Source organism: Vibrio sp. OY15 (assembly GCF_000742455.1).
Classification (GTDB): Bacteria; Pseudomonadota; Gammaproteobacteria; order Enterobacterales; family Vibrionaceae; genus Vibrio; species Vibrio alginolyticus.
Map to the genome: position 1 here is coordinate 230,685 of NZ_JPIL01000014.1, position 56,395 is coordinate 287,079.

63 protein-coding genes and 2 pseudogenes (2 of these 65 only partly in view) are annotated in these 56,395 nt (G+C 43.8%); 44 read left to right on the plus strand and 21 right to left on the minus strand.

Annotated elements, in window-relative coordinates:
* Together IJ23_RS18680 and IJ23_RS18685 are read left to right on the plus strand one after the other, a co-directional pair.
* Positions 1-1,081, plus strand: the 3' portion of a protein-coding gene (locus IJ23_RS18680; RefSeq protein ID WP_033907052.1) for an amino acid aminotransferase. Its footprint begins 107 nt before the window's first position; the window shows 1,081 of its 1,188 coding nt (coding positions 108-1,188); its start codon lies beyond the left edge, outside the window; it ends in the stop codon at positions 1,079-1,081.
* 11 nt (positions 1,082-1,092) lie between these two features.
* Positions 1,093-1,776 carry an ATP-dependent zinc protease family protein gene (locus tag IJ23_RS18685; RefSeq protein ID WP_033907053.1) on the plus strand — a complete coding sequence of 228 codons (684 nt, stop codon included), beginning with the start codon at positions 1,093-1,095 and terminating at the stop codon, positions 1,774-1,776.
* A 135-nt stretch (positions 1,777-1,911) separates the two neighbouring features.
* Here IJ23_RS18685 and IJ23_RS18690 read toward each other — a convergent pair whose 3' ends face one another.
* Both IJ23_RS18690 and IJ23_RS18695 read right to left on the minus strand, forming a co-directional pair.
* Entirely contained in the window at positions 1,912-2,448 is a 537-nt protein-coding gene (locus tag IJ23_RS18690) for a hypothetical protein (RefSeq protein WP_017634623.1), read from the minus strand.
* Positions 2,449-2,602: 154 nt separating this feature from the next.
* Positions 2,603-2,977 carry a YgiW/YdeI family stress tolerance OB fold protein gene (locus IJ23_RS18695; protein ID WP_033907054.1) on the minus strand — a complete coding sequence of 125 codons (375 nt, stop codon included), beginning with the start codon at positions 2,975-2,977 and terminating at the stop codon, positions 2,603-2,605.
* A 155-nt stretch (positions 2,978-3,132) separates the two neighbouring features.
* On the opposite strand from IJ23_RS18695, the gene IJ23_RS18700 reads away from it, so the two are divergent.
* The 4 genes from IJ23_RS18700 (at position 3,133) to modC (ending at position 7,229) form a co-directional block, all read left to right on the plus strand.
* Positions 3,133-4,584, plus strand: a complete 1,452-nt coding sequence (locus IJ23_RS18700; RefSeq protein ID WP_033907055.1) for a cobyric acid synthase — start codon at positions 3,133-3,135, stop codon at positions 4,582-4,584.
* A gap of 69 nt (positions 4,585-4,653) precedes the next feature.
* On the plus strand, positions 4,654-5,409 hold the full coding sequence (gene modA, locus IJ23_RS18705; protein WP_033907056.1) for a molybdate ABC transporter substrate-binding protein: 756 nt from the start codon (positions 4,654-4,656) through the stop codon (positions 5,407-5,409).
* A 27-nt stretch (positions 5,410-5,436) separates the two neighbouring features.
* On the plus strand, positions 5,437-6,126 hold the full coding sequence (gene modB, locus IJ23_RS18710; protein WP_033907057.1) for a molybdate ABC transporter permease subunit: 690 nt from the start codon (positions 5,437-5,439) through the stop codon (positions 6,124-6,126).
* Positions 6,123-7,229, plus strand: coding sequence for a molybdenum ABC transporter ATP-binding protein ModC (gene modC / locus IJ23_RS18715; RefSeq protein WP_033907058.1), 1,107 nt, complete (start codon positions 6,123-6,125; stop codon positions 7,227-7,229). Before modB ends, modC begins: the two co-directional genes overlap by 4 nt.
* A 76-nt stretch (positions 7,230-7,305) precedes the next feature.
* Here the strand turns inward: modC and IJ23_RS18720 are convergent, their stop codons facing one another.
* Complete coding sequence (locus IJ23_RS18720) at positions 7,306-7,743, minus strand: DUF3069 domain-containing protein (RefSeq protein ID WP_005376232.1); 438 nt, start codon at positions 7,741-7,743, stop codon at positions 7,306-7,308.
* Positions 7,744-8,016: 273 nt separating this feature from the next.
* Between IJ23_RS18720 and IJ23_RS18725 the strand changes: the two genes are divergently transcribed.
* Complete coding sequence (locus IJ23_RS18725) at positions 8,017-8,976, plus strand: GGDEF domain-containing response regulator (protein WP_017634619.1); 960 nt, start codon at positions 8,017-8,019, stop codon at positions 8,974-8,976.
* Positions 8,977-9,223: 247 nt separating this feature from the next.
* On the opposite strand, the gene IJ23_RS18730 is transcribed toward IJ23_RS18725, so the two are convergent.
* Positions 9,224-10,462 carry a GGDEF domain-containing protein gene (locus IJ23_RS18730; protein ID WP_033907059.1) on the minus strand — a complete coding sequence of 413 codons (1,239 nt, stop codon included), beginning with the start codon at positions 10,460-10,462 and terminating at the stop codon, positions 9,224-9,226.
* Between the two features lie 253 nt (positions 10,463-10,715).
* Between IJ23_RS18730 and IJ23_RS18735 the strand changes: the two genes are divergently transcribed.
* The 10 genes from IJ23_RS18735 to IJ23_RS18775 all read left to right on the plus strand — a co-directional run bounded on the left by IJ23_RS18735 (position 10,716) and on the right by IJ23_RS18775 (position 20,566).
* Positions 10,716-11,084: a late competence development ComFB family protein gene (locus IJ23_RS18735; RefSeq protein WP_005376241.1), complete on the plus strand. Its 369-nt coding sequence runs from the start codon at positions 10,716-10,718 to the stop codon at positions 11,082-11,084.
* Positions 11,085-11,125: 41 nt separating this feature from the next.
* A complete protein-coding gene (locus IJ23_RS18740) occupies positions 11,126-11,407 on the plus strand; it encodes an HlyU family transcriptional regulator (RefSeq protein WP_017634616.1) in 282 nt (93 codons plus the stop codon).
* 434 nt (positions 11,408-11,841) lie between these two features.
* Positions 11,842-13,398, plus strand: coding sequence for a Re/Si-specific NAD(P)(+) transhydrogenase subunit alpha (locus IJ23_RS18745; RefSeq protein WP_033907060.1), 1,557 nt, complete (start codon positions 11,842-11,844; stop codon positions 13,396-13,398).
* A gap of 8 nt (positions 13,399-13,406) precedes the next feature.
* Positions 13,407-14,783: a Re/Si-specific NAD(P)(+) transhydrogenase subunit beta gene (gene pntB, locus IJ23_RS18750; RefSeq protein WP_005376248.1), complete on the plus strand. Its 1,377-nt coding sequence runs from the start codon at positions 13,407-13,409 to the stop codon at positions 14,781-14,783.
* Between the two features lie 155 nt (positions 14,784-14,938).
* Positions 14,939-16,393, plus strand: a complete 1,455-nt coding sequence (gene vxrA, locus IJ23_RS18755; RefSeq protein WP_025767766.1) for a sensor histidine kinase VxrA — start codon at positions 14,939-14,941, stop codon at positions 16,391-16,393.
* Entirely contained in the window at positions 16,368-17,030 is a 663-nt protein-coding gene (gene vxrB, locus IJ23_RS18760; protein ID WP_005376251.1) for a response regulator transcription factor VxrB, read from the plus strand. Before vxrA ends, vxrB begins: the two co-directional genes overlap by 26 nt.
* A 6-nt stretch (positions 17,031-17,036) precedes the next feature.
* Entirely contained in the window at positions 17,037-17,918 is an 882-nt protein-coding gene (locus IJ23_RS18765) for a DUF2861 family protein (RefSeq protein ID WP_033907061.1), read from the plus strand.
* 60 nt (positions 17,919-17,978) lie between these two features.
* On the plus strand, positions 17,979-19,100 hold the full coding sequence (locus IJ23_RS18770) for a conjugal transfer protein TraF (RefSeq protein ID WP_033907062.1): 1,122 nt from the start codon (positions 17,979-17,981) through the stop codon (positions 19,098-19,100).
* A gap of 41 nt (positions 19,101-19,141) precedes the next feature.
* Positions 19,142-19,303: a YoaH family protein gene (locus IJ23_RS24325; RefSeq protein WP_005376257.1), complete on the plus strand. Its 162-nt coding sequence runs from the start codon at positions 19,142-19,144 to the stop codon at positions 19,301-19,303.
* Positions 19,304-20,176: 873 nt separating this feature from the next.
* Positions 20,177-20,566 (plus strand): universal stress protein, encoded by a 390-nt coding sequence (locus tag IJ23_RS18775; RefSeq protein WP_017634770.1) that lies wholly within the window; start codon positions 20,177-20,179, stop codon positions 20,564-20,566.
* A 90-nt stretch (positions 20,567-20,656) separates the two neighbouring features.
* Here the strand turns inward: IJ23_RS18775 and IJ23_RS18780 are convergent, their stop codons facing one another.
* Complete coding sequence (locus IJ23_RS18780) at positions 20,657-20,869, minus strand: hypothetical protein (RefSeq protein ID WP_005376260.1); 213 nt, start codon at positions 20,867-20,869, stop codon at positions 20,657-20,659.
* A gap of 296 nt (positions 20,870-21,165) precedes the next feature.
* Positions 21,166-22,005, minus strand: a complete 840-nt coding sequence (locus IJ23_RS18785; RefSeq protein ID WP_005376262.1) for a LysR family transcriptional regulator — start codon at positions 22,003-22,005, stop codon at positions 21,166-21,168.
* Between the two features lie 81 nt (positions 22,006-22,086).
* On the opposite strand from IJ23_RS18785, the gene IJ23_RS18790 reads away from it, so the two are divergent.
* Complete coding sequence (locus tag IJ23_RS18790; protein WP_005376264.1) at positions 22,087-22,437, plus strand: hypothetical protein; 351 nt, start codon at positions 22,087-22,089, stop codon at positions 22,435-22,437.
* Between the two features lie 457 nt (positions 22,438-22,894).
* Here the strand turns inward: IJ23_RS18790 and IJ23_RS18795 are convergent, their stop codons facing one another.
* Positions 22,895-23,158, minus strand: coding sequence for a helix-turn-helix domain-containing protein (locus tag IJ23_RS18795; RefSeq protein ID WP_005390085.1), 264 nt, complete (start codon positions 23,156-23,158; stop codon positions 22,895-22,897).
* Positions 23,159-23,305: 147 nt separating this feature from the next.
* On the opposite strand from IJ23_RS18795, the gene IJ23_RS18800 reads away from it, so the two are divergent.
* From IJ23_RS18800 to IJ23_RS18885, 20 genes and pseudogenes are all read left to right on the plus strand, one after another.
* A complete protein-coding gene (locus IJ23_RS18800; protein ID WP_005455288.1) occupies positions 23,306-23,497 on the plus strand; it encodes a hypothetical protein in 192 nt (63 codons plus the stop codon).
* Positions 23,494-23,790 (plus strand): hypothetical protein, encoded by a 297-nt coding sequence (locus IJ23_RS18805; protein ID WP_033907063.1) that lies wholly within the window; start codon positions 23,494-23,496, stop codon positions 23,788-23,790. Before IJ23_RS18800 ends, IJ23_RS18805 begins: the two co-directional genes overlap by 4 nt.
* A gap of 12 nt (positions 23,791-23,802) precedes the next feature.
* Positions 23,803-25,620: a replication endonuclease gene (locus IJ23_RS18810; RefSeq protein WP_029815171.1), complete on the plus strand. Its 1,818-nt coding sequence runs from the start codon at positions 23,803-23,805 to the stop codon at positions 25,618-25,620.
* A 17-nt stretch (positions 25,621-25,637) separates the two neighbouring features.
* A complete protein-coding gene (locus IJ23_RS25455; protein ID WP_162484618.1) occupies positions 25,638-25,832 on the plus strand; it encodes a hypothetical protein in 195 nt (64 codons plus the stop codon).
* Between the two features lie 3 nt (positions 25,833-25,835).
* On the plus strand, positions 25,836-26,147 hold the full coding sequence (locus tag IJ23_RS18815; RefSeq protein WP_033907064.1) for a hypothetical protein: 312 nt from the start codon (positions 25,836-25,838) through the stop codon (positions 26,145-26,147).
* Positions 26,140-26,673: a hypothetical protein gene (locus tag IJ23_RS18820; protein ID WP_033907065.1), complete on the plus strand. Its 534-nt coding sequence runs from the start codon at positions 26,140-26,142 to the stop codon at positions 26,671-26,673. The genes IJ23_RS18815 and IJ23_RS18820 overlap by 8 nt, the downstream gene beginning before the upstream one ends.
* The gene (locus IJ23_RS18825; protein WP_005389714.1) at positions 26,663-27,115 is read left to right on the plus strand and encodes a hypothetical protein; all 453 of its coding nucleotides are present in this window, start codon (positions 26,663-26,665) and stop codon (positions 27,113-27,115) included. Before IJ23_RS18820 ends, IJ23_RS18825 begins: the two co-directional genes overlap by 11 nt.
* Entirely contained in the window at positions 27,087-27,845 is a 759-nt protein-coding gene (locus IJ23_RS18830; protein ID WP_025555075.1) for a hypothetical protein, read from the plus strand. The genes IJ23_RS18825 and IJ23_RS18830 overlap by 29 nt, the downstream gene beginning before the upstream one ends.
* A gap of 123 nt (positions 27,846-27,968) precedes the next feature.
* Positions 27,969-28,097, plus strand: coding sequence for a hypothetical protein (locus tag IJ23_RS25715; RefSeq protein WP_005455307.1), 129 nt, complete (start codon positions 27,969-27,971; stop codon positions 28,095-28,097).
* Entirely contained in the window at positions 28,097-28,924 is an 828-nt protein-coding gene (locus IJ23_RS18840) for a major capsid protein P2 (protein ID WP_005455328.1), read from the plus strand. The genes IJ23_RS25715 and IJ23_RS18840 overlap by 1 nt, the downstream gene beginning before the upstream one ends.
* Positions 28,925-28,933: 9 nt before the next feature.
* Positions 28,934-29,245 carry a hypothetical protein gene (locus IJ23_RS18845; protein WP_025628392.1) on the plus strand — a complete coding sequence of 104 codons (312 nt, stop codon included), beginning with the start codon at positions 28,934-28,936 and terminating at the stop codon, positions 29,243-29,245.
* Entirely contained in the window at positions 29,245-29,388 is a 144-nt protein-coding gene (locus IJ23_RS25460; RefSeq protein ID WP_005455316.1) for a hypothetical protein, read from the plus strand. The genes IJ23_RS18845 and IJ23_RS25460 overlap by 1 nt, the downstream gene beginning before the upstream one ends.
* Positions 29,385-29,591: a hypothetical protein gene (locus tag IJ23_RS18850; RefSeq protein WP_005455329.1), complete on the plus strand. Its 207-nt coding sequence runs from the start codon at positions 29,385-29,387 to the stop codon at positions 29,589-29,591. The genes IJ23_RS25460 and IJ23_RS18850 overlap by 4 nt, the downstream gene beginning before the upstream one ends.
* On the plus strand, positions 29,576-29,962 hold the full coding sequence (locus IJ23_RS18855; protein ID WP_033907066.1) for a hypothetical protein: 387 nt from the start codon (positions 29,576-29,578) through the stop codon (positions 29,960-29,962). Before IJ23_RS18850 ends, IJ23_RS18855 begins: the two co-directional genes overlap by 16 nt.
* Positions 29,963-30,457 (plus strand): hypothetical protein, encoded by a 495-nt coding sequence (locus IJ23_RS25305; protein WP_005389725.1) that lies wholly within the window; start codon positions 29,963-29,965, stop codon positions 30,455-30,457.
* The gene (locus IJ23_RS18865) at positions 30,454-31,170 is read left to right on the plus strand and encodes a hypothetical protein (RefSeq protein ID WP_033907067.1); all 717 of its coding nucleotides are present in this window, start codon (positions 30,454-30,456) and stop codon (positions 31,168-31,170) included. Before IJ23_RS25305 ends, IJ23_RS18865 begins: the two co-directional genes overlap by 4 nt.
* 3 nt (positions 31,171-31,173) lie before the next feature.
* Entirely contained in the window at positions 31,174-32,286 is a 1,113-nt protein-coding gene (locus IJ23_RS18870; RefSeq protein ID WP_025580397.1) for a hypothetical protein, read from the plus strand.
* A gap of 2 nt (positions 32,287-32,288) precedes the next feature.
* A complete protein-coding gene (locus tag IJ23_RS18875; RefSeq protein ID WP_033907068.1) occupies positions 32,289-32,759 on the plus strand; it encodes a structural protein in 471 nt (156 codons plus the stop codon).
* Between the two features lie 12 nt (positions 32,760-32,771).
* Positions 32,772-32,998 (plus strand): annotated as a pseudogene (locus IJ23_RS18880) (hypothetical protein).
* Positions 32,979-33,164 (plus strand): hypothetical protein, encoded by a 186-nt coding sequence (locus IJ23_RS18885; RefSeq protein WP_021448528.1) that lies wholly within the window; start codon positions 32,979-32,981, stop codon positions 33,162-33,164. The pseudogene IJ23_RS18880 and the gene IJ23_RS18885 overlap by 20 nt, the downstream one beginning before the upstream one ends.
* Positions 33,165-33,402: 238 nt before the next feature.
* On the opposite strand, the gene IJ23_RS18890 is transcribed toward IJ23_RS18885, so the two are convergent.
* From IJ23_RS18890 to IJ23_RS18920, 8 genes and pseudogenes are all read right to left on the minus strand, one after another.
* Positions 33,403-34,353, minus strand: coding sequence for a reverse transcriptase family protein (locus IJ23_RS18890; protein ID WP_025638086.1), 951 nt, complete (start codon positions 34,351-34,353; stop codon positions 33,403-33,405).
* On the minus strand, positions 34,331-34,642 hold the full coding sequence (locus tag IJ23_RS18895) for a helix-turn-helix domain-containing protein (protein ID WP_025638088.1): 312 nt from the start codon (positions 34,640-34,642) through the stop codon (positions 34,331-34,333). Before IJ23_RS18895 ends, IJ23_RS18890 begins: the two co-directional genes overlap by 23 nt.
* A gap of 52 nt (positions 34,643-34,694) precedes the next feature.
* Positions 34,695-34,838 (minus strand): hypothetical protein, encoded by a 144-nt coding sequence (locus IJ23_RS25310; RefSeq protein WP_154216299.1) that lies wholly within the window; start codon positions 34,836-34,838, stop codon positions 34,695-34,697.
* 373 nt (positions 34,839-35,211) lie between these two features.
* Positions 35,212-35,633: pseudogene (locus IJ23_RS18900) on the minus strand (phage protein).
* A 559-nt stretch (positions 35,634-36,192) separates the two neighbouring features.
* Complete coding sequence (yciH, locus tag IJ23_RS18905; protein ID WP_005376292.1) at positions 36,193-36,504, minus strand: stress response translation initiation inhibitor YciH; 312 nt, start codon at positions 36,502-36,504, stop codon at positions 36,193-36,195.
* Position 36,505: 1 nt separating this feature from the next.
* Positions 36,506-36,892, minus strand: coding sequence for a DUF3319 domain-containing protein (locus IJ23_RS18910; RefSeq protein ID WP_005376294.1), 387 nt, complete (start codon positions 36,890-36,892; stop codon positions 36,506-36,508).
* A 128-nt stretch (positions 36,893-37,020) separates the two neighbouring features.
* Positions 37,021-38,010: a D-alanine--D-alanine ligase gene (locus IJ23_RS18915; RefSeq protein WP_033907069.1), complete on the minus strand. Its 990-nt coding sequence runs from the start codon at positions 38,008-38,010 to the stop codon at positions 37,021-37,023.
* Between the two features lie 149 nt (positions 38,011-38,159).
* The gene (locus tag IJ23_RS18920) at positions 38,160-38,729 is read right to left on the minus strand and encodes an SPOR domain-containing protein (protein ID WP_005390018.1); all 570 of its coding nucleotides are present in this window, start codon (positions 38,727-38,729) and stop codon (positions 38,160-38,162) included.
* Positions 38,730-38,965: 236 nt separating this feature from the next.
* Here IJ23_RS18920 and IJ23_RS18925 point away from each other — a divergent pair, with 236 nt between their 5' ends.
* Positions 38,966-41,599 carry a bifunctional acetate--CoA ligase family protein/GNAT family N-acetyltransferase gene (locus tag IJ23_RS18925; RefSeq protein WP_033907070.1) on the plus strand — a complete coding sequence of 878 codons (2,634 nt, stop codon included), beginning with the start codon at positions 38,966-38,968 and terminating at the stop codon, positions 41,597-41,599.
* Between the two features lie 77 nt (positions 41,600-41,676).
* Here IJ23_RS18925 and IJ23_RS18930 read toward each other — a convergent pair whose 3' ends face one another.
* Entirely contained in the window at positions 41,677-42,564 is an 888-nt protein-coding gene (locus IJ23_RS18930) for a LysR family transcriptional regulator (protein ID WP_033907071.1), read from the minus strand.
* A gap of 231 nt (positions 42,565-42,795) precedes the next feature.
* Between IJ23_RS18930 and IJ23_RS18935 the strand changes: the two genes are divergently transcribed.
* Entirely contained in the window at positions 42,796-44,934 is a 2,139-nt protein-coding gene (locus IJ23_RS18935; RefSeq protein WP_033907072.1) for a TonB-dependent hemoglobin/transferrin/lactoferrin family receptor, read from the plus strand.
* A gap of 334 nt (positions 44,935-45,268) precedes the next feature.
* On the opposite strand, the gene galE is transcribed toward IJ23_RS18935, so the two are convergent.
* Together galE and IJ23_RS18945 are read right to left on the minus strand one after the other, a co-directional pair.
* Positions 45,269-46,285 carry a UDP-glucose 4-epimerase GalE gene (gene galE / locus IJ23_RS18940; RefSeq protein ID WP_005376309.1) on the minus strand — a complete coding sequence of 339 codons (1,017 nt, stop codon included), beginning with the start codon at positions 46,283-46,285 and terminating at the stop codon, positions 45,269-45,271.
* Positions 46,286-46,339: 54 nt separating this feature from the next.
* Positions 46,340-48,298 (minus strand): diguanylate cyclase domain-containing protein, encoded by a 1,959-nt coding sequence (locus IJ23_RS18945; protein WP_033907073.1) that lies wholly within the window; start codon positions 48,296-48,298, stop codon positions 46,340-46,342.
* A 319-nt stretch (positions 48,299-48,617) separates the two neighbouring features.
* Between IJ23_RS18945 and IJ23_RS18950 the strand changes: the two genes are divergently transcribed.
* Genes IJ23_RS18950 through IJ23_RS18960 form a run of 3 tightly spaced genes read left to right on the plus strand, consistent with a single transcriptional unit; the run spans position 48,618 to position 50,988 of the window.
* Complete coding sequence (locus IJ23_RS18950; protein WP_005386314.1) at positions 48,618-49,373, plus strand: 5-oxoprolinase subunit PxpA; 756 nt, start codon at positions 48,618-48,620, stop codon at positions 49,371-49,373.
* A complete protein-coding gene (locus IJ23_RS18955; protein ID WP_005376314.1) occupies positions 49,373-50,056 on the plus strand; it encodes a 5-oxoprolinase subunit B family protein in 684 nt (227 codons plus the stop codon). The genes IJ23_RS18950 and IJ23_RS18955 overlap by 1 nt, the downstream gene beginning before the upstream one ends.
* Entirely contained in the window at positions 50,053-50,988 is a 936-nt protein-coding gene (locus tag IJ23_RS18960) for a biotin-dependent carboxyltransferase family protein (RefSeq protein WP_005376316.1), read from the plus strand. Before IJ23_RS18955 ends, IJ23_RS18960 begins: the two co-directional genes overlap by 4 nt.
* Before the next feature lie 28 nt (positions 50,989-51,016).
* Here IJ23_RS18960 and IJ23_RS18965 read toward each other — a convergent pair whose 3' ends face one another.
* From IJ23_RS18965 to IJ23_RS18975, 3 genes are all read right to left on the minus strand, one after another.
* The gene (locus IJ23_RS18965; protein ID WP_033907074.1) at positions 51,017-52,456 is read right to left on the minus strand and encodes an FAD-dependent oxidoreductase; all 1,440 of its coding nucleotides are present in this window, start codon (positions 52,454-52,456) and stop codon (positions 51,017-51,019) included.
* 352 nt (positions 52,457-52,808) lie between these two features.
* Complete coding sequence (locus IJ23_RS18970) at positions 52,809-55,265, minus strand: ABC transporter permease (protein ID WP_033907075.1); 2,457 nt, start codon at positions 55,263-55,265, stop codon at positions 52,809-52,811.
* Complete coding sequence (locus IJ23_RS18975) at positions 55,265-55,957, minus strand: ABC transporter ATP-binding protein (RefSeq protein WP_033907076.1); 693 nt, start codon at positions 55,955-55,957, stop codon at positions 55,265-55,267. Before IJ23_RS18975 ends, IJ23_RS18970 begins: the two co-directional genes overlap by 1 nt.
* Here IJ23_RS18975 and IJ23_RS18980 point away from each other — a divergent pair.
* Positions 55,956-56,395 carry the 5' portion of an arylesterase gene (locus tag IJ23_RS18980; protein ID WP_033907077.1) on the plus strand. The gene runs 163 nt beyond the window's last position, so only the first 440 of its 603 coding nucleotides appear in the window; its start codon is at positions 55,956-55,958; the stop codon falls past the right edge of the window. The genes IJ23_RS18975 and IJ23_RS18980 overlap by 2 nt on opposite strands.

Consider the following 56,395-nt stretch of genomic DNA (forward strand, 5'->3'; position numbering starts at 1 on the left):
CAAAAACAGCGCAGGCGAAACGCCGATTATGAAAGCCATTCAAATGGCGCAGGATGTCGTTGTTGAAACTCAAAAAACCAAGTCTTATGTTGGTCTTGCAGGTTGCGAAGAATTTAATAAAAGCATGATCGATTTGCTACTGACGGGAACGTCTGCAATGGATCGTGTTGCAGCTATTCAAACGCCAGGTGCAAGTGGTGCGCTGCGTATGCTCGGTGATCTAATGAAGATCGTACAGCCAGATACGACGGTTTGGATTTCCAACCCAAGCTACGTAAACCACAAGCCAGTGATGGAAGCAGCAGGCCTTAAAGTTAAGTTCTACCACTATTTCTCTTCGGAAACGAAACAAGTAGACACCGAAAAAATGATGGATGATCTTGCGAAAGCTGGGCCTTCAGATGTGGTACTTCTTCATGGTTGTTGCCACAACCCAACTGGTGCGGATATTGACTTCTCTGCTTGGCAAGCCATTACAGAATTGTCGCAGAAGAACGGTTTCATCCCATTTGTGGACATTGCTTACCAAGGCTTCGGTGATGGCCTAGAAGAAGACGCAAAAGGCCTTCGTTTTATGGCAGATAACGTTGAAGAGATGTTGATTACTACTTCATGTTCGAAGAACTTTGGTCTGTACCGTGAACGAACTGGTGCAGCGATTGTGGTTGGTAAGAACATGCATGATGTAACCAATGCAAAAGGTAAACTCCTCACTCTAGCTCGCTCGACTTACACGATGCCACCCGACCATGGTGCAGCTTTAGTTAAGACCATTCTGCAAGATGACAATCTCACTTCCGTTTGGAAGCAAGAATTGAGTGAAATGCAACATCGTTTGGTTAGCCTTCGTCAAAGTTTGTGTAACGAGTTGAGAAACAACCATAATACAGATCAATTTGATTTCATTGAGGGTCACAAAGGCATGTTTACTGTGCTAGGCTTTAGTGGAAACCAAATGGCGCAACTGCGTGAAGATTATGGCATTTATGGTGTTGGCGATGGTCGAATTAACATTGCCGGACTTACCGAAACTCATATTCCATACGTAGCGGACGCAATTAAGAAAGTATCTCAAGCTTAATTGGAGTGTGGATGAAAAACTGGAAACTGATTCTGCCGCTTATGATGAGCGGCAGTTTAATTGCTTGTACGTCAACTCAAACGACGCAGGAACCTGTTGAGCCAGAGTCGCCAAAGGTCGAAGAGCCCGTTAAAGTCGAGCCAGAAGTGAAACCTGATGTAGATCCAAAGCCAGAGGTGGAGCCCAAACCAGAAGCGAAACCTGAGAAAAAGCCGGAACCAAAGCCTAAGAAGCCAGTCAAGGTCACAAAAACACCCGATGGCATGTTAATTCTTGGTTCTGAAGAATGGGTTTATGTTCCTGAAATTGACCAGACTTTCAAGGCTAGAGTCGATACAGGGGCGACAACATCATCAATTAGTGCGACTGACATTGTTCCGTTTGAGCGTGATGGTAAAGACTGGGTTAAATTTAAGATAGATTTAGGTGACAAAGACACCAAAGAATTTAAAGTACCCGTTGAGCGCTGGGCTAAAGTTAAGCAGTCTTCGTCAGAAGAGGTGGATAAACGAGCGGTGGTAAAAGCCTACATTACCGTTGGGGAGCACAAAGAAAAGACAGAGTTTACGTTAGCCGATCGCGGACATATGACGTTTCCAATTTTGCTTGGTCGAAGCTTTTTTAGAGATATCGCCGTTGTAGATGTATCGAAAAAATATGTGCAAGATAAACCTAAAAAAAACGCTAAAAACTGATGTATTACAGCTAGTTTCTGCTACAAGCTAATAATTCGTGATTAACAAAAAATGGCCTCCAAAATTGGAGGCCATTTTTATTGAATCATATGCTTGCTTGTGATGCCCTGGTAGTCATAGTCATAGTCATGTCCACTAAAATGCAAAACGAGCAGACATTACAATTTGCTGGCCATAGACACCATTATTTTTGAAATCTGCACCAAGTGATAGTTGCTGAGTTGAGTGGAATCGTGCGCCCAGATTGTAAATGGTGTTCGAATCGTCATTATCTATGATTTGGCCGATACGGCCATGTAGCTCAACATTTTGCATAAACCAAATACGAGTGCCAATATTCACTTCCGTGCGCCACTCGTCGCCGACTTTATCACTGCCGTTCTCTTTAATGTTGTGTACCAACATTTGGCCATAAATATCTGCAAATTGGCCTGCTGGCCCATTAAAGCCTATACCACCAGCAATGTCCCAGTCTCCGCTGAATTCACTGTCTGCGCGAGCAATGAAATGGGTATTCTCTGTAAAGTAGGTATTGAACTCTCCACCAAATGTACCAGGGCTAGTGCCCATGCGAAATTCCATCGTGTTGTAGTTGAAATTATTTGCATGTGCGGAAAGTGGCAAAATAGCACACAAACCAAAGGCTGCAACCTTTAGAGCTTTACCTAGCATGGTGTCTCCGGGCAAGATGATTAAAATGAACAAAAAAATGGTCTGCAAAAAGCAGACCAAGATTGATAAAGCTATCATTTTAAGTGCTTGCCGTCACTATTTAGCTGTAATCGTCACTACATCATGTTGATATGCACAGCAATCGGGGTTTGTTTTACATGACCACGAGTTGTTCGACTTCAATCTCTGGTTTGTTCCCGCCTTCAAATTCGCCAAACAGACGGACTTTAGTCGTGTGATCAATCGGAGTATTTAGCTGAATATCGTCATCGAGTTCGACCATCACTTCACCGGAACCATCGCTAAAGACAAACTTATCCGAGCGAACTTGACGCAATAAGTTACCTTCAACGACCACATCTTTTTCAGTAAACATATTGGAGTCGTTTAGCAAGGCATCCAATTTTTCCACAGTGACAGGACCGTTAAACTGGAAGTTTGATTGGTTTTGAGCGTTATCTTTCGCGAACGCGATAGAAGGAGCAATAGCTAAGGCGGCGATTGTTGCGATAATTGTATTCTTTTTCATGTTACATCCTCATCGGTTTGTTTTGATGGGGTCATTAAAACAGGGCTTGTTTGAACCAATGATGATTTCAACATTCATATTCTATTCATTTGCTTGAGTAAGTGGGGACGATGACGTTATGATTGTTCATCTTCCTCTATTCCTTACGAATGTTCATGAAATCAGCGATCCCATCTTTAATGGTTCAAGGCACCACTTCGGATGCCGGAAAAAGTGTCCTTGTGGCAGGTTTATGCCGTGTATTAGCAAGAAAAGGGATAAATGTTGCCCCATTTAAGCCACAAAACATGGCACTAAATAGTGCGGTAACCAAAGATGGCGGTGAAATAGGTCGAGCACAGGCCGTACAGGCACAGGCGTGTAATATTGAGCCAACCGTACATATGAATCCGGTTTTGATTAAACCTAACAGTGATACAGGTGCTCAGATCATTTTGCAGGGTAAGGCGATTTCCAATATGGATGCGGCTGGCTTTCATGATTACAAGAAAGTGGCGATGGACACGGTGTTAGATTCCTTCTCTCGTCTGACTCAAGAATTTGATTCGATCATTATCGAGGGCGCGGGGAGTCCTGCTGAAATCAATTTACGAGAAGGCGATATTGCAAACATGGGTTTTGCTGAGGCCGCTGATGTACCAGTGATCATTGTTGCTGATATTGATCGTGGTGGAGTGTTTGCACATTTGTACGGAACACTTGCGTTACTTTCTGAATCTGAACAAGCGCGAGTAAAAGGATTTGTTATCAACCGTTTTCGAGGTGATATTCGTTTATTGCAATCGGGCCTCGATTGGCTAGAAGAAAAAACAGGTAAACCTGTACTTGGTGTACTTCCTTTTCTCCATGGTTTGAATTTAGAAGCAGAAGACGCGATCACTGCACAGCAGGAGTTGCACTCTGAGGTAAAACTGAATGTTGTTGTGCCTGTTTTAACCCGGATTAGTAATCATACTGATTTTGATGTGCTGCGATTGAATCCAGACATCAATCTACGTTATGTAGGTAAAGGCGAAAAAATAGATAAAGCCGACCTGGTTATTTTGCCTGGGACCAAATCGGTCAGAGACGATCTGGATTATCTAAGAAGCCAGGGGTGGGATAAAGATATCTTGCGTCATATTCGTCTTGGTGGAAAAGTGATTGGTATCTGTGGCGGCTACCAGATGCTTGGAAACTTGATTGATGATCCAAACGGCGTCGAAGGCCAACCAGGTCAAAGCGAAGGACTTGGCTTGCTTGATATCACTACGACGCTAACTAACAGCAAACAGCTTACAAACACAAAAGCACAGCTTTCTCTTAACGGCAAAACAGCCAATGTAAAGGGTTATGAAATCCACGTAGGGCGAAGTGAAGTACGGGGCCTGCAACCTCTTACATTCAGTTCCGGTGAAGCGGAGGGGGCGATCAGCGAGTGTGGCCAAATCATGGGAACCTACCTTCACGGGTTCTTTGACGAGGCAGCTGTCTTAAGCCTGGTATCAGAATGGGTAAACGGCACCCAAATCAAACAACAAGACTTTGAAGAGTTAAAGGAGCAAGGCATTAATCGCATCGCAGATGCGATAGAACAACATGTGCGCCTTGATTTTTTGTTTAAATAGCCCATTAACTGATTGAACTTTATATTTAAATAACCTGTTCTTTCGCTTGCCTTGTATTGGAGTATCTCTATGAAAGCATGGAAACAGTATGCTTGCCTTACGGTAGTATTAAGCATTTCATTTTCAGCAAACGCATCAACGAACCTAAAAGTGTATGCAGCCTCTTCTATGACGAATGCGATTAACGAGATCGCGCAAAACTTTGAAGAAAAGTATGACGTTTCTATCACTCCCGTTTATGGTGGTTCTTCTGCTATCGCTCGACAAATTATCAATGGCGCACCAGCGGATGTATTCATTTCTGCGAACACGAAATGGATGGATTATTTGGTCGATAAAAATGTCATTTATCGTGACAATGTCACAAATCTAGTGCGCAATAGCTTAGTCTTGATTGCTCCTCAGTCTTCAGAATTAACCTCATTTAACTTTTCTGATGCAAAGGCATGGGAGAAGGCATTGCATGGAAATCGTCTTGCTTTAGGCAATCCGACGTCAGTACCTGCTGGTATGTACGCGAAAGAGTCATTGACTACACTGGGTGTATGGAAAGCGGTTCAAACTCACGTCGCACCAGCAAAGAATGTGCGCTTAGCTTTGGCGTTGGTTGAACGTGGAGAAGCGCCTTTAGGTGTGGTCTACAAAACCGATGCTCAGTTAACTGATAAAGTCAAAATTGTCGGCGAATTTGCGAGTGATACGCATGCGGCTATTGTTTACCCGGCAGCAATTGTGAATGATTCTACTGAGTCGGAGCAGTTCTTCCAGTACCTAAAATCGGACGAAGCCGCACGCGTTTTTGCTCAATATGGCTTTCAGCAATAAACCGGCCTTCAATTATAGGAACGAAGCGTGACAGAACTGGAATACCAAGCCTTAATGTTAAGCCTCAAAGTAGGCGCGTACGCAGTACTTTGGCTGATTCCTCTCGGCGTTTTTCTTGCTTGGCTACTTTCTCGAAAAACGTTCTTTGGTAAATCGATTCTCGATAGCTTAATTCATTTACCACTGGTATTGCCGCCAGTGGTAATCGGCTATTTATTGTTGATTTCTTTAGGACGACAAGGGTTCCTTGGAAAGTGGCTCTATGAAAACTTAGGGGTAGTATTTAGCTTTAATTGGAAAGGGGCAGTAGTCGCTTGTATTGTCGTGGCTTTGCCTTTGATGGTTCGTTCAGTACGCTTAAGCTTAGATAGCGTCGACCCTAAATTGGAGCACGCAGCCTCTACGTTAGGCGCTTCTCCTTTAAAAGTGTTTCTCACCGTCACGTTACCACTGACCGTTCCCGGAATTATTACGGGAACGATGCTGTCATTTGCTCGTAGTCTTGGCGAATTCGGGGCGACGATCAGTTTCGTCTCTAACATTCCGGGTGAGACCCAAACGATTCCGCTGGCAATGTACAACTTTATTGAAACGCCAGGTGCAGAAATGCAGGCGGCTCGTCTGTGTATCATTTCTATCGCGTTAGCCTTGTCTACATTAATGCTCTCTGAATGGCTAAATCGTAAAGCGGCAAGCAGATTGGGTGCGAAGCAATGACGATTAAAGTCCAATTTAAACAAATGCTTGGTGAGACTGACTTCGACATCAAACTTAAGTTACCCTGTAACGGAATTAGTGCCTTGTTTGGACGATCTGGTGCAGGTAAAACGACGTTGATTAACATCATCAGCGGATTGGTCACTCCAAGGCAAGGGTATGTTGCGGTTGGTGAGCATGTTTTGTTTGACAGTGAACAGGGAATTAACCTACCAACGCACAAGCGTGGTATTGGTTATGTGTTTCAGGATTCACGTTTGTTTCCTCACTATTCGGTTCAAGGCAATTTGTTATATGGCGTTAAAAAAAAAGATGACGAGTATTTTGATGCAGTCACCGAACTCTTGTCTATCAAACCGTTACTAAAGCGCTTTCCGGTATCACTTTCTGGTGGTGAAAAGCAACGTGTTGCGATTGCGCGCGCATTGCTATCTAAACCCAATTTGCTTTTGATGGATGAGCCACTTGCCTCACTCGATATGCCAAGAAAGCGTGAGGTAATGCCTTTTCTTGAGGAGTTGTCTGAGAAGGTAAATATCCCTATTATCTATGTCACACACAGTCTCCAGGAAATTTTAAGGCTTGCTCAGCACCTTGCAATTATTGACCAAGGTAAAATTTCGAGTTCAGGTAAGCTTGAGGAAGTGTGGGCTTCTCATGCTATGCGTCCATGGCAATCTTTCTCAGATCAAAGTAGCTTATTTGAAGGCCGGATTGCTGAACATCATGAACGTTATGCACTGACTTGTATCAGCCTTGCACCTAATGTACTCCTGTGGGTGCAAAAGATTGACGGAACACCAGACACGCCAATACGCTTGCAAGTGCGTGCCAACGACGTTTCTATCACGCTCGAGCAGCCCAAGGCGACGTCGATTCGAAATATTCTGCCTGCTATTGTCGATTCCATCGAAGTGTTTAACGCAGCCGATGACAAACAGAGTATTAATGTATCACTCAAGCTAGACGAGAAATGTTATTTGTGGGCAACGATCACACCGTGGGCCCTTGACGATCTCAACCTAAAAATTGGTAGCCGTGTTTTTGCACAAATTAAAGGTGTCAGTGTGACACAAAAAGATATGGCACTAGCGCCTCATTAACCGTTTAGACTGATTTACGCTTCATGATCAAAAAAGGCCGCAAAGTGCGGCCTTTGTTACTAGAAGAATGTCGGAATTACTTCGCGAATACTTCTTTGAATTCACGCTTAAGAAGTGGGTCACGACGTGCTTTCTTAAGTTGCTTAACCATGTCTTTCACACAGTTGTGAAGCACATTATCAAGTAGTTGAGCACGGTATTCTTCTTTATCTTCATCTGTCATGTTTTCTGGCAGATTAAGAGTCGGAAACTCTTCCATCACATTAATACCAGCGAATGCTTGGCCTACAGAAACTAGAGCATGAAACTGTTCAAAGTTGTCTAGAATGTTCTGTGCACTTGCTGGCATTTCGTCCCATGATTCACGTACCGCTTCTTCAGACACTTCATGGATAGAGGTAACCATTTCGAACATTTGCTCTGGAACTTCGTCAAATTCGATAACTTTACGTAGCTCTGGAGAAATGCTGGCTAGATCGATTTTTTTGCTTTCGCTGTTAGTTGCTTCTGACATGGTGTGTCTCTCATTACAAAAAGGCGGGAATATTAATACCAAATGCATCAAATAGCTATACCCATTAATCCACAAGATGACCAAAGTGAATGAGTTTGTTGAACTTCTGCTCACAGGCCATGATTAGATAGGGTAACGTCCAGTCTAACTGCTTTATGCAATGGATTCCGTGATATTCAAACAAAAATATAGCACTTAATTATGAGTCGAATGCAACAACTCTATGACTATGGTATATGTTTAATAAAGACATAATTAAAAATGGAACGCGTTATGCAACCGACAGGGACATCGATGCGAATCCTTCTGGTTGACGATGTTCAGCTAGACAGGATGCAGTTGGCTATTCGTCTAAAGCAACTTGGACATATTGTAAAAGCCGTAGGTAGTGGACTAGAGGCGTTAAATACCTACGAGAGTTTTGATCCGGAACTGGTGTTACTCGATATATCAATGCCAGATATGAACGGTTTTGAAGTCTCTCTTCATATAAGAGAAACGTTTCCGGATTGGATCCCTATTATTTTCTTGAGTAGTCACGAAGAGCCAGAAATGATTGCTAAAGCCATAGACGCGGGCGGTGATGACTATTTAATTAAGCCGGTAGATAAACTGGTACTGAACTCTAAACTTATCGCAATGCAGCGTATTGCTCATATGAGACGAGAGCTTAAGCAAGCGACAGCTCAATTGGAGCAAGTTAATCAACTTTTGACTCAGCAAGCGAATGAAGATGGCCTAACCAAACTCTATAACCGCCGTTATATCGACCATAAGTTGGAATCGATGGTTGCATGGCATGGCCGTCACAATATGCCAATGGCTTTGATTCTATTGGACGTCGATTTTTTTAAACCGTTTAATGATAATTACGGTCATATTGAAGGCGACCGTTGCTTGCAAGCGATTGCGAATCAACTAAAGGCGACGTTTTGTCGCTCTGGGGAATATGTAGGTCGATATGGTGGAGAAGAGTTTGTTGTGTTGCTAGGGTGTACCGACACTCAAACAGCAGAAAGAGAAGCCGAGCGTATACAAGAGGCTATGTATTTTCTCGATTACCCACATGAGTATTCTAGTGTGTCAAATAGAGTGACAGTGTCACAGGGTGTTTTTGTTTTTCAACCAACAGGGAAAGAAGTGCAATCAGACTTGTATGCAACCGTTGATAAAGCACTATATACATCAAAATCTTTGGGAAGAAACACACATACTGTAGTTAATTCTTTTTAAAACAAAGTCTTATGAATACCACTTTTTTGTTGCGTTGTCACGTTTTGGTAATTCTTTTAAAGTTAACTCAAGTAAGATAAGCAAACAATACGAACGGATGTCGCAATCGGGCGTATACCTTATACCTTTGATTAGATAGATAACATCGGGATAGTGGCAACGATGAGTGCAGTTGTTATGCTGATGGGGAAGTTCGGTTTTGTTTTAAACCCGGACAAGCTTGTTAACTTTCACTATTGGTGAGGGTCTAACGAAGCTTTATGCAGTTACGTCCGGCCTTTTTCGCTTTGTAAAGTGCTTCGTCCGCTAATTTAATGACGTCCAGAGGAGCTTGCCCATTCCGGCTATCAGCAACTCCGAAACTTGCGGTAACAAAAACCGACTTTCTTTTCGAACTGTTGCTACCACGACGTTTTTGTCCTTGTTTATGGTTCTCAGGGCGAGATTCTTCATCGCGTAATATCATCTCGTATTCTGCAATCGATTTGCGAGCTTCTTCCAAAAAGTTCTTACATTCGTCAGCGTATTTGCCTTTAAAAACGATGGTAAATTCTTCTCCGCCAAATCGATAAACTTTTGCGCCGCCTGGGGTTTTAGTGAGGCGCGAAGCGACCATTTTTAGAACGTCATCACCAGTATCGTGACCGTAGGTGTCGTTAAACTTTTTAAAATGGTCAACATCAAGCATTGCGATCGTGAACTTCTTACCCATGTGTTTTAGATCGAGATCAAGTGCACGTCTGCTCGGAATCAGCGTTAGGCTATCGGTGAAAGCCAGTTGATGGCTAGCGGAAGCGGCATAAATAATGATAAGCAGCCCTGTTAGCGTAAACATGGTGCTTGATATGTACTGCACATCAAAGAAAATGAACGTCGCAGACGCCAATACCATGGCAGAGTAGGTCATCGCATGGATAATTTCATTCTTCTTTAAAACAAGGATTCCAAGAAAACAGACAATACCCACGCAATATAAAACAAGAATTAAAGGCAGTTTAGAGACCGTCGGTACAATAAATAAAATACCGCTTGTCCATTGTTCAAACCCTCCTTCAACGTAATATGCTAGCGTTAGATAAGACCAAAGAGCGAACATTGCTAACATCAAGATGTAAGTCAACATGGCTCTGGAGTCAAAACCTTCTTTACTAAACAAAAATACCGTAAGAAACGAGACAGGAAGTAACGTGGCTAAAATGGTTAGCTCAAGTAAAGCGGTACCACTTTGAAGCGGGACTTGTAGGCGGTGCTGTATCACGAAATAGGCTAGCAACATTGCCAAGCACACCATGGACTCTCTGCCTTGCTTAAATGAATAACAAAGGAGTAGCGCACAACCTAATAGTATGTACGGCAAGTTTGCGGCAATGCCCCAGTTTGCCTGAGTCATCTGAATAATGCTGTCCATGCCCGAACTCACTATGCCCAGTAGCAAAAAAGGGAATAAGAATCTGAAGCCTGATGAAGTCATTGACGATGAGGACATCTATTACAAACTGCCTGAAAATAGTTGACTATATAATTGGTTAGGTAAATCGTTTTATCAATATGGATATTTATCCGTTATTGAATTTCGAACTTTGAGAACTAGCAAGAATACGTCTATTTGTTCCTTTTCCCAAGTATTTTGGAAGACATTACGGCAAAAAGAGAGAGATTGATTAAATTAAGAGCAATCAATAAGTTGTTATAAACAAGTCGTTGCTATACTCATTTCATAGGAAAAAGGAGATTTACAGATGCAGATAAGCTCAGATGTGCACAATTACATGGAAACATTAGTAGGCCAGGTTCTCAGTTTGCCCGAATTTTTAGAACAGTATGACAACGAACAGTTAGCCGATATTGCTTGCCTTGCGCTTATCCAGCTCAAGCCTGTCTATATCCGTCATGATATTGATTTTTTGTCTTCACTTCCTGAACAAAAATTAAGCCAGTTTAAGCAAAGCGCGGATATAGCGGTGAAAAACGCCGCAGAAATGGTGAAAGAAGACAGGCGTAAGAACCGAGAGTATGATGTGCCTGTAATTTTTTCCCATACTAGTTATGATGATGACAAAGAGTTGGATTGGTATGAAAAACCGATCCTTAACGTTAATATCAAGTAAGAGTCGCTCAGTTGACTAGTGAGTTGACCCAAGGAGGAATCGTGGGATTTTTTTCGCGTTTGTTTGGTGGTAGTGAGAAAACCGCTGAAGCTAAAACTATCGAGCCAGTTGAGTATAAAGGTTTCTTTATTTACCCAGAGAGCCTTTCAGAGGGCGGACAATATCGCATCGCTGGTCGAATAGAAAAGCATGACAATGATGAAGTGAAAACACATCGGTTTATTCGCTCCGATTTACTTGGCTCAGAGCAAGATGCCAATGACCTTATGTTGAAGAAATCTCAAATGTTTATTGATCAAATGGGCGATAAAATCTTCGACTAGCAATTTACTGCAATTTGATTCCAGTCATCTTAAAAAGAGCCATTAGTGTATATGCTAGTGGTTCTTTCTTTTTAACGCTTAAATCTCTGTTAAGTCAGTATTTAATCGTTACCTGGTTAGACCTCAGTCTAGTACGGTGTTGCGTTGTTATTTTTCGAGCACAGAGCGACAATCATTCATTACTTAGCGTTATATGTAATGAAATTTAGTATTTAAATTACAAAACACTTGAAGTAATGAGACGCGTTCGATACAAACAGAATAATAACAGGGCTGTTAGTCAAGGTGTTATTGTGCAAATGGGTGTCCCCAAACATCATCTTTCGTTTGCAATTGTCTTGCGTGGTAAACAGATAGAAATAAAAAAGAATTAGAGTAGAGCGACGCTCTGTTTTGGGACTAATTTATTGATATGTATACAAGGAGTATGCGTTTTGCAAATCGGTGTACCTAAAGAGATACTCGCGGGTGAATCGCGAGTGGCTGCATCGCCGAAGTCGGTTGAGCAGTTAATAAAATTGGGATTCGATGTCGCGATTGAATCCCAAGCGGGGGTGCTAGCGAGTTTCGATGATGCCGCTTATGAAGCAGCTGGTGCGAAAATCGTTTCTAGTGAAGAAGTTTGGGCATCTGGCCTTATTTTAAAAGTTAATGCGCCAATTGTGGATGATGAGCAAGGCATTGACGAAATTGCGTTACTGCAAGATGGATCAACACTGGTTAGCTTTATTTGGCCGGCTCAAAATGCTGAGTTGATGGAACAACTTTCAAGTAAGAACATTAACGTTCTTGCCATGGATTCCGTTCCTCGTATCTCACGTGCACAAGCCTTAGACGCGCTATCTTCGATGGCTAATATCGCTGGTTATCGTGCAGTGGTTGAGGCAGCTCATGAGTTTGGTCGTTTCTTTACAGGTCAAATTACGGCTGCCGGTAAAGTACCTCCAGCGAAAGTATTGGTTGCGGGTGCTGGCGTCGCTGGCTTGGCGGCTATCGGTGCTGCAGGTAGCTTAGGTGCCATTGTCCGTGCGTTTGACGTCCGCCCAGAAGTAAAAGAGCAAGTTGAATCGATGGGCGCTGAGTTCCTGACCGTTGACTTTCAAGAAGAGTCAGGCTCTGGGGATGGCTACGCAAAAGAAATGTCTGATGACTTCAACAAAAAAGCGGCAGAATTATACGCAGAGCAAGCTAAAGATGTTGATATCATTATTACGACCGCGCTCATCCCTGGTAAACCTGCGCCGAAGTTGATCACCAAAGAAATGGTCGACAGCATGAAAGCGGGCAGTGTAATTGTTGACTTGGCAGCCGCTAATGGCGGTAACTGTGAATATACAGTGAAAGACCAAGTTATCATGACGGATAACGGGGTAAAAATTGTTGGTTACACTGACATGGTTGGTCGTTTGCCTACACAATCTTCTCAGCTTTACGCGACAAACCTTGTTAACCTTCTAAAACTGCTGTGTAAAGAGAAAGATGGCAACATCAATATTGATTTTGAAGATGTTGTTATCCGTGGCATTACCGTGGTGAAAGAAGGTGAAGTTACTTGGCCAGCGCCACCAATTCAGGTTTCAGCTCAGCCGCAAGTGAAACAAGAACAGCCTGCGAAGCCAGAGCCTAAAGTAGAAGAACCTACGTCTCCAACGAAGAAAATTATTGGTGTGGCAGCGGCTGTTGGAGCCTTTGCATGGGTTGCATCGGTTGCTCCGGCAGCGTTTCTTTCTCACTTTACTGTATTTGTTCTAGCGTGTGTTGTCGGATACTACGTAGTATGGAATGTTACCCATGCACTTCATACTCCACTAATGTCAGTAACGAATGCTATCTCTGGCATTATTGTCGTTGGTGCATTACTGCAAATTGGACAAGGTAATGGCGTCGTTTCATTCCTATCTTTTATTGCCGTATTGATCGCGAGTATCAATATCTTCGGTGGTTTCACCGTCACCAAGCGTATGCTTGAAATGTTCCGCAAAGATAAATAGGAGTCACAATGTCTGCAGGATTAGTACAAGCAGCTTACATTGTTGCTGCATTATTTTTCATCATGAGTTTGGCGGGACTTTCAAAGCAAGAGTCTGCTCGTAATGGTAACTACTACGGTATCGCTGGTATGACGATCGCGCTGATAGCGACGATCTTTAGCCCAGATGCGCAAGGTTTTGGTTGGATCATTATCGCGATGGCGATAGGTGGTGCGATCGGTATTTTCTATGCGAAGAAAGTAGAAATGACCGAGATGCCAGAACTGGTTGCGATTCTACACAGCTTTGTAGGTTTAGCTGCGGTTTTAGTTGGCTACAACAGTTACCTAGATGCGCCAGAAGCAGCAACACATGCTGAGCATGTTATCCACCTTGTAGAAGTATTCTTGGGTGTGTTCATCGGTGCCGTAACTTTCACCGGTTCAATTGTCGCATTTGGTAAGCTGCGTGGTGTGATTTCTTCGTCGCCACTTAACCTGCCTCATAAGCACAAAATGAACCTCGCAGCGGTTGTTATTTCTACGCTTCTTATGATCTACTTCGTAAAAGCAGATGGCAGCATGTTCGCTCTTATTGTGATGACTTTGATCGCGTTCGCATTCGGCTACCATTTAGTCGCTTCAATCGGTGGTGCTGATATGCCAGTTGTTGTCTCTATGTTGAACTCATACTCAGGTTGGGCAGCAGCGGCAGCAGGTTTCATGCTCGCAAATGATCTATTGATTGTAACAGGTGCTTTGGTAGGTTCATCAGGTGCGATTCTTTCTTACATCATGTGTAAAGCAATGAACCGTTCGTTTATCAGTGTTATTGCCGGTGGTTTTGGTCAAGAGATAGTGATTTCAGGTGACGAAGAGCAGGGCGAATATCGTGAAACAACGGCTGAAGAAGTTGCAGAGATGTTGAAGAACTCAAAATCAGTAATCATCACTCCAGGATATGGCATGGCAGTAGCTCAGGCACAATACCCTGTTCATGAAATTACTGATGTACTTCGTTCACAAGGTATTGAAGTTCGCTTTGGGATTCACCCAGTAGCGGGTCGTCTACCGGGGCATATGAATGTGTTACTCGCTGAAGCAAAAGTACCGTATGATATCGTTCTTGAAATGGATGAAATCAATGATGACTTTGCAGAAACCGATACCGTATTGGTTATCGGTGCTAACGATACGGTCAACCCAGCCGCACTGGAAGATCCGAACAGCCCAATCGCTGGTATGCCCGTATTGGAGGTATGGAACGCGAAAAACGTAGTGGTATTCAAGCGCTCAATGAACACTGGTTACGCAGGAGTACAGAACCCACTGTTCTTCAAAGAAAATACATCAATGCTATTTGGTGATGCGAAAGAAAGTGTTGAGTCTATTTTTAAAGCACTTTAACCATTCTTGATTTAAAACTATACAGGGTCAGCAATCGCTGGCCCTTTTTTGTTCCGTTTCAATGTTATAGTAATGCAAATCCTTCTGTTAGCAGATGTCAATTGCTTGTAGATTGATGTATAGTTTTGGCTAATGTAACAAGTGACGGTAACAGTTTGATTAAAAAGTTTTTGCTCGGTTTTGCAACTGTATTGCCGCTTTTTTCGGCACCTGCATTTTCCGATTCACTACCAGAAAGAATAGATACGTTTACAGAGCTATTTAACTATGAAGTAGCTCTTAAGTCGTACGATATTCGTATTCTGCAATCAAATTATCCTACCAAGTTACTTGCGCCAGATTCGCTTCTGCCGCAAACGTCTGACTATCCGTTAAAAGATATCCAACAGCTTTACAGCTTGGCGAATACTTGTCGTGGCAAATTACCATTAAGTCCTTTAATTACTGAGCCTTTAGTATTTACAAGAGCGATTTGTAAAGGGACGCAGCTGACACCTCGTTGGTTCTCGCGTAGTGGTCTCATTCACCCTGGTGGTGGGACGTACGCGGCACGTTATGTGGATAAGTATCCAGAACTCAAACCCAAACTATCTCAGTACATGCATATAAAAGAGCGTGATAACGAGGAAGGGGATGAGTTGCTAGAAAGCTTGAAAAACATGGATGACGACGCCATTAATGCTTTGATTGCAGGCGCGAGCATGTTTATTGAAGGTAACGAACTTTGGCTAAGACGTGGTGACCGTTACTTTGTTTTCGAGAAAGATATCTGGCAAGAGAACGTAGCGAATGCGGGTCTGTCATACGCTCTAGCCTCTCAAAGCAAAAGTTGCTTTGTTAAACGAGGCAATATTTGTTGGGATGTAGAAGATCACTCGCAAGTTCTGCGGATCAGTATGATCATACTGGTAATCGCCAATATTCTTTTGGTGATTGGTTGGGCGGTGTACCGTTGGAATAGCAAGCGAGAAGAACTACGTAGTAGAATGCTCGTGTTGCAAATTTTAACGCATGAGCTCAGAACACCGATTGCATCTCTGTCACTAACGGTTGAAGGCTTTCGTCGAGAGTTCGAGCATTTGCCTGAAAGTGTGTATGACGAATTCCGCAGATTGTGTGAAGATACGCGCCGCCTGCGTCAATTGGCAGAAGCAAGTAAAGATTATTTGCAATCTGATAACCAAATGCTTGCAACAGACTGGGTACCATCCGTTGCAGATTGGTTAGAATTTAAGATCGAAGAAGAATTTGATAGTGCCGTGCTTTTTAACATCAATGAAGATGTGGCTGCTAAAGTTAATGTGTACTGGTTAGGAACTTGTATCGATAACTTGCTTCGTAATGCGCTTAAGTACGGTGTCGCACCGGTTGAATTGGATGTCTCAACTAGTGAAGAAAAAATAGTATTCCAAGTCCGAGATGCAGGAGGCCTAACGGCTAAAGATTGGGCAAATTTGAAGAAACCGTTCGTAAGTAAGAGCGGGTTAGGACTTGGATTAACAATCGTTGAATCTATGGTAGGCCGCATGGGCGGAAAAATGTCCTTAATGGGACCACCTACAACTTTTATATTGGAGATACCTTGTGAAACAGACACTGCTTCTCGTTGAGGACGATAAAAACTTGGCTGACGGCCTGTTAGTAAGCCTGGAACAAGCAGGATATGAGTGTTTACATGTGGAGCGTATTGCAGACGTAGAGCCACAATGGAAAAAAGCTGACTTGGTAATTCTCGATCGCCAACTCCCAGATGGTGACTCTGTACAATGTCTCCCAGAATGGAAACAGATTAAAGACGTACCAGTTATCTTGTTAACGGCACTTGTTACCGTAAAAGATAAAGTTGCAGGCCTTGATTCCGGCGCGAACGACTACTTAACAAAGCCTTTTGCTGAGGCGGAGCTTTTTGCGAGAATCCGTGCACAGCTACGAGCACCGGATTCAGCAGAACAAAGCAACGCTGATAAAGTGATTACAAAAGACTTAGAGATTGACCGCTCGACTCGTGAAGTGACTTATAAAGACGAGCTAATTACGCTTACTCGAACAGAGTTTGATTTGCTGCTATTTTTGGCGTCAAACTTAGGTCGCGTGTTTACTCGTGATGAGCTACTTGACCACGTTTGGGGTTACAATCATTTCCCGACAACACGTACGGTTGATACACATGTACTACAGCTTCGTCAAAAACTGCCAGGACTGGAAATTGAAACACTTCGTGGTGTTGGCTACAAGATGAAAGCATAAGTCGTAATGAAAATACTACTCCCTGTAGTTGTCTCATTAGCGTTAGTGAAACCAGTCCATGCGATGGACTGGTTTCAAACTAACACGCCTTTAACACAGGCACATCAACACTTACTTGAAGATGATCTTGCGGGTATGTTCAACTCTCTTGTTGAACTCTGGCAAACGGAACCAAGTAAAGATTTGACTCCTCACCTTAATGATCTTCTTGGTCAGTCACTATCTAAAAACTGTGGCAAGGCTCTCACTGGTGTAACGCTGCCTGATTGGATAAGTGGTGTGAACGTTATTCGTCAGACTATTCAAAGCCCTGGGCGAGATACATTTAGATTGGTAATCAAGCTAAGAGCTACAACTGACATCGAAAATATTTCATTTAATCGATGGGTGGATGATTCTATATCCGCGGACAGTTCATTCAGCTATGAACAACAGCCGAGCGGGACAGAACTTGCCAACGAGCGTAGCTACTCGAAACGCTATAACTTAACAGGTAAACTTGAAGCTGGTTTATATCACTTAACCGTTGTTTCTACTGATAAACAAGAGTATCGAACTTGGGTAATACTTGGAGATTCAAACTCTTCTCAATATGTTCGTTGGACATCTAAAGAGAATTGGAAAGTAGAAAAGAGCGCACTTCGTAATCCCCATTGTCCATTACCGCAACTTGAAGTCGGTTTGTATGACTACATTGATGGCCAGTACGAGCAAATGTGGAAAAAGACTTACGAGTCTAACTATCCAAATTCATTGGAGCTAGCGGGTGTCCCAAACGATAGATACGTATTGGCGGTAAGTATCAATAGTCGCCGTTGGCAGGGCGATATAATTGTTGAGCAGGCTCAAACTATTAGCCGAACCTATGATCTTTCCCAGGAAGAATAGTTAAAGAAATACTACTTGTGCCGATAAAGGTTCAGGACGAACTAAAATCACAAGTGTAGTATGAAAAACAAATATAAAATTCTTGCCACTTCTGTTGCTACTATTCTTTTCACTAATGCTGCCTCTGCTGCTACTTATGCGATAGAGGCTCGTAGTGATGCAATGGGTGGCGTTGGTACCGTATCAGCAACTTATCTAACTGCGCCTTTTTTCAACCCCGCTCTTACTGCGATTTATCGCCGAAATGACGATGCAGGCATGATCGTGCCAAGTTTTGGTGGCAGCTACGATGATCAATATGATCTAGTTGATGAGATCGAACGCATCAGCAAATTGGCAGACGTCGATGAAATCAAAAAATCGATGGATGCTATCGATGGGAAAAAGACAGACTTTGATCTTGGTGGTGTCGTTGCCATTGGTATTCCCAACAAATTCTTATCTGCAACTGCATACGGTAAGTTATACACTGAATCATTCGTACAACCAAATGTTGATACCTCAGGTACTAATCCATTAGATGATAGCTATGTACAAGGTGTTTCTATTGGCGTGGCTGAAGCTGGTATTTCACTTGCTAAATACACTAATTTCATGAACCAACACCTTTCTTTTGGTGTTACTCCTAAACTTCAGCGTATATACACGTACTCATACGCCACGAGTTTTCAGAATTTTGATACTAAAGACTTACGTGAAAATGAGACCGCGGAAACGATGTTTAACTTAGACGCAGGCGCACTTTGGTTCTTTGGCCCATATCGTCTCGGTATTTCAGCGAAAAATTTGATCGGAAGAGACGTTAAAACAAAATCATTCCAATATGGCAGCGATACGATAAAATCATACGAATATAGCATGCGTCCTGTATACACCGTTGGGGCAGGGATTGTTGCCGATTACTTTACGATGAGTGTTGACTACGATCTTAACGAAGAAAAACGTTTTTCATCCTTTGATGATAATACGCAGATGATTCGAGCTGGTATTGAGTTTGATATTTTGCGTCAAATGGCATTACGAGCAGGGTATATGAAGAACTTAGCTCGAAGTAATGACGAAGGAACCATTACTGCTGGTATCGGGTTGTCCCCACTTAAGTTGTTCGAATTGGATATCGCAGCTCAGTACACAAACGAGAACGCTATGGGTGCATCCATTAATTTCCTTGCGACCTATTAATTGAATCGTTATAGTCAGCTCCTCAAAATGAGGAGCTTTTTATGTTTGACGATTTACCCCCTCTATCTCACCAAGAGCAACAACAAGCTGTAGAGAGAATTCAAGAATTGATGGCGAAGGGCACAAGTACTGCAGAAGCTATCAAAATTGTTGCAGAACGGATTCGATCTGAGTACGCAGAAAAACAACAGCAACAAAACTAATCAATTCATGGACAGGGCATACGCCCTGTTTTTTTGCCTTTCTATTTTCTATTCCTTTACACTCCCAAACACCACCCTGGTTACGCTGTAACTAAAATTTACTATACCTCTATGATTGTAATCTTGTGCAATTACCTTTAAAACTAAATAGCGGGTTAGTAAAATTTTACCTCATCATATTAACCTTGGCTTACACAGTGCAGGTAGTTAGGCATTTTTTAAAGAACTTATAAGTTAAACTCTATTATATCAATTGTTTACCTCGGTCTTTTAATCTGCCAACCATATTGGTCGCGATTGATCTTGTAATTTAATTACAAAGCCCAAGAGAGCTTCGTTCTCAGACAGAAGATTATGCTAAAAAAAGAAAAAAGAGACACCGTAACTTATAACGATAATTAAACCAGAGTTATTAAATAAGCGATATAAGAACAGTAAGCACTCGCAGACATATGTAATAGATGAATCGAAATTCATCTTATTGAGCTGCTTTTTTAGCCGAAATACGTCTCCTGGATTTGAGCGGAGCGTTACATATTGAATATGCTTAATCTAAAGTAGTTTTACTAAACTAGGCGACGTTGAAGTGGGTAATATGAATCCTCAAGAGTAGTAGAAATCAAGAGCAGTAACGCGCATTACAACGTAACGTTTCCTGGCATCCTTCCTGTTAAATAGTCCGATAATTAGAGAAGAAATTGGAAAAACATCGTTGATCTTTGGATGAGAGGAAGCAACAAGGTTGTAATGAAAACTATTTGCCTGTTTTACACTAAACTCCTTTAACTATCATGTAGCAGTAGTTTTGATGTTGTGTTCGCTCTATGTGGACTAGACTTAATATGAGAACAAAAACTAACCTAGGGAGGAATGATGGGTTATAAGCACGTTTTGGTTGCTGTCGACTTATCTCAATCTAGCCAAGCCGTTATCGAAAAAGCAATAATGCAAGCAGATAACTCAAGCAGCAAACTCTCATTTGTTTACGTAGATGTTGATCGCATAGTCATGGAAGCGAAGGAAGAGCAAGAATTGGAAAGAAGGCTGCAAGAGCTCGCTGATAAATGCTTATATCCAGTAAACGAGACCATGGTAGTAATCGGCGATCTTCATATAAAACTATCGGGAATCGTCAAAAAAGAGGGGATAGACTTAGTTGTATGTGGTCATCATCACAACTTATTGAGTCGCTTTTTTTCATCGATACCAAAGGTTGTGAACGAGGTTGAAGCTGATTTATTAATCGTCTATTTAGACGAGTGATCGACAACTCTTGTTCGCACTCATCATTTTTTGTCACTAACAAGCCGAACGTTTATGTTCGGCTTGGTGTATCGGTGATAATAAAAGTTTTTAGCCAGGAATGATTGATGCCTCATGAGATAAAACAGATGCAGACTCCGCGTTTGACTGCAGATCAAAATGTACGTTAACTTGCACGCCTTCTCGCTCAAAAGTGACATCATCAAAATCGGTCATAGCGATTTTGAATCCATTTCTAGCAAAAAAGCCAGTCACCATAGTTCGCTGCTTAATTTCTAATGCAGACGCGAGTAGCTTATCCATGGCATTCTCCTTGGTTATTGTGGGGATATGGGAAGAAGATACACATAGATTGGTATGAAATCAATTTTATATAAAGTTGCTTTTGATGAAAATTTTAATGTAAGTCAATCTATCATTTACCCCACGTGATTTATTCCACGCAAAACCTTGATAACAAAGCGGAAGAGCATCCCACATTGTGATAGCAAGCATAAAGATGGGGGTGTTAATAAATACCGCCGAAACAATATGTTACAAAGATTAGCGTTAGGCCTAGTTGAGTAGACAACGCAAAATTCTAAATCTGAACAACCGCCCTAAAATGACTCACTCTTCAATACTTGTGATAACTCAGACCTAATAAAAGTAGATATCTCGGCTAGCTTTCTTGGCAAAGGGTTTTGATAAGGGTAGGCCATATACATGGAACGTTCTATATCAAAAGTTTGCGATATTCGGATGTTTTTGTCTATATAGTTACTTTTAACAAGATAGTTTGGAATGACACCAACCCCAACTCCCTCAGAAACAAAGTTTATTAAAATAGAGGTGTTATCAACTTCGATAACATCAGTATATTGACTTTTAATTGATTCCTTATTCGAATGATGTTTGTAGATTAATAGTGTTTTGTGGTTGGCATTACTTACCCTAGATATCAAAACATCACTATAATCACCAAGTTTATGTGCAATAAGAGTGTCATCAATAACATTATTAAGCCTAATCGCTAAATCTACATTGCTTTCTAATAAATTTTCTACATTGTTACTTGACGATATTTCAAAATCAACTTTTGGATATCGTTCTTTTAAGTCTTTAAGAACAGAACCAAAAATAGAAGAGGCTATAGAGTTGGGCATTGTGATTTTAAACTTTCCATCAATGCATTCACTCAACGAGCTAGCTCTGTAATTTAACTCGTGCAAACTCTCTAACGTCTTGATAGCAAGCTCTCTAATGCTTTCGCCATGATCAGTTAAAACGAGTTTCCTTGTTGTTCTGTGGACGAGTGTTACGCCAAGTTGTTTTTCTAATGCTGCTAGCTGCCTGCTGACTTGAGCTTTAGACTTTCCAAGTTCTTTTGATGCATCTGTAAGAGAGAGGCGTTTACAAATGGCTGCAAAGCAGATCAGCTCATTGTTCATCAATTCCATGATTGTTACCTTTTTGCAACTCTGAGTCACGTTGTCTTTTAACTGGTGGGAAAGTATAACTTGCATCATCGGAGGGGGACAATGATATTTAAAAGCCGCCATGAAATAATGGCAGACTACTATCTTAATAAAACCATATTGGATATTAAGTTAAACCGATATCCTGAAGGAATTAACTCAACCGGATTAAATATAGAAAATAAAGATTTAAAAATAAAAAATTTGTCTCGTGAACTTACTAAGTTGGATTCGGGTGATTTAATTATTTATTGTGCATCATTGATAATGACTCATTCCATATCGGAAAAAGTAATAATAAAAGTTGAAATTGATTCTTTAAATTATAAAGTTAAAAGTGTGAGGATATTTAAATATGAAGACTGCAATACAAAATTCGAAAAGATCTGTTTATCAGAAAGATACATTGTATAGAATAATAAATAATATTAGTACTTTGTATACCAAATCACTAGTAAAATTATTTGGTGAAGAGTTGAGAATCCATCATTGCAAACATAAGATTAATGTAAGAACCACTAACGAGTTGAGTGAACATATGAAGAAAGATCTAGGTATAGATTGAAAAGTAGAGAGTTTATATCTAATAGATTCCTTGTTCCTATAAAGATAATATAGTACTTACACGTTTGGGTTAAGCAAATGCGTGTCCATGTTGTCTCATATTGAATGAGCAAGATGCAAAACCAACGTGCATGGTGTCAGATACAGAAGTGGTCGCTGTGGTGGAATCGAAGTTCATGGCCCATACAAGACAGCTGATGAAGCTTGCAAAGCAGCAACAGCCAAATACGGTGTAACTAAACTGACTTCACCAATGCTAATCTTCTAACTCTTAAGTTCGCATTATATGTGAAAGGGTTAATATAGGTTAGACAGGGGCGCCTGCTTGTAAGGCATTGATTAAGCGGGGATTATTGTACTTATCATCTATCAAACCGAACACCAAATTTTGATCGTCTAGTTCCAGTAAGTCAGCGATTTTAAAGGCTATTTCCCAATCCATAGAACAGCTACCCGCGCGCCAGTGGGCTACGCGACTACGACCAACGCCAAGTTTCTGAGCTAGTTTGTAGTCTGAGCCCAGTTCGTACTTAGCTTTTACTCTGTCTAAAAGTATGTTTGTGTAGTTCATTTAGTAACTGTTTAAAAAAGAAACAAGATTGTTAAATTGTAGAGCATCTTACGTGCTATTTCAGTAGTTTAACTCGTTTGTACGTTTAAAATAATTCGTTTACGGTTGCCATGTTCAAAAAAGAGACAGCTTGCGGAGGCTATGAACATGGAACGTATAATCTCAAACCCAATTCACTTACCTTGCCCTGATATGGCAGGGTGTGCAAATCCAGACCCAATCAAAACGGCTAAATCACTGCGTAAAATCGCAGAATTACGCGAGAAGTTCGCCGAGCAATTCCCTAAGAAGAAACAGACCTACATTCCTACACGTTTTCGTCAGGGGGTTGTAGCATGAATCTTAGTATCTGGAAATCGCGCCGCAATCAGCGCCAACTTGTTGCATCACAAGACAACGGAACTCATATCTACTTCGATAGTTTTGAGCTTGAACCCGTTGAAGCCTCACTTTGGCTTTACCAAGGGATGACGCTTGTCGCTTGCATCAAAGCACAAAACGACACCTTGGCCGATATTACGACTACTGCTAACCGTATGGCGACACTTGGCGCGCAAAACAACGGCCAACCACTACACGAAATCCGCAAGCAAGATGAAGCGCCCCAAGCGGGCGCGGATTCTTCCCTTTAATCAGGGGGATGTATGGACTTCGACACCAAAGCCATAGAAATCAAGATGGCGGGCAAGACGTTCGCCAATGATGCCATTCATCAAAGCGCCTTTTCACGCCGATTCTTCCCACGCTTACCCGCGATAGTTCGCAATGATGTGCGCCGTAAAGTTGAGGCGCGCACACAGCGCCAAAACGCCACACGTGAAAACGTCATTAAAACCGCCAAAGACGCGGTGAAATTTGGCTTGAAGTGCGCACACCATATCGAGAATCGTTACTCGTTTGTCGACAGTCGCAAGGGCGCGCATAGCGAGCCATTGACGCACAATATCTTGATGCGTGACGACGCGCTGACTAAGTTCGCGGAGAAGTACGCTGACCAATGCGCCGAGATTTTATCAAGCCTAAATGCCGAAGGTTACGCCTCTTTTATTGAGGCATTAGCCGCGGTTTATTCTGAGCAAAAAGCGTTACTTAAGACTATTCACATTAAGCCGCCTTACGTAAATTTCAACGCGAAAGACGTTGAAGTGTTAGAGCAAATGCTAACGGCCGCCGTACTCAAAATGCAGTCGGAAAAGTGGGTCGAACGTCGTTTGCTGCGTCTTCGTGGTGACTACATCGAGTACGCCCAAATCACCATGAGCCGTGTGGGTGACAAAGGCCATCAAAGCAAATACGTGTCAGAGATTTCCTTTAGTAACTGGAAGCGCAAGCAGCGTGAATCCGAGAAATACATGAAGTCGATGAGCGTGTACAACGAGGAAACAGGCGAGCACTTTCCATTAGAGGAAGTGGCAAAGCGCACCATTGCTAACCCTGAGAACCGCCGTATTGAAATGATGGTTCGCTCACGTGGCTTTGAAGAACTGGCCGACGAACTGGAATACACCGCGCTTTTCATTACGTGGACACTGCCGAGCCGTTATCACCGCAATTCACCAAAGTGGGACGGCTCAAGCGTCAAAGACGGACACGCCGAATTAATGCGCCAATGGTCACTTGCTCGCGCTAAGTTGGCAAAGTTGGAGATTGAATACTTTGGCTTTCGTGTGGCCGAGCCACACAAAGACGCAACCAGTCACGCGCACTATTTCTTGTTTTGCTCTCACAAAGACAAAGCCAACATCATTCGTATTCTACGCGGTGAGGCGATTGCGCCAGACCGTGAAGAACTGGGTGACGACATCACGCCACGCTTTGACGTAAAAGAAGCCGACCCAAGCAAGGGCGGCGCAACGGCTTACATTGCCAAGTACGTTTCGAAGAACATCAACGGTAAACACATGCCAGACACCGAAGCCGAAGAAAGCGCATTTAAAGTGCGCGCTTGGGCGTCGGTACATCGCATTCGCCAGTTTCAGCAATTTGGCGGTGAGCCTGTGTCTTTGTGGCGCAGTTTACGCCGAGCGACAGCCGAACAAACCCAGAAAGATGATCAACTAGAAGAACTGAGACAAGCGGCAGACTCATCCAAATGGGCGCTGTTTTGTCAGTTAGCTAAGGGCGCGAAGTTGGCTTACAAAGAAAACAAAAACGACTACGGCGAGCCAATCAAAAAAATCATTGGTTTTGAGTGGTGCGGTCAAGTCATCGAAACCGCTAGCGAGTGCTATTCGCTCGTGCAAACGAAAGACGTAAAGCGTCTTTTAAAAAGTCGCGGAGCGACGTCTTGGAGCACTGAAAATAACTGTAACTCCCCACTCATTACGGAGTTGAAGAAGCTCACCGGATGGAGCTTTGAGGGAGTGAAATGCCTATTAGAGCCGTTGGCGAATGGGGCGACAGTTTCCATCGACCAATATTGTTCAATCAAATTACAAAACAACACATTACGACTGATTTAACCCGTTTGGGATATTGCTTGCGACAACGATTTCAGCAACTAGGTAAGGACAACCCAATGAGCACCATCGACAAAATCACCCAAGAAATGGAAGCCGAAGTGAAGCGCAGCAAAGGCGGCGTGTTTTGGCGTCTATTGCTGGTCTGGATGAAAGAAGTCAACAAACAGATTCAGAAAAAACCGAACACCGATGAAGAACTAGCCGAGGCTTAAACAATGGAAATGCTATCTCTTAAAGAATGTCAGCAAGCAATGGCCGCGCTCGATGCCGCCGACAAACTCAACGCCAGTGTGGAAAAGGAGTTGAGCCAGTTTAAAGAAATGGACACCAACGCAATTATCAAGCGTGCAAGCAAGATGCTCATGACGGGTAATTTTTCGCTTGAAGCGTTTGGTTTGAATCCGACGCTATTTCAGCAAATCGAGCAGTTAACCAAGCTCAATAACAAGGTGCGTGAAAAATATCGCGGTTGTGTGCAAGGCAACATGCAGCAATTGGAAACAGTCGAGGCGACCGCCGATGAGTAAACATCCAAACCCAATTCGTGGGCACGTTTCGTGCCCCGTTTGTCATACCGCTTCAACCGTGCATCGTGTTGGTGAGGGCAAGTTGATTGCCGAGGGCGAGCCAACCAAAAACGGGCGCAACTTAGGGCTGCTGTATTACAAGTGCCCAAACTGTGGCAACAGCCCAATGAGCAAGAGCATTAACGCCTTTGTGGAATCCAACATGGTTGACTCGGTTGAACAACTGGAAGCGAGTGACGCGGTCACAATTGACGCCGAATTGCCAACGGTTGAGCCAGTAGCCGAAACCGTTGTAAGCATTGATACGCCTAGCGTTGAAGTAATTGAACAGGTTAACGCGCCAAGCGTTGAAATCGAGTCACCAACCGAACCAGAACCCGTAGCAATGCCCATTAAAAAGCCGCCGTTTCCGGTGAAAAAAGTCTTAGCGGGGATTGCGTTTGTTGCCTTGTTGATTTGGGCAATCCGTCAACTGATGCCAACCAAACAGCCAACCGAACAGGGAGAGCCAATCAATGCAGGGTGAAATTGAAAACCAACCAGATATGGACGACTGGGGCGACTTCTCCGCGGTTATCAGCGGATTGGAACAAACTGAAGTCAGCGAGTTAACCGACTTACCAACCGAAGCCGCCAACGACGACAGCAAACCTGCGGGCGAGATGTTTCAAGGCGCATTGTCGGTGTTGTTCACCATTGCCGAGCAAGCCACGACGATTATTTCCGGTGTGGATTTTGAGTTTGACGAAAAAGGCAAAGCGGCGGTGATTGATGCGGCGTTGCCAGTGCTTGAAAAGCATGGTGACACGGTCACGTCAATGTTCGGTAATTACATGGAAGAAGCGGTGCTTGGCTTGGCGGTGTTGTCGCTGGTCTACAGTGCCAAGAAAACCATGGCATACCAAAAAGAACTATTAGCGATAGAGGAGAAAAAACAGCGTGAGCAAAAAGAAAAAGACGCCGCTTAAATTCCCCAATCCGGTCAACTCGAACCCGTCACACGATGCCGGGCATGTGATTTACGTGGCGGGCACGGGCGGGGGAAAAACCTCCGCCGTTAAACACTTGGGGTTGGTGCCAAAGGCCGCGCAAGCGGTTTTTTTTGACCCATATCGAAACTACGCGGGGGCAAAATTCCGCGGTCAACAATGCCTTGAAACCAGTTCTCGTGTGGCGTTCGTCAAAGCCTTGGTGATGGCACGCAAGCGTGGCAAGTCGTTCAAGTTAGCCTACATCCCCAAAGATGGCGCGTGTAGTGAGGAACTCGAATTTTTCAGCGCGGCAGTGTGGGCGGTCGGTAACGGTGACGCTGACCAACTGCATGTGATCATCGAAGAGCTGGCAAGCTGTGTCGAGACGTCCGGCAAACTGAAAGGCAAGGCGGGCGAATTGTGGCGCGGTGGTCGCCAATATGGGCTTGTGCTGCACTCGATTTTTCAACGCGGTCAGGAAGTACCAAAAACCGTGACCGAGCAATCGCCTGTGTGGTGGATTGGTGCGGTTAACTCAATGGCGGATGCGCGATGGCTTGCCGATAAAAAGGGCTTGTGTGTCGATACCTTGGCGGGCTTGAAGTCCGCCAAGCACAACAAAGCCGCGATAGGCAAACCGATTGCCGAATATATGCTCGTTCGTGACGGTATCGGCAACGTGGAAAAGTCCTCATTTAACTGTCTGACCGGAACGATTCACCGCTAATTTCAACGCTCATTCAACCTATAGGTTAGCCACTTAACCTATAGGTTGCTCCAACTTCCAAGCCCGCCCGTTTCCCTGTTTCATGAAATCACTTTTTAACCGTGTACAACCGAAAGGAACACCATGAAACAGCAACATAAAAACCTTTTGATGGCACTGATTATCACGCTCATCGTGATTGCGGCTATCAACAACATCAGCGTACTGACGCCAGTGCGTGAAACCCTTAACGGCGACAAAGGATGGTTCTAATGGAAGCGTTAAAACAGCCTTTTAACCCACGTCCACGTGAGCTTGACCCAGTTGAAGGTGTGAACTGGGGCAACCAAGCCACATTGCGCTTGGTATCGGGCCCAACTTACCAAAACATCGAGCTAGTCACTGACATTCTTGACCCTGCGGACATTGAGCGCATTGCGGTCAAAGTGAACGGTCGTGAAATTGTCAACGTGACAGGTCAAGACCTTATCGACTTGCAAGAGCACAAGAAAGAGTACGTGCAAGCGGGTCGCTACGTGTTGAACTTCTCTGACATGACGATGCGTACAAAACTGGGTATCCGTACAGGTGAGCTTGTGACCCTACAGGGCGAAATCTGGTTTATGTACATCCAGCTAAAAGCCAAGACAGGGACAGCGGCGCCAATGATTCGTGCTCGCGCTCATACCACCGCGGCGCAAACTCAGCGTATCTACATGCCACGCCTTTACTCACAAACGTGGTACGCCGCGGCAAGTGGTCGCACGCCGTTTGACTTTGCCGAGCGTAGCGCGGCGCTGTCTATCAAGCGTTTGCACCTAAAAGACAACACGATTGAACGTGTTCGCGTCCTACGTGATGAACGTGAAGAGCTCAACGTCAACAAAGCCGATAACGCCTATGACCTCGCGGCAGCGGGTCGTGAGCAAAACGCGGGCTTTTTCTCGCTGGACTTCACGCGCTGCGGCTTTGGTAGCGAAGCGCGTCTACCAACCGCGGCCATGAAACAACTGGCGTTTGAAGTGGAAAAAACGGCGGCGGGCAGTATTCCGGTACTGATTGAAGCCATCGAACAAGTGGCGGTGCCTACCGCGCAGTAAGGGGGCGTTATGGCGCAAGAGCAAAGCATGTGGGGTTCCATTTGGGATGGCGTGTTAGAAACGGGCGGCGAACTGCTGACCGACGTCACCAACTTGGGAAAAGACTGGCTCGGCGTAAAGATTGAGAACGAAGCTCAACGCGTCGAATCCAGCAATCCAGATGAACAGCGCAAGCACAATAACGACTACCAACAACCCACAGGTGAGCCTGTTTACACCTCCGCGTTTGCGGGGGTGACAACCACGCACCTCATGATGGGCGCGATGCTGTTCGTACTGTTGTTATTGGCGGTGTTCTACGTCGCTAAGGGGAAGAAGTAATGCCGTTTATTCCATACCTAATTGCAGGTGCGGTCGGCGTTTGGGCGGGCGTCAAAGTGTCGGGCGGGTTTGACCGCATCGGCTTGGTGCTCGCTCTGCTTCTGGTTTGTTACATCCTGTACAAGAAAGGATTCAAATTATGATTGGTGGGCTATTAGGTAACTCCGGTTCGATGCCAATTAGTGCCAACGGTGGCCCCGCAACCAGTGGCGCCAATGGTAAATCGGGCGGCAGCCTGTCAGTGGGCAGCATCAACATGGGCGGCGCGAGTGTGTTTAACCCGTCCACGTTGATGATGATTGCAGTAATTGTGATTGTGGCGGTGTTGCTATGGAAAAAGAAGTGATTGAAGTGGTGACACAATCGAAACGGGCGCTTGGGGAGCTCAAGCCCGCGTTTCGTGCTTGCCCACAGGCTTACACCGAATTGTGTAAAGCGGTGAATGAGGGGCGTGTGAGTCTGTATCGCCTCAAAAGCGCCGATTGTTCGTTAGTGATTGCGGGTGAGCGTGACGGTGACAACTACTTTTTGTGGGGCGTCGCGGGTCACGGTCTGCGTTCGGGCATCAAACAACTGGTTAATGTCGTCAAAGCTGCGGGGATGCAATCTTTATCGGCTGATACGGCGTTTCAAGGCGTGGCGCGTTTGGTGCGTTCGATTGGCGTCACTGCCAAGCAAGACGGTGACTTTATCCGCTTAGATTTGGGGGTGTTGTAGATGGGCAGTTCTAAATCCAAGTCGAGTAATACCAGTAACACCACTAACGTCAGCGGTCAGAACGCCATTAGTGGTGACAACCTCGGCGTTGCCATTTCGGGTGTGAACAACTCGACCATTAACACCACCATGACCGACCACGGCGCCGTGACTGCCGCCATGGAGCTTGGCGGGGAAATGCTCAACAGCAATGAGCGCATTTCGCTGGAAGCCATGGACACCACGCACGACATCGCCGAAACCGCGATTGATGAAGTGGTCGATTTTGCGGGCAGTTCATTGGCAACTTACGCCTCAACCAACAGTGAAAACCTCGATATGTTGGCGGGACTGGCGGGCAGCCAAGCGGCGCAAAACTCAAAGAACCTAGAAGCCATGATGGATTTGGCGAAATTCAAACAGGACGGCGGGCAAGTCGAAACAAGCAAAATGATGGTGGTATTAGCAATCGTGCTTGTGTTGGTGCTTGGCTACGTAATGGTGAAGAAACGATGAACACGCAACTTATCGCGGGTCAAGCCATCCCGCTAACGCCTGACGGCAATTGGCTGTATCTGAAAGCGGCGCAAGCTGAAATCGAAATCTATCGTGAATCGTCCGGTGAGCGCGTCACGCTTGGCAAGTCGTCGGTGTTTAACGTAGGCGAGGGTAAACACCTTGGGCGTTTGCTTATCTCTAGCCGCACCGACAACGAAATCGAAATTCAGTTTGGTTATGGATCATTTATGCCGCCTGTTGAGGGTCAAAGCGTGGTGGTTCAAGCGCTGCCGAATGTGGTGATTGAACACATGCCAAGCGTGACGGTTGAACACTTACCCGCGGTAGAAATCGCGCCCAATCAACAGCTGGCAGTGTCCGCGCTGCCTGCTGTTGAACTGGCAGCCAATCAGAAATTGGCGGTGACGTCATTGCCGTCGGTGGAAGTGTCCACGTTGCCCGCGGTCACGCTCGAATCAACGCAAGTGGTCAAAGTGGATGAGCAAGTCAGTAGCAACCTTATCACCGAAGCCGTGAGCGTGTTTCCGCACAACATGGCACAAAACGCCACGCGCAAAGCCATCACGATTAAGGCGTCGAAAGCCAACACCGCTTCGGTGTTTGTTGACGCGTTTGAACTGGAAGCGGGCGAGCGCATCACCATTGAAAGCACCGCCGCCATGACATTAACAGGCGCGGCGGGTGACACCGTCACGATTATGGAGATTTAACGCATGGGACAAGTACGTGACAATCTGCCAAACGGCAACCCACGCAACAAAATCGAATACTTGGCCGATTGCATTGATGATGCCAAGGCGAGCGCAAGCGGGGAGCCGCCGAAAAACTTATTGGTTAACCCTGATTTCTCAGCGGCTCAGTTAGACATCAACTGGCAATCGGCATTCTATGCCCGATGGACAACAGGCGCATTCACCTACGAAAACCAAAGCGCCAGCGAAATGCACCTAGGGCGCAGCTTTGGCCGTCCCGCACCATTTGGTTGGGGCGTCGAAGTCTTTGCCGAAGCGCGCCACTTTCACGCTGCGCACTACAACACCCGAGGCGGTGAAGTAGAAAAGCGCGACCCAACGGCAAAAGCCACGTTCTTTATGATGGGTGGCGATAAAGCCAAGACGCTGCATTTCAGTGTATTTAGCGCACCAATGGAAACCGAAAAGGTGCTGGAAATCGTAGACGGTAAAGGCGTATTGCTTGACCTGTCGTACTCGGTCTATCTGAAAATGCACGACGACACGGTTTACCACCGCTTTGGTGTGGTCGAACTCGATGCAAACGGCGACTTTGTGGATTACGTGGCAACAAGCATGACCGCACAACCAAAAGCGCCGGATTTTGTTCATAGCTGGATTCACGGCGTGAAACTTAAGCCAGGGGGCATTTATGCCTTTTTCGTTGAGTCTGACATGAACAACGGCAGAAAGAGCACCGCGTTTACAGGCGCAGGCGTATTCCTAAACCCAAGCCAAGCGAATGTCGTCCCAGACCTAACACCGAGCCCAGTAGCAAAAGACACGATGCGCTGTGTTGATTCGTTAGGGCGCCTGACGAAAGCAGAGCTGACAGGGGGCGTGAGTGTCGATGTGGGGCGCTATTCAATGCCGTTTGGCATGGAGAAGCACCTGATTTTCTGTAACTGCCAAATCACAGGAACGACAACCGAGGCACCTTACAGTGCATCGACCATTACCAAAGTGAATCACAACACGGTACAGGTGCAAGGTGATACGGCGGGCGGTCAATCACACGCGCATTTGATGGCGTACTACTCGAAAACGCCCGTGCACTTGAATTACTTCAACTCAGTCAACTATCAAGCGGTGTAGTTATGCCGTTGTTTATCTTTGTCATCATACTCTTAGGGATTGGAGCGTTTACCATGACGACATCAACCACATCAAGCGTTCGCGGGATTCGCATTCATAACCCGCTTAACATTCGCATTGCGGGCAATGCATGGAAAGGTAAGGTGACGCCGTCACGCGATAAAGCCTTTGAAACCTTTAAAGCGCCCGAATGGGGCTTTCGTGCGGGGGCGATTTTGCTGCGCAACTATCAACTACGCCATGAACTGCACACGCTGACCGAAATCATTCACCGCTTTGCGCCACCAAACGAAAACCACACCGCCAACTACGCACGCTTTGTTGCGGGGCGCGTGGGCGTCGGTATGGATGAGCGCATCGATTTGGTGAACAACAAACCGCTGTTGGTCGAAGTGCTTCACGCCATGAGCATCATGGAAGTCGGTCGCCACTACAGCAAACACACGGTGCTGAAAGGCGTCAATCTGGTTTAGGAGAAACACAACATGTTTGAACGTTCTACATTAAAAGGCTTGGCGCTACTGGGTTCCGTCGTCGCGGCGGTCACTGGCTACGGTCACTTATTCAGTGTCGAAATCACCGAAACGGGCGTTAATCTTGGCGGAGCTGTCGGCTTGGTCATTCCCGCCGTGATTGGTGTGTACGAAGCACTGCCGGACAGCTGGAAACCGAGCAAAAGTGTAGGGGCTTGGATGGAAACCGCCCTAGTTAACGCCTTGTCGGGTCTGGGCTTTTCGTCGGAATCGCTTGTGATGTTTGCGCTTATGGGGATGAATCTGAAATACCAGATTGCTATCAATAAGCAGTTAACCCAAGGGCTGCAAGAAGTACGAGAAAGTGTTTTGGTTCTAACGGCCACGCGCAACAATGAAAGTTAAGTCTTAAACCGTGCGAACTGGTTCGAAACGTCATTAATGACGATTTACACAATGAGTAGGGAGCCGATACTTTTGGCGGGTCGATTGACCTCGACAGGCTTCAAACGAAAGCCACCAAAGCAGAAGCCTAAAAAAGCCGAACCCTTAGCGATGGGGTTCGGCTTTTTGAATTCTAAATGGCTCAAATTCAAGATAAACAAAAACTGAACCAAAGGGATTTGGTTCAGCGCGCAAGTTGTCAACTAGTGGTGCTTTTCTTTACTGTCTTAGCTTTTTGCTTGAACTTGTCATCTATTGTTCCCATTGCATGGAGGCGACCAAGCAACTTCGAAGTAATAGAAGAGGACATTGCGTAAGGCATATCTTTAATCTCAAACCAAACCCCAAGCTCTTCGTGCATCTTACGATGTTGTTCATTTCGAACTTTAATGCTTTCACCCTCAACAACCACACCAGTGACGAGTTTAGCTTGGTTGGATTTGTAGAGCTTGGTTTTAGTAGGATGCATGATATGTCCATGTTTCGTGATGATTTTTTTAGCAGAACTTCTGAATAGCTTATTCACCTGCATTCCAGAAAAGGTGAGGTCATCAACATATACAGTCATCGTCACGTTATGTTTTGTAGATAGAGCTTCAAGCTCAGAGAACATTCTAATATTTGCCCAGAAGGCCAAAGGCATGCTTATTCTGCTGCCAGTAGGGATGTGCTTGTGACAAGTGCATAAGTCGGCAAGTATTTCAGACACATCACTTGAGCACTTCATCACGCCGTAAAAGAAAGAGAAAACCATGTCCCACGTTGTTGAAGGGAAAAAAGACTTTACGTCTGTTGCCAGTAAAGGGTACTTATTTTGATGCTGACGAGCGTTGGTAATGTTAGAGTGCTGTTTCTTACCTGAGTGCAGATATTGTGGGGTTGAGATACGACAAAGCAGACTCGCAATACGAGTATGAACAATGTCCAAATCACGGGCTGGCTTCTGAATTTTTCGAGCTTTTCCTGACTCGCCTATATCGTCAAACTCAGAATAGTTACCTTTATCTTGCCTTAACTTTTTAAGCTTATCTGCATCAACATCAAGTAGTTTTCTTAAGACTTTCTTGCTAGTCAACTTGTGAAAAGGAGAGTCTTGAAGTGGATAAGACTTATTCTTTGTTTCTAGTTTAAGCTTCGATTTTCTTGTCATCTTTTTCTGCTATCCATTCCAAAATTGTCAATGCCTTTCCAGCTAGCATTGATCTGATTTTATTAGCATTTTTCCCTTTCTTAGTGTTTAAGCTATCCGAAAAGAATATCAATGATGAAACAGGAATTTCGAAGGTAGTAGAATACTTTTCAAGTACGTCTTTCGTTACTGGGGATGTGCCAGACTCTATGGCTATAAGTGTTTCTTTTGACATATCTAAACGACGCGCTGCATCAATTCGAGACAAGTCGTGATATTGCCTGATGAGTCTCAAAGCTTTAGCTATCATTAGTAATAACACCTTGAGTTCGTTGGAGAAGCTTGAAACTAGGGAGAGCGCCTTACTCGCCCCCCTCAAACCAGTTGATGATGTTAGTAGCGATGTTGAAGACCCTTACGAGTCGCCAAAACCACTTAACCAATGGTTTTTCTTGAGGGTGGTTTTCTTGCGCTTGCTGGTTGGTACTTACACGATTAGTTTTCATAATATTTTCTCCTATACCTCTGAACCCGCGACAATATCATTGCTGCGTACAAATTCAGAGTTCGCCCTATAGGAAAAGGATTAACCAGCACAAGCTCCCGTTCCACGCGACTTTGGGTCGCCCCAAAGTCGCGAATTCCCCATGTCCATGTCATGCAACACTCACGCACGCACGGTGCAGCGGTGGAGCGACGGGGCATGTGGGGGGAAGTTTTTAGAAAGTACAAGACTTTCCTCGAGCACCTAAGTAACTCAATTTATGGCGTATTTTTTATCCTTCGATGTAAATACAGGATATACAGTATGATCGATCATATAATGTGTCAATATGCAGTGTGTGCGATTGGTCATAAAGCATGCAAAAAGTGTGTGTTTTATTTCTTTTGTGAAGGAAGCCAAGGGGCTGACTTCATCCGGCGGCCGCCACGAAACGGCAAAACGTTTTCTTTAGCGGGATAAATCTTGGGGTACTCAAAGTGTCCGTACATTTCCACAAACTGACGATGTTCGTCACGCCAAAACACAAAGCTTTCCAATTCTTTAGGGCTGAACTCACGACCAGATGGTGTGATTAACACAGCGCGTTGCTCACAAACTCGAAACCCAGACCAACGAATGTCATTAGGTAAATAGCCAAGTGATTTGATGAGTAGAAGTTTTTCCGCCATCGGATTCACCGGAACGGTGCCATCTAACCAACGAACAACCGTCGGCTTGGTAACGTGAAAAACTCGGCGCCTTGCTTAAGGGTTTTAAATTCGCGCCAGAATAGAGTGCAGAATGATTCGTGAAACATGACAACGCTCGCAATTTGATGAACAGACTAAAATTATTTTTTTCTTGTTTTTTCGCCTTAACCGAACGCCTCATAATGTGGCGGTAAGGGGTTTGGGCGAGTTTTGTAGATTGCGGGAAACAATCGCCAGTAATAGTACAAACGACTTAAACGTTTAAAACTCACAAAATTAAAATTTACGGCTTGGTTATCAGACACTTATGAAAGGCTTAATCAAAGAGTTAGACTTTGTTAACAAAATACCCCTTGGTGCGTATTATATGTGTTATGTTAAATTACTTGGTTTACTTCCTAGGTTCATGAGAAACCAAAAATCAATAAGTTACCTCCTCTCACTTTCACTTTACAAAAAAATGTTCTGAGTCTACTATTTGTTCATGAGTCTATGTTCTATGTTTACTGTCAGGTTCATACTCAGTGTATTTAACAGTATTCAGATTTACCATAAAATAGCTAATATCAATCTATCAATCTACGATTGCTTGCTCTTCAATTAGCAACTTATAAAAAATGGCGTCTATTTCTTTAGACGCCATTTTTGTTTACTGGAAATATTAAATTAGCCACCGGCTAATTTGACTGTCATGCCTTTCTTTTCAAGATGTGCCTTGATCTTGTCTCTAGCATCACCTTGAATCTCGATATTGCCATCTTTTACAGAGCCACCACAGCCACAGACTTTTTTGAGTTCTGCCGCTAATAACTTTAAAGGTGCATCATCCAAGTCTAAACCTGTAACAATGCATACGCCTTTACCTTTACGGCCTTTCGTTTGGCGCTGAATCCGAACAACACCATCGCCTTTAGGGCGAGATACTTTTTCTTCTTCCGGTTTAATTCGACCGGTTTCTGTTGAATATACCAGAGTCATTCTATTGTTTCTTTTGTTGTTGAGCTTGCATCGCTTTTTGCTTTGCAACCAAATAAGCTTCGATATGGCGTTGAATAGCGGCTTTACTGCCCTTAATCAGTTTACCATTAAACATACAGTACCAAGAGTTAGGTTGGCCTGTATCGTTTTGAATAGTATAGCCGTTAAAGACCTCTGATTTTGCAACACCAGTTTGCTGCACTCTTTGTCCGAGTGAAGCAAACTCTTTGGGATCAATAATCGATGCGGTGTCACACCACCAATCAATGCTTTTCTTTACCGCCGTCAAACTGCCCTGTAAAACGTGGTTCTTGATTTTAACCTTCCAAACACTGCCATCTGATCCGACTGACTGCAGGTTAAAACCTCTATAATTTGAAATCGCCATACCACTGAGTCATCTGTTTAATGCGTTGATATAATCATAATTGCTACTGAGCAATATTCAAATACGGCTTGAATAATCCTTGCTCTAGAAAACAACTTGTATCATAAAACGCGTCTCGATAACGTTAATCACTTTGCACTGTTTATACAATCTTCCAAGAACTCATGAAATTTGTGCCCGTTGTTTTGAAGCATTTTAGGGAACATTGAGATCGGAGTCATTCCTGGAAATGTGTTTACTTCGTTTAAGTAAATCTCATCATCTTCCGTTAGGAAAAAGTCGATACGAGATAAATGACGAAGATTCATTTGTTTAAATACCGTCTCTGACGCGTGTTGGATGGAATCTAATTGTATTTGAGTTAGATTCTTCGCCTCAACTTCTGTGAGCGAGTGACTTGAACTGCTGTACTTTTCATCGTACGAGTAAAAAGCACCATCAGGCGCGATGACCTCGCCTGGCTTAGTGATATGTAGTTGGCCATTCATCTCATATGCAGCAACTTCAAGTTCTCGAGGTTTTACTGCTTTCTCAACCAACACTTGGTCAGAAAACCCAAAAGCATCATTTACTGCATTAGAAAGCTTGTCTTTTTCTGTGACACTGTAACAGCCAACGGAAGAGCCTTGGCGAGCGGCTTTAACAAAAACTTTTCCCCACTTTTCAAAGGCTTTATGAGCTTGAACGTGAGCTTCTTCATCGTTTCGCGTTAAGAATAAGTATGGCGTATTGGGTATGCCGATAGCGTCGTACCAAAGCTTAGATGTGATTTTATTGAAACTATTGCTACTCGCTTCTGGCCCGCAGCCAAGATAAGGAATACCTGCGATTTCAAACAGAGATTGAATGTCGCCTGTTTCGCCAGGAAAACCATGTATACAAGGCACGATGAAATCAATGGTTTGATTAGATTCACTTGAGCACAACTGCTTGGTATTGAGATCCAAGTAAACCAACTCACCTTGGTTGGTCATCCAACCTTCGTTTTTTATTTCTACGCGTGTAACGTGAACGTCTTCAATAAGATTTAGTTGTTGTTCGACAAAATTTGCAGACAATAATGAAATCTCGTGCTCAGAAGAGCCACCGCCGCATAGTAAAAGAATATTTTTAATCATGAATCCATCTTTCCGTGACCTACAAAAGATACTATTTATTATGATAAACCTTTGAAGTGTGACGTACAGTAATTTTAATGTGAGGAATGTTGTTCGAATAGGATTTGAGCAAATAAATAAGGGAGCTATTCGCTCCCTTATTTGATGTGTTAATTTAATTTGTTAAGCGTTGGGTAAGCTGAGTTTTTGATTGCATCAATGCTTTTAACAAATGGCCTTAACTGCTGAAATTGAGCTGGCAAAGTCGAAATCGCTTGCTTGGCTTCTGCGCTTGTTGCGTAGTCTCCGTACAAAACTGAGAACCACTTAGTACCGTTTACAACTTTGTAGTTTTCCCAAATTGGCTGACCGTTCTGTGGCAGCTTATTTGCAAACTGATCGACTTTCGCTTGGCTACCCACAGCTGCGACTTGAATGGTATAGCCGAATCGTTGAATGCCAGCTTGCTTTTTACTTGGTGGTACGATCTTAACTGGCTTCGCCTGCTCTTTTGGCGTTAGCTTGACTACTTTCTTCTCTTCAGGCTTTGCCGTCATTTTCACAACAGTTGGTTGTACGTCTTTTTCTACTACAGCGTTTTCAGACGCCATAATTGGTTTAGAGATACGATCTGATTTGTAGTCCTCTCGGTAACTTTCTGAGGTCACATCCGTGATGTAAGTTTCAGATGCACAAGCAGAAAGCAGAACTGACAAGCCGATGATTGCGATTTTTTTCATGAAGTAACAAATGCTCTGGATAAATATTACGATAAATCATGCCGATAGCAGGGCCGTTTATCAAGCATCAAATACAATAATCTGTGATTTTGATGTGATGAATAACACAAACTCCATAAGCATCGTACACATTTTCTGCAATGTCTGGTCTGAAGATGTTTTATCAGTAAATTATTCGTTTATGATTGATATGAAACCGAGAAGCCAACGTGACTTACAAACGGCCAGGAGTCAGCATGAATAAATTACATAAACTCTTTAAACCCAACTCTGTGGCCGTTATTGGGGCATCTCAAAAAGCATTGCGAGCAGGACATGTTGTGATACGCAACCTTCTACAAAGTGGATTTGGTGGCGCGATTATGCCAGTAACGCCGCGATATAAAGCCGTATCTGGCGTGATCGCTTACCCTGATGTAGCTTCCCTGCCCTATACGCCAGATATTGCAATTTTGTGTACGAACGTTTCACGTAACGAGCAATTGCTTAAAGAGCTAGATGAGAGAGGCACACCGTTTGCGATTGTTATCTCTGATGACCCTAATCCTTTAGATATCTCATCATTGAACATTCGAGTCTTAGGCCCAAACAGCTTAGGTATCATCCTTCCTTGGCACAATTTTAACTGCACGTTTTCCCCTGTTGCAGCTAAACCCGGAAAAATTGCTTTCATCTCACAATCCGCGGCGGTTTGTACCACGGTTTTAGACTGGGCAAATGATAAGAACATTGGTTTTTCTTCGTTCATTTCGATTGGGCGCGGACAAGATATCGATTTTGCAGATTTGCTCGACTATTTGAGTATGGATGGAAACACTGAAGCTATTCTGCTTTATGTTGATAATATCCAAGACGCTCGCCGATTTATGTCTGCTGCGCGCGCCGCTTCACGTAACCGACGTATATTGGTGCTAAAAGCGGGCCGCTCTAAAGAGATGAATACTTTTGAGCAGCAAGACGGAGATACACTTGACGTAATTTACGATTCTGCTATTCGCAGAACTGGTATGTTACGAGTCAGCAATACGCATGAGCTTTTTGCCGCGGTAGAAACACTCACGCATTCTGTGCCACTTCGTGGAGAGCGTTTAGCGATCATCACCAATGGCGGCGGCCCTGCTGTTATGTCCGTTGATACTTTGATTGAACGTGGTGGCCAACTCGCAACGCTTGATGACGCTTCCATTGAGCAATTACAAGCAGTACTTCCATCCAACTGGCGTGCTCGAAATCCAATTGATCTGTCTGGTGACGCAACCCAAAAACGCTATATTGATACCATTAACGCACTGATGAATAACGACTGTGCAGATGCGATATTGATTATGCATAGTCCTTCTGCTGTTTCTGATCCTCTTGAAACTGCTCAAGCCATTATTAATGCAATCAAATCTCATCCTCGGCATAAGCATTTTAATATCTTGACCAACTGGTCAGGAGAACAAACGTCGAGAGAAGCGCGACTGGCATTTACTCAAGCAGGTATTCCAACCTATAGAACACCTGAAAGTGCGGTTGTAGCATACATGCACTTGGTCGAATACAGACGAAACCAGAAACAACTAATGGAAACGCCAACGACGGCAGAGCCATTACATTCTGGAAGTGTGAGTTCAGCAAAAGAGTGGGCAAATGAACGACTACTGGATAAAAACACAGTCACCTTAGATACGCATCAAACCAGCCCATTATTTAAGCTGTTCGGGTTTAACGTTTTGCCTACGTGGATTGCATCTGACGACATTGAAGCTGTTCATATGGCAGAAAATATTGGATATCCTGTTGCGGTAAAATTGCGTTCTCCAGACATTCCTCATAAATCGGATGTTCACGGTGTTGCTCTAAATTTAAGAAACAGTCGAGAAGTTTCCAACGCAGCGCTATCCATTTTAGATACCGTAAAGCTCAGTTACCCTTCCGCCAATGTACATGGGCTGTTAGTACAAGGGATGGCAAAGCTCGGCAGCGCTGAAGAGCTACGGATTAGTATTGCAGTAGATAAAGTCTTTGGACCAGTGATCTTGCTTGGTCAAGGCGGCTCTGAGTGGAATATCGCCCAAGATGCCGTCGCTGCACTTCCTCCTTTGAACATGACGCTTGCGCGCTACCTTGTCGTTGTTGCCCTAAAGTCTGGAAAGATTCGCCTGCAGAAACACAAAGATGCGCTCGATATTACTGAGTTGTCGAAGTTCTTGGTTCGTATCTCCCAAATGGCAGTTGAGATACCAGAAATACAAAAACTGGATATCCATCCAGTGCTAGTGTCCGGAAGCGATTTAACTATCCTTGATGCAGATGTCACACTGTGTAAATACGAAGGAGACGCCCAAAAACGGCTAGCGATTCGCCCTTTCCCGGCAGAGTTTGTCGAAACTGTAACGCTTCGAGATGGCCAACCTATCCTGCTTCGTCCTATCTTGCCTGAGGATGAGCCGCTGCATGCTCAATTCATTAATAGCGTATCGAAAGAAGATCTCTATAAACGTTTCTTTTCTGAAGTTGGAGAGTTCAACCATGAGGCTTTGGCAAACTTTACTCAAATCGACTACGACCGCGAAATGGCGTTTGTTGCGGTAGCGTTTAATACTGACGGACCGTCTATCATAGGGGTAGCCCGCGCATTGATTACACCAGACAATAGTGACGCTGAGTTTGCTATTTTGGTTCGTTCAGATTTGAAAGGAAAAGGTTTAGGCAAAGTGCTGATGCAGAAAATAATCAGCTATTGCAAAGTTAAAGGCACAAAGCAAATGTCTGGAATGACCATGCCAACAAACAGAGGAATGTTGATGTTGGCTCAGAACTTGGGGTTTGAGATCGATGTCCAGTTTGCAGACGGTACGGCAGATATGGTGCTCCCTTTAAATTGAAAAGCGCAGCATTAGCGATGACTTTTACTTCTTACATTCGATAATTAATGGGAATCTAAGAAGTAAAAGTTACGTTGTTACTTTAGTTTCCAATTCTTTTTTAAGTACTGAATACACCAGGATTTTGCCTCACCCATAGTGTTCCGGCGCCATGCCAAAATAATATTCATCGGCTGTTCTTCAGTGCCTTCGATTCGTTTCAATACACCACTATCAATAAGAGGTTGTGCAATTTGGCTTGGTAATGTACCAATACCTAAACCTGCAGTGAGCGCTTCTACTTTTGCCGTAAAGTTGGTGACGGTCAAGCGAGGCTGTTTTTGAATAATATTAATTGAGAGCGCGGGTTGCTCACGTGCGGTATCTGCAATAGCAATGATCCGATACTTTTCTCGCGCTGCTTCATCAAACTTACCACTACGCTTGTGAACATAGTGATCAGCGGAAGCTACCCAATACATACTCATTTTACCAATTTTTTCTGACTTAACTTCTTGAGGAAGCGTATCCAGTGATGGGCAAATCAGTAAATCAGCTCTCCCCGTATTCAACGACTCCCAGCTACCAGCCAGAATCTCCTCTTGCAGCCTGACTCGAGTTGAGCTGACCTCGGCCAGCGCATCAACCATCGGGAAAAAGTTGGATATAGGAATAATGCCATCGAAGGCAATGGTAATATCCAGTTCCCAGCCATTCGCCAATAACGTTGCATCGTTCACTAACTTTTCACTGGCTTGTAAAATGGCTCTTCCTCTTTCAAGAATAAGCTTACCTGCTTCAGTAAAATGGGCTTTGTGACCAGAGCGATCGAAGATAATAATGTCTAAATCTTGCTCTAGTTTCTGGATTTGATAGCTCAGCGATGACGGGGCTCTGTCTAACTCATTCGCAGCAGCAGCAAAACTCCCTCTTCGATCAATAGCATCTAGAATATGGAGTGCTTCTAACGTAATTGGACTCTGCACATGGCCTCTCTTAATGTGACATTTATCACATTCGTTGTATTTGGATGAACTTATCAAGAACTAACGACAAATTATATAACATATTGATAACTAAAGACTAGGAATGCTAATAGCCTAAGAAGAAGATTCAATACAAATCAATAAATGACAATGGTAATGATAGTAATTACCATTTAGATCCATTAATATCCGCGTGTTGTTACCTATTATGGATCTAAGGTATTGAAGCCAATGTATAAAAAATCAATTTTGTCAGCCTCCATTTTAGTTGCCCTTTCCCATACTGCTTATGCGGAAGAAGCTTCTAAGTTTGAAGAAGTCGTTGTGTCGGCCACCCGTACCAACCAAACCATAAACACTGTTGCTGCTTCTGTTGCTGTTGTATCAGAGAAAGACATCGAAGAAAACATGGTAAAGGACTTGAATGATCTATTCGAGTATACGCCAGGTGTTACTGTTAATGGCACTCAACGCCAAGGCGTCCAAAGTATTAACATTCGCGGGATGGAAGGTAAACGAGTTAAAATCTTAGTAGACGGTGCATCTCAACCAGGTGTATTCAGCGGTGGACCATATTCGTTTATCAATTCTAGTGCCGTTACTGTCGACCCCGATATGCTAAAGAGTGTCGAAATTGTTAAAGGAGCAGCTTCTAGCCTACATGGTAGTGATGCAATTGGCGGTGTTGTCGCATTCGAAACAAAAGATCCGAAGGATTTCCTCAAAGATGGCAAAGACTTTGGTGGTCAAGCTAAACTCTCTTATTCATCGGAAGATAACTCTTTTAGTGAGCATGTAGCTTTAGCAAAGCGTTTCGGTAGTACAGAAGCACTTGTAGCCTTTACACGCCGTGATGGTGCAGAGCTACAAAATTTCTCTAAGGCACCTTACGATAACTATTCTGTGGACAACCAAGATTATTACAAAAACGATCTATTGGTAAAACTTCAATCTCAATTGAATGACGCTCATCGCTTGGAGTTTTTGGGAGAAGTTATTTACAACGAGACTGACTCAGAGATCGCACATAAAAGTTACAAAAACTTCAACGCTGAAGACACAACCAAGCAAAATCGCATTGGGCTCAAGCACATTTGGTTTGCAGATGCAGCTATCTCGGATACGATCACGTCCAAGCTTACATGGATTGGTAAAGAAGAAAACGGCGTCTCTAATCGCTTTATCGAAGCTAGCCCTGGTTACCCACCTTACGTACCGCCTAGTGGTGACAACCAACAGAAAAAAGATTACGAATATACTGAAGACAAATTTGAATTCGAAACTCAGTTAGATAAAGAGATTCAAAATCACTATATTGTTTACGGAATATCGTACAAACATAGTGACATCAGTAATACCAATCGCGAGTTTAATTCCGATCCTGGCACGCCAGATACTGTTTACGTTTACACACCGGATGCAAAAGAAGAAAGCTTTGGTTTATTCTTGCAAGATGAAATTTCGCTTCTTAATGACAAGCTAATTCTGACTCCAGGTGTGCGTTACGATTACTTCTCTACTAATCCTTCAAATACTTCTGAAGAGTCATTCGAGAAGTTTAGCGACTCTGCATTAACTGGTCGTTTAGGAGCAACTTACTCTATATCGCAACCAGGCACGATCTTCGCGCAAGTGAGCCAAGGGTTCCGAGCGCCATCGTTCGACGAGCTTTACTACACCTACGATAATCCGGCTCATGGCTATACCAACCGCCCTAACCCAAATTTGGGATCTGAAAAGAGTTTGTCTTATGAGCTTGGTTACCGTCATAACACTGCAGCGTCGGCAACTGAAGTAGCGTTCTACTACAGTGATTACAGTGACTTTATTGAGCAAACGTCATCAAACAATGGTGGTTTAACTGAATTCACAAATATCAATATTAGTGAAGCAAACATTAAAGGGGTTGAGCTCTCTAACCGTCTTGATTGGCATGCCATTGCTGGTCTTCCATCAGGCGTGACAACTCGCTTTGTTGCAGCATACACAGAAGGTGAAGATGGTGATGGTAATCCTTTGAACAGTGTAAACCCATGGAATGCCGTAGCTGCTGTAAATTACGATTCACCAAATGCACTTTGGGGGACAAGCCTAAAAGTAAACTACACGGCTAAGAAATCGAACAGTGATATCAACTCTGATGGTGATAAAGGCGGAATCAAAGACCAAGTTGCTTTGCCGTCTGCGACAGTCGTTGACTTAACGGCGTACTACAAACCAATGAAAGATATAACCATTCGTGCTGGTGTTATGAATCTAACGAATGAAGAATACCATCTTTGGAACGATGTTCGCGGTAAGACTGAGTTAAGTCGAGACAAAACGCAAGCTGAGCGTAATTATAACATTAGTGTTAAATACGAGTTCTAAACCTTAAAAACACAAAAGCCAGCGTAATGCTGGCTTTTTTATGGCTTTCATTTCAAAAATGTAAAGAAAAGTATGAAAAATGAAAGTTTACTGTTTTGCCATCTCTTTTTTCACCATTACTGCTGCTGCAATGATGAAAGTGATGATCAGACCGAGTTCCATGAACTACCCCAATAGCTATGAGAAAATTTATAACCCAAATTAAGAGTCGGGCATAGTTTAACAGCTCTATATATACTTGCTACCTTTTAACCAGTAATTTACGATTTTTTCCGATTTGGATCAAAAAAGACGCAATCACGCGCCTTTTTGTTACTATTATGTAAATTAAAGATTAGGCATCTGGATAACCTTGAGGGTTAGTAGACTGCCAGCGCCATGTATCGCCAGTCATTTCTTCTAGAGTGCGAGTTGCTTTCCAACCTAACTCATTCATCGCTTTTGATGGATCCGCCCAACACTCTGCAATATCACCTGGACGACGCTCAACAAGTTGGTATGGGACATCTTTACCACTTGCGGCTTCAAATGCTTTCACCATGTCCAGTACACTGTAGCCGTTACCAGTACCGAGGTTATAGATATGAAGGCCAGCTTTGCTACCTACTTTTTCTAATGCAGCAACGTGACCATCGGATAAGTCCATTACATGAATATAATCACGTACGCCTGTGCCATCTTTGGTCGGATAATCACTACCAAACACAGAAAGGAACTCTCTGCGCCCTACCGCAACTTGAGAAACAAACGGCATTAAGTTGTTTGGAATACCTTGAGGATCTTCACCTAGCTCGCCTGTTGGATGTGAACCTACCGGGTTAAAGTAACGAAGAAGTGTAATGCTCCAGTCAGGGTTCGCATTTTGGAAGTCGGTTAAACACTCTTCTACCATTAATTTGCTGCGCCCATATGGGTTAGTTGCGCTAGTTGGAAAGTCCTCTGTGATGGGTACAGATGCAGGATCACCATATACAGTCGCTGATGAACTAAATACCAACGATTTAACTCCGGCTTCACGCATTGCATCAACCAATACTAAAGTGCCATTAACGTTGTTGTCGTAATACTCTAAAGGTTTTGCTACAGACTCACCGACGGCCTTTAAACCTGCAAAATGGATAACAGCTTCAATATTGTGCGACTTTAGTGCTTCTACCATCGCCAATTTATCTCTGATATCGGCTTTAATGAAGGTTGGCTTTACACCACATACCTTTTCAATTCGATCTAATACCGTAGATTTACTGTTGTACAGGTTGTCTAGAATCACTGGCGTCATGCCAGCTTCGATCATTTGAATACACGTATGACTACCGATATAGCCCATACCACCCGTAACGAGTACTTTCATTTTATTATTCCTTCTGACGCGAATTGGGTTAGTTTAAAGCTTTGACGTTACGATTTAAACTGTCTCTTGTAATTCGCATCCCATTAATATTGCTTGGCCTTTTCCGGCTTTCTTTGCTTGATACATTGCCGTATCCGCACTTTTTAAAACTCGAGTAGCATCGCGCTCATTTACGCCGACTAATTTTACGCCGATACTAACGCCAACTTTGAGTAAGTGACCTTTGTACTCAATTGGAGCACATATGCTCTCGAGCAACTGTTCTGCTATTCGGGTGACCACTTTTTGATTGGCGGGATTAACCAACATGACAAATTCATCACCAGAAAGTCTTGCGATTAAATCACTATGTCTCGTCGCAGATGTTAGACGCTCGGAAACTTTTTTCAAAACTTCATCACCTGCATCATGACCGTAGGTATCGTTAACTTCTTTAAATCCATCCAGATCGAGGTACAAAACTGCAAATTCGTCACGCAAGTATCCAGAGCGTTGTACTAGTTGTTCCAACTCTAAATGGAACTTAGATCGATTGGCTAACCCCGTTAAAGCATCGTGATGAGCTAAATGCTCTAATCGTTCCATCTCTTTTGCGCCGGAAAGGTCGGTAAGAACAATAACCAGATCATAGAAACCATAGTCTTCACACTTAACGATACGATTGACTCGAGCAAACATCGGTACAAACTGACCAATATGGTTCTTCTCGATAACTTCACCTTGCCAAACGCCATAATTTTCTATCGACTCGATGATACTAGGCATCATTTCCTGTAACTTGCGCCACTTTAGCGTTTGGATGAATGACTTCCCAATAAGCTGATCCACCTCTAAGCCGACTAACTTAGTGACGGCAGGGTTTGCCATCGTAATGACACCGCGATGATTAAGAACAATGAGACCATCTTGGCTGCTTTCAAAAACACGTCCCGCAACACGTTGCCGGTTTATGGCTTCTTCAATTTCGGTGATATCTTGAATCGAAAACAGTAAGTATTCATGTGTCGAGAGGCGACGACTGGTTAGGCTCAACTGCTGTTCATTATCTGCATTTTTGAGGTGAATATCATCGCACTCTAGGCCTCGACTCAGGATCTGACTCAGCTCATTCGGTGTTTTAGTTTTAATTAGATCACGAATATTGGCATATTTAAGTTCATCTAATTTTTTTTGAAATATTTGCTGGGTCGCCGTATTACAATGAATAACACGTCCGGAATTGTCGGTAATAACTAATGCATGCTGAACAGATTCGATAACCTCTTCTGAAAATGCGCGCTTTTGTTCTAGTGTGTCTAGCGAATGTTGCCGCTGCTTCTCACGTACTGTTAACCTATTCATCATTTGATTGAAAGAGCTCGCGAGGTCTCCAATTTCATCCTTGGCGTAATAGCGAGCTTGATGTTCCGTGTTTCGTCCGTGTGTCACATTCTCTATTACGCGGTTGAGTTCCATCACGGGCCTGAGAACAAGCCTCTCGATACTTATGTAAAAAACAGTGCCACCAGCGATAAGAAACAGAAGAAGTAAAGCGCCATCTTGAAGTAAAGATTGTATGGCTTCTACAATTGGGCGATGAGAAAGCGTAACTCTCATGCTACCAATGACATAGCCATCATGGATAATCGGCTCTAGAACATAAAGAAATTTGGTTGATAAGGCATAGCCTAGAGCATGCAACCTACTTCTTTCGGTTTGACTTGGAACGGGTGCTAGTGCCCCACTTATCTCCATAACAGCGAATGGTTGGTCATCTTGGTCATAAAGTTTGACCCGCGTTACATTTGGCTGGTTTAAAAAGTTGGCGAGAATAGTTTGAGCTTTTTGCTTGTCCTTTGTTGTCAGCGCATCTTTAATTGAGAAAGAAACATTGTTAATCAGCTTTCTTGTCTGCTCGACCAGTTCATGCTTAGACGATTGGTATACAGTATACGAGGTGTAACCTTTTGAGATAACAAAGATAGCCGTTAAAAAGACCAGAAGAGGCCAAATAAGCTTCGCTCGTAATGACATATATATTCCTGTCGCAGACAACTACAAAAATGACAGAAGAACCATTATGCAATCTATCACCCATGAAGGGCGACAAGATTAACACGATGCTAATGCAAAATAACCTTAAATTCTCAAAAATTGGATGGAAAAGAAACGAAATACCTCAAAATTCGGATCAACTCAAATAACGGCAACATCTTTATGGACTAACGTGATCTTTTTCGTCACCTATCTGCTCAAAAAGCCTCGTTTTCATGATAGAAGAATGAAGTGAGTCACTGAACCTAGATGCATTTTCCTGCATCGTAAACCCATTGCTTGTGTAGAAATAAAACGTATGACATTGAATAAACAGCAACTTACATTGAACTGTGATATGGGCGAGAGCTTTGGCTCTTGGAGTATGGGCGCAGATGAAGACGTGATGCCCCATGTTGATATGGCGAACATCGCGTGTGGTTTTCATGCCTCCGACCCTAATGTCATGCACGACACCATCACCCTAGCGAATGACAACGATGTTGATATTGGCGCACACCCAGGTTACGCCGACCTACAAGGCTTTGGCAGACGAAGCATAAGCATGACGGGTGATGAAATTACGAACATGGTTATATATCAGGTTGGTGCTTTACAAGCATTATGCCGGGCGCAATACACAGACATCAGTTACATAAAGCCTCATGGTGCTCTATACAACGACATGATGAAAAGTGATGCGATATTTAGAGCGGTAGTAAAGGCGGCAGCACTGTTCAAAGTACCGTTAATGATCCTAGCTTCACAGGAAAACGAAAAATACTTAGAAATCGCAGACGATTATGATGTTCCCTTGCTATTTGAAGCATTTGCAGACCGTTTATACCAAGATGACGGCTTACTGACTCCTAGAACACAGCCCAATGCCGTGTTAAAAAGCGAGCACGCGATACTTGAGCAAGTCCGGACCTTAGCTGACTCTGGGCGTGTCAAAACCGCTTCAGGCGGTTACATATTATTGGAAGCCGACACAATTTGTGTTCATGGTGACAATGAAGAGTCGATCGCGCTGATCCAAAAGATCCGCCAAAGCCTATACGCTGGAGGAAATTAATGCATAAAGAGAAATTTAATATCTCTTTGATCTCCGAGTGCAGTATTTTCATTAAGTTTGATGAGAGTATTTCTGAAAATGCAGTCGGAGAGCTTGCTCGCAGCATAAGAGAAACTTTCGCTTCAATTGTTATGAACGTTGTCCCCTCCTATCAAACTATTCTCATTGATTACTTACCTTTTCGAATCAACGAAAAGAACTTAGCCAATGAGCTGCAACAAATCGTGAGCCAGTTTGATACTCAATCACTTAAGCTTTCCCAGCCGAATCACATTACTATCCCTGTATATTACTCTGAAGAAACCGCGTTAGATCTATCTCGTTTTAAAAAGCGAGGTCTGTCATTAGACGATCTTATTACCCTGCATACGAAAACCGAGTACGCGGTTTCTGCAATTGGCTTTGCTCCAGGCTTTGCATTTCTCTCGGACGTTGATACTCAATTGCACATGGCAAGGCTTGCCACACCAAGAACTCAAGTGCCGGCCGGAAGTGTAGGAATCGCAGACTCTAAAACGGCCGTCTATCCATCAGATAGTCCTGGCGGATGGAACATTATTGGTAAAAGCCCGCTTGCGCTCTTCTCCGACTCTCCTCCTTTTATACCGTTTGAAGTGGGTGACAAGGTCACCTTTAATGCTATTTCAAAACAAGAGTTTATCGATTTAGGAGGCGTACTATGAGTTACGGTGGATTACTGGTGGAAAAGCCAGGACCGCTCTCTTTAGTTCAAGACTTTGGTCGTTTTGGCTTGGCGCATGTCGGTGTGACTCAAGGTGGCCCGGTCGACGACTATGCTTACAGTTGGGCCAACCATTTGCTTGGTAACGTAGTCAATTGCGTTGCGATTGAAATTACTTTGGGTAACGCTTGTTTTATTGCCTTGCATAACTGCCACCTTGCTATATGTGGCGGTGATTTAAATGCAAAAATAGATGGTGAACCTATTTCAAATTGGTCTGACTTTACGTTGAAAAAAGGACAGAAGCTTCAGTTCGGAGTCGCAAGGAATGGACTTCGCTCCTACCTAGCGGTTAAAGGTGGATTCAATGTTGCTCAGCACTTAGGAAGCGCATCGACCGTCTTGCGAGAATCTCTAGGTGGTTATGATTCAAATGGTGGCGCTTTGAAAGCTGGCGATATTCTTCCCTTTGTCCCTCATAACTTACCGAAACGTAAACCAAGGCAAATGACGTTTCGCTTTAAGCCAGATTACAACTTACCCATTAAGCTGAGAGTGATTGAAGGCTATCAGAACGAGGACTTTGATGAAGACGCTCGCCAAGCATTTTACAACAAAGCATTCATCATCTCCCCCAATTCGAATCGCATGGGCTACCGTCTTGAGGGCAATAACATTCGTCCACCTTACGAAGGCGTCCTATCAGAGGGAATTGCATTAGGTTCAATTCAAGTACCTAGCGATGGTAACCCTATTGTGCTGCTCAACGATCACCAGACTATTGGCGGGTATCCTAAATTTGGCTGCGTAGCCCGTATTGACTTACCTAGACTGGCACAGGCGAAGCCCGGACAAAAAGTCAATTTTGTGAAAGGAGATAGGCTAGGCTTGCAAGAAGTATGGTGCCAATGGGCTCAGTTTTTTGGGTATTAATACAACCACTGAGCCCAAACACAGCCGATTATGCAGGCATACCATAACGCACTGCTAAAGCTTGTGGATAGCCTCGCTCTTGAGTGAGTTTAATCGCGTACTGCTCGACCTCTTGTTCAGACCACTTTACAGCGACCGGATGCTGTGTTTCCACATTTTGGTTAGGATCGATGTCAAACCAGAATTGAAGCATTTTTTGCGCTGCGAGTAGTGTCGATGACGCTTTTACCACCTCTATTCTCGCGTAGTGGTTATCTTCAAAAGTCACATCTGCCGCTCTGAGTACTGGGTCTGTTCCGGGAATTTGCTGAGCGCCAAACAATGCTTTTCCTCCTTTTACAGCAGAGTGATAGTCGGGAATAAACTGCGCCATGTGTTTGATGGCGTTGTTCGTTCGCTCTTCTAACACTTCTTCTCTCCAGCCGTAACGGATCTTCGAGAGTAAAGGCATAGGCAGTTCAGGTTGAGCAGATGAGTTCGTGCTCTCCACTAAACCATCTTCAAACAGCGTGATTCCTTTTGTCATACCATGAAGTTGAAAGTAACCATCGCCATAAGGCGTCAATTGAGCCATTCCTTTATCGGTTCCACGCGGGCCATGAAAAATAACTTCTGGCCATTGTTGTTGACAGTCTGCCCACCTCGTAACGTAAGCGGCTTTAAACTCCACCAACCTGTCTCGCTTGGCACCAACTGTGTTGTCAATTGAGCCTGTTTCAAAGCCACACGCGTTAACCAAGTAGTCGCATGTCATCAGGTAATCGATACCTTCACGTTCATAGCCAAGTTGCCAGTGTTCCCCCATCCAATCGGCTTGCTTAAACGTTGCTTGTGTGAAGACCGAAGCATTAGGAAGCGTATCTAGTGTTAAGTTGGCAATTGCGGCGAGGCGAAAAACACTCCAACCATATTCTTGAACTGCGACAACAGGATACTTTAGCGCTTCAAGATCAGCATGTTGAGCAAAAGGAATACACCACTCATCGAAGTTTGTAGGATGACTTGGTTGAGTACGTTGCGCGAGAGCTTCTAGCTCCGCTTTTGAATACAGTTTGTAGTATTCGCTTGGTTCGCCGAGCACTTTATTACTCTCATCTTTATCAACGAGCGTCTGATAAGCACTTTTCACAACCTCTAATCGCGGAATTAGTGTGGATGGGTCTCCACCATCGGAATGAGGAACCGCGATGATTGTCGGACGAATATTCAGTGAAAGCGGATACAGGCGAACAGTATCAATAGATTGTGCTAACAAGTCTAAGCATTGTTGCTCGGAAATCTCTCGATATAAATTACCACCAGCATGCAAATGACAAATGGGTGGACCATTTACTAGTGATACGCCCTTCTCTATTACGGAAACTTTAAAACCCAGCTCCGCAAAATGAATTGCTGCTGTTGCACCTGCTACACCGCCACCAACAACAGCGATATGCTTATCTTTATAACTTGGAAACTCAGACTTCATTGCTTCACTAAAAATTTTATAAGGAAAATTCTTTACTAACGGTGGATTCTACTCGTGTTTGAACTTGATTAAAATCACAAAAAGTTCATGGGTTTGCGAAATATCCAACAGCGCCTGTAAAGTGCATTAAAGTAGAAAAAATTTGCGAAAAAGTACTTGACGACATGGTTAAGAAGACACTTTTTTGTGTCTATGTGAATAAGAATTTCACTGTAAGACCCATGGCGCAAAGCCTGCAGAAACACCCCACTTTTTACCCCATTTAGTTATCCCAAAAGTTATCCACTGTTTTTGTGGATAACTAAAATAAAAGTGTCATGGAGTGTTCCAAACTTGATAACACTCGCTGCGATTAAGTGTTTACTGGCGTTAACAATCTTTTCAACAAACTCATCACTACAAGTGCCAACGTAACAAATGTTACAAGCGGTAAAGCTATCCACAATTCGGGGTGAATTTGTGCATTGAGATCGAATCCATATGTCATGACTGCGGCCACACAAACTTCCGCAGCAAATACCGCAACACCACTAGCAATCAACGCCATAATTCCGTACTCGGCCCACAGGGTTGTGTTGATCCGTTTCTTACTTGAACCTAATGTGCGATACAAACGAATCTCTTGTTGGCGTTGGGACAAGCTTAACCTCAGTAGCGTAAAGATGAGCAGCAGACCAGCAACAACGCCTAAAAGAGCAAGGATGGTGATTGCTGATACGATTTGCTGAATCAAAGCCTGAATTTTCTCGCCCATAGTTCGGATATCTAAAACAGAGACCGTTGGGTGAGCACGTGACATTGACGTCAACAACGCTTCATTTCCTTCTTCAATCCTATAACTGATGAGGTAAGAACCAGGTAAATTAGCCATCACGTCAGATGAGAAAATAAAATAAAAGTTAGGCTTCATGTCACGCCATTCGACATAACGGATGGTATCTACTACTGCATCGTAATTCTGGCTGTTTATTACAAAGCGCAGCGTATCACCGAGTTTTATGCCTAAGTCATTTGCTACATCCGCTTCTACAGATACACTCCCTTTGTTTGTCCATTCACCCGAAAGCACATCATTATATTCTGGTAGGGTATCTCCCCATGTCAGGTTTAGCTCTCGACGTATCGCGTCAGAACCTTCTCCTTCGTAATCAATCTCTTTGACGTTTTGACCGTTAATCTCTGTTAGTCGTCCACGAATTATTGGATAAGCTTGTGACCGCGTAACTCCATTTTTATCTAGGTTTTCTAGGTAGTTATCGAGCTCATAATCACCAATGTTCAAAGCGAACACATTTGGCGCGTCTGCAGGTAAGGTTCTCTCCCAATCCGCGAGAATATCGCTGCGCACAAGCCAAATGATAGACAGCAACATCAAAGATAATGCCAAAGCACCAAACTGTAGGCCGCTGGTTACTGGCGTCCGGTTGATACGACTCAACGCAAGCTTCATTGCAGGATGGGTTGACACACGTGCAAACAGCTTTGTGAGTGTGACGCTAACTGCTGCGAGTACCACAAACTGTACCGCTATACCAGTGAGCACGATCCAAACTAAGGTGTTATCTGCATACAGTAAAAGCAGTGGAACAACGGGAACTAGAACAAGTAACATTCGCTTCCAAGAACGTTGCGCTTTACCCTGCTGTAGCACTTCTAACGCGGGAGTTTTAATCAAGCCTAACAATGGTATACCGAGAGCAGGCACCGTAATCAAGACTGCTGAGATAAATGCCACCAAAAATGGTGTGACGCCGTAACTAGGGAGTGGCTCGGGTAATAAGTCTTTGAGTGGAATGCGTAATAAATATTCCAGCCCGCTCCCTAACAATAGACCGACGACACTGGCACTAATGAGAAGGATTGTGACTTGAATAAATAACCACTTTTCAATCCATCGGCGGCTCGCACCAAGACTTTTCAACATCGCGATAGTTTGTGTCCGGCTGTTCACGTAATTTTGACAAGTAAGAACCAATGTTGTCGCCGCCATAATGATGACAATTGCTACTGTCAACGACAGATACTGCGTCGTGCGTTCAAAAACCTCATTACTACGACTGGCAGTATCTTGCGTGCGCCAGCGATCGCTCGGAGAAAGCTGCGTATCATCTTGTAAGCTCTTTAGTGTTTTATCATCGGCTTGTAAAAATAGACGGTATTGAACTCGACTCCCAACTTGAATTGCTCCTGTTTTATCTACGTCACTTTGATGAATGTATGCAGAAGGCATTTGCTGAAATGGATTAAAGCTCAAGCCTGGTTCCATCAATACTGCGCCTGATACAGTAAACTCGGCATCGCCTATCGTGACACTGTCACCTGGCTTTACGCTTAGTTGAGTCATAATCCGCTCATCAAGCCAGAGTTGGTTCTCTTTAACGCGACCGGCTGGATTATTTTCAAGAACGAGCTCTCCCATTAAAGGGTAATTATCATCCACCGCCCTTACAGAAATAAGCTGCATACCATTATCGCTAAATGCCATAGTGGCAAAGCGTGTCATCGTCGAACGTTCAAGGCTTTCAGTCGAGGCTAACAACGTGTCCGGAATGGGATTAGCAGACACAAACACCGCATCTGCCGTTAATGCGTCCTTCCCCTGCTTGACGATCACCTGCTCCATTCGTTCTGCTAATGCAGAAAGCGCAAAGATACTCGCAATCACGAGAATAAGAGCAACGCTAATAGGCCAAAGATTCCCCTGCCTTATTTCGCCGAAACTCCAGCGTATCAAGCTTTTATTCGACGAGTGCTGTGTTGTACTGTTTTGCTCTGTGGATGTTGCTTCACTTGATGATACTGCAGACATTACATCTCCTCCTTAAGCTCACCCGCCTCCATACGATAAATACGGTCACATCGGCTTGCTAGATGACCATCGTGTGTTACTAAAATCAGAGTTGTCCCGTGCTGTTCATTAAGATCGAATAGCAGCTCAATCACTTTGTCTGCGGTTTGATGGTCAAGATTACCGGTAGGTTCGTCTGCGAACAACAGTTCAGGTTGTGTCATAAATGCGCGCGCTAGTGCAACTCGCTGTTGTTCACCACCAGATAACTGGCTTGGTAGATGGTCGACACGTTTTTCCAATCCAACAGAAGCTAATAATTCCGCTGCTCTTGCTTCATCTTCGGCTTCACCACGTAAAAGACAAGGAAGCGTGACATTACGTAATGCACTCAAACTCGGGATTAACAAGAAACTTTGGAAAACGAAACCTAAAGAGTCAGCCCGAACTTTCGCACGTGCTTCATCATCCAGTTTTGATAATTCATGACCTAATAAAGTAATTTCGCCTGATGTCGGAGTATCAAGACCAGCTAGCAACGTCATCAATGTTGACTTACCTGCACCGGAAGTTCCGACGATGGCGATTTTTTCTCCTTTTCGGATGTCAACATTTACGTCTTTGAGGATTGTTAATTGTTCTTGATTAGTAGAGACTTGTTTAGAAACCAAATTGGCTTGAACAATAGGTGCATTAAGTACAGGTGTTTGCATGATTCGTATACTTTCCTTAGTTCTATTTTTTTGTTTTTCCGCTACTGCACATGCGAGCGAAAAGCTACTTGTCTTGGGTGATAGCTTGAGTGCAGGCTATCAGATGCCGATCGAAGAGAGTTGGCCTAGCTTACTCCCTGATGCGTTGTCAGAACATGGTCAAGATGTAACAGTTATTAATGCCAGTATTTCTGGCGATACCACTGGCAATGGCTTAGCACGGTTACCTCAGTTGCTAACTCAGCATAGCCCTGACATGGTACTTATTGAGTTAGGTGCCAACGATGGCCTAAGAGGTTTCCCTCCTAAACTTATTACGTCGAATCTTTCAAAAATGATTACCATGATAAAAGATTCTGGTGCGGACGTTGTCATGATGCAAATTCGGGTTCCACCTAATTATGGTAAGCGCTATAGCGATATGTTTTACGATATCTA

Bases quoted from the DNA above. Each gene is read 5' to 3' on its own strand.
- IJ23_RS18780 (WP_005376260.1), bottom strand. From the start codon at position 20,869: ATGGATAAGCTACTCGCGTCTGCATTAGAAATTAAGCAGCGAACTATG.
- IJ23_RS18925 (WP_033907070.1), top strand. From the start codon at position 38,966: ATGAATAAATTACATAAACTCTTTAAACCCAACTCTGTGGCCGTTATT.
- IJ23_RS18825 (WP_005389714.1), top strand. From the start codon at position 26,663: ATGCAGGGTGAAATTGAAAACCAACCAGATATGGACGACTGGGGCGAC.
- IJ23_RS24325 (WP_005376257.1), top strand. From the start codon at position 19,142: ATGTTTGACGATTTACCCCCTCTATCTCACCAAGAGCAACAACAAGCT.
- IJ23_RS18800 (WP_005455288.1), top strand. From the start codon at position 23,306: ATGGAACGTATAATCTCAAACCCAATTCACTTACCTTGCCCTGATATG.
- IJ23_RS18950 (WP_005386314.1), top strand. From the start codon at position 48,618: ATGACATTGAATAAACAGCAACTTACATTGAACTGTGATATGGGCGAG.
- IJ23_RS25305 (WP_005389725.1), top strand. From the start codon at position 29,963: ATGGGCAGTTCTAAATCCAAGTCGAGTAATACCAGTAACACCACTAAC.
- IJ23_RS18845 (WP_025628392.1), top strand. From the start codon at position 28,934: ATGGCGCAAGAGCAAAGCATGTGGGGTTCCATTTGGGATGGCGTGTTA.
- IJ23_RS18895 (WP_025638088.1), bottom strand. From the start codon at position 34,642: ATGATAGCTAAAGCTTTGAGACTCATCAGGCAATATCACGACTTGTCT.
- IJ23_RS18855 (WP_033907066.1), top strand. From the start codon at position 29,576: ATGGAAAAAGAAGTGATTGAAGTGGTGACACAATCGAAACGGGCGCTT.
- IJ23_RS18865 (WP_033907067.1), top strand. From the start codon at position 30,454: ATGAACACGCAACTTATCGCGGGTCAAGCCATCCCGCTAACGCCTGAC.
- IJ23_RS18695 (WP_033907054.1), bottom strand. From the start codon at position 2,977: ATGAAAAAGAATACAATTATCGCAACAATCGCCGCCTTAGCTATTGCT.
- IJ23_RS18820 (WP_033907065.1), top strand. From the start codon at position 26,140: ATGAGTAAACATCCAAACCCAATTCGTGGGCACGTTTCGTGCCCCGTT.
- IJ23_RS18885 (WP_021448528.1), top strand. From the start codon at position 32,979: ATGGAAACCGCCCTAGTTAACGCCTTGTCGGGTCTGGGCTTTTCGTCG.
- IJ23_RS18970 (WP_033907075.1), bottom strand. From the start codon at position 55,265: ATGTCTGCAGTATCATCAAGTGAAGCAACATCCACAGAGCAAAACAGT.
- IJ23_RS18685 (WP_033907053.1), top strand. From the start codon at position 1,093: ATGAAAAACTGGAAACTGATTCTGCCGCTTATGATGAGCGGCAGTTTA.
- IJ23_RS18775 (WP_017634770.1), top strand. From the start codon at position 20,177: ATGGGTTATAAGCACGTTTTGGTTGCTGTCGACTTATCTCAATCTAGC.
- IJ23_RS18785 (WP_005376262.1), bottom strand. From the start codon at position 22,005: ATGGAATTGATGAACAATGAGCTGATCTGCTTTGCAGCCATTTGTAAA.
- IJ23_RS18805 (WP_033907063.1), top strand. From the start codon at position 23,494: ATGAATCTTAGTATCTGGAAATCGCGCCGCAATCAGCGCCAACTTGTT.
- IJ23_RS18795 (WP_005390085.1), bottom strand. From the start codon at position 23,158: ATGAACTACACAAACATACTTTTAGACAGAGTAAAAGCTAAGTACGAA.
- IJ23_RS18810 (WP_029815171.1), top strand. From the start codon at position 23,803: ATGGACTTCGACACCAAAGCCATAGAAATCAAGATGGCGGGCAAGACG.
- yciH (WP_005376292.1), bottom strand. From the start codon at position 36,504: ATGACTCTGGTATATTCAACAGAAACCGGTCGAATTAAACCGGAAGAA.
- IJ23_RS18960 (WP_005376316.1), top strand. From the start codon at position 50,053: ATGAGTTACGGTGGATTACTGGTGGAAAAGCCAGGACCGCTCTCTTTA.
- IJ23_RS18735 (WP_005376241.1), top strand. From the start codon at position 10,716: ATGCAGATAAGCTCAGATGTGCACAATTACATGGAAACATTAGTAGGC.
- IJ23_RS18975 (WP_033907076.1), bottom strand. From the start codon at position 55,957: ATGCAAACACCTGTACTTAATGCACCTATTGTTCAAGCCAATTTGGTT.
- IJ23_RS18935 (WP_033907072.1), top strand. From the start codon at position 42,796: ATGTATAAAAAATCAATTTTGTCAGCCTCCATTTTAGTTGCCCTTTCC.
- IJ23_RS18790 (WP_005376264.1), top strand. From the start codon at position 22,087: ATGATATTTAAAAGCCGCCATGAAATAATGGCAGACTACTATCTTAAT.
- IJ23_RS18945 (WP_033907073.1), bottom strand. From the start codon at position 48,298: ATGTCATTACGAGCGAAGCTTATTTGGCCTCTTCTGGTCTTTTTAACG.
- IJ23_RS18875 (WP_033907068.1), top strand. From the start codon at position 32,289: ATGCCGTTGTTTATCTTTGTCATCATACTCTTAGGGATTGGAGCGTTT.
- IJ23_RS18890 (WP_025638086.1), bottom strand. From the start codon at position 34,353: ATGACAAGAAAATCGAAGCTTAAACTAGAAACAAAGAATAAGTCTTAT.
- IJ23_RS18955 (WP_005376314.1), top strand. From the start codon at position 49,373: ATGCATAAAGAGAAATTTAATATCTCTTTGATCTCCGAGTGCAGTATT.
- IJ23_RS18915 (WP_033907069.1), bottom strand. From the start codon at position 38,010: ATGATTAAAAATATTCTTTTACTATGCGGCGGTGGCTCTTCTGAGCAC.
- IJ23_RS18700 (WP_033907055.1), top strand. From the start codon at position 3,133: ATGAAATCAGCGATCCCATCTTTAATGGTTCAAGGCACCACTTCGGAT.
- IJ23_RS18815 (WP_033907064.1), top strand. From the start codon at position 25,836: ATGGAAATGCTATCTCTTAAAGAATGTCAGCAAGCAATGGCCGCGCTC.
- IJ23_RS18840 (WP_005455328.1), top strand. From the start codon at position 28,097: ATGGAAGCGTTAAAACAGCCTTTTAACCCACGTCCACGTGAGCTTGAC.
- IJ23_RS18765 (WP_033907061.1), top strand. From the start codon at position 17,037: ATGAAAATACTACTCCCTGTAGTTGTCTCATTAGCGTTAGTGAAACCA.
- IJ23_RS18965 (WP_033907074.1), bottom strand. From the start codon at position 52,456: ATGAAGTCTGAGTTTCCAAGTTATAAAGATAAGCATATCGCTGTTGTT.
- IJ23_RS18725 (WP_017634619.1), top strand. From the start codon at position 8,017: ATGCAACCGACAGGGACATCGATGCGAATCCTTCTGGTTGACGATGTT.
- galE (WP_005376309.1), bottom strand. From the start codon at position 46,285: ATGAAAGTACTCGTTACGGGTGGTATGGGCTATATCGGTAGTCATACG.
- pntB (WP_005376248.1), top strand. From the start codon at position 13,407: ATGTCTGCAGGATTAGTACAAGCAGCTTACATTGTTGCTGCATTATTT.
- IJ23_RS18920 (WP_005390018.1), bottom strand. From the start codon at position 38,729: ATGAAAAAAATCGCAATCATCGGCTTGTCAGTTCTGCTTTCTGCTTGT.
- modA (WP_033907056.1), top strand. From the start codon at position 4,654: ATGAAAGCATGGAAACAGTATGCTTGCCTTACGGTAGTATTAAGCATT.
- IJ23_RS18850 (WP_005455329.1), top strand. From the start codon at position 29,385: ATGATTGGTGGGCTATTAGGTAACTCCGGTTCGATGCCAATTAGTGCC.
- IJ23_RS25460 (WP_005455316.1), top strand. From the start codon at position 29,245: ATGCCGTTTATTCCATACCTAATTGCAGGTGCGGTCGGCGTTTGGGCG.
- IJ23_RS18770 (WP_033907062.1), top strand. From the start codon at position 17,979: ATGAAAAACAAATATAAAATTCTTGCCACTTCTGTTGCTACTATTCTT.
- IJ23_RS18870 (WP_025580397.1), top strand. From the start codon at position 31,174: ATGGGACAAGTACGTGACAATCTGCCAAACGGCAACCCACGCAACAAA.
- IJ23_RS18730 (WP_033907059.1), bottom strand. From the start codon at position 10,462: ATGTCCTCATCGTCAATGACTTCATCAGGCTTCAGATTCTTATTCCCT.
- IJ23_RS18910 (WP_005376294.1), bottom strand. From the start codon at position 36,892: ATGGCGATTTCAAATTATAGAGGTTTTAACCTGCAGTCAGTCGGATCA.
- IJ23_RS18690 (WP_017634623.1), bottom strand. From the start codon at position 2,448: ATGCTAGGTAAAGCTCTAAAGGTTGCAGCCTTTGGTTTGTGTGCTATT.
- modC (WP_033907058.1), top strand. From the start codon at position 6,123: ATGACGATTAAAGTCCAATTTAAACAAATGCTTGGTGAGACTGACTTC.
- IJ23_RS25310 (WP_154216299.1), bottom strand. From the start codon at position 34,838: ATGAAAACTAATCGTGTAAGTACCAACCAGCAAGCGCAAGAAAACCAC.
- IJ23_RS18720 (WP_005376232.1), bottom strand. From the start codon at position 7,743: ATGTCAGAAGCAACTAACAGCGAAAGCAAAAAAATCGATCTAGCCAGC.
- IJ23_RS25715 (WP_005455307.1), top strand. From the start codon at position 27,969: ATGAAACAGCAACATAAAAACCTTTTGATGGCACTGATTATCACGCTC.